Origin of the sequence: Georgenia sp. Z1491 (genome assembly GCF_049856175.1) — a bacterium.
Classification (GTDB): domain Bacteria; phylum Actinomycetota; class Actinomycetes; order Actinomycetales; family Actinomycetaceae; genus JB111.
In genome coordinates, this window is sequence record NZ_JBNDNA010000010.1 from 1 (window position 1) to 56,331 (window position 56,331).

Sequence of the window (56,331 nt, forward strand, 5' to 3'; positions counted from 1 at the left end):
TCAGCGGGTCTGCTCGATGCGGACGACCCCGAGGCTGTCCGCGCCGTCGCCGTCCCAGTCGCCGAACGCGGCGACGTCGCCGTCGCGCCCGTAGCGGGTCTCGATCACCTCGGCGTCGGAGGCCATCTCGTTCGTCACGAAGAAGTCGGCGCCACGCTGGAGGGCGAGGCTGTCCGCGCCGTCGCCGTCCCAGTCGCCCACGAGGACGAGGTCACCGTCGCGGCCGAGCGAGATCTCGCCGTCCACGCCTGCGCCGGTCGGATCGTTCGTCCAGATGACGTCGGAGCCGCGTCGGATGCCGAACGTGTCCGTGCCGTCGCCGTCGAAGTCGCCCACGAGGAGCGTGTCCCCGTCGGCACCGAAGGCGGCGAGCTCGATCTCGCCCGGGTTCTCGAGGTCGTTGATGATCTGCAGGACGTTGCCGTCACGGACCGCGAACGTGTCCGTGCCGTCGCCGTCGAAGTCGCCCTGGACGATCTCGTCGCCCGGCTCCCCGAGCCGGACGACCTGCTCGGCGGGTCCGGTGCCGAGGGTGTTCGTCAGGTGGATCTCGTTCCCGCGGCGCACGGCGATCGAGTCGGACCCGTCGCCGTCCCAGTCGCCGACGAAGATCTCGTCGCCCTCGACGCCGTAGAGGAAGCTGTGCGCGGCGTCGCCGGCGAGCTCGTCCGAGAGCAGGAAGCGCGGCGTGCCGGGCAGCTGCTCGGGTTCGGGCTCGGGGGCCGGCTCCGGCTCGGTGCGCGCGGCGTCGCGGGAGGCGGCGTCCGCCTCGCGCGCGGCATCGGTGTCCGGGGCCACCTGGTCGTTCTGCGCCTCGGTCTCGTCCTGCGGCTGTGCCTCGGGCTGGGGCGCGGTCTCGGGCTCCGGGGCCGGCTCCGCGGGCGCGGGCTCGGCCGGCGCGGGGGTCGAGCCGCCGGGGCCGCCGCCCGGGTAGGTGGCGAAGTTCTGGGTGGCGAACACGCGTCCGTCCCCCGAGACCGCCACGCCGACGCCGAAGTGCGTGTAGGACCCCGTGAGCAGGATGTTGTTGTGCACCGGCGAGTTGCGCCACTGGCTCATGAAGTAGTCGGCCTGGTGGTCCGGGTAGATGCCCCAGGACAGGATCTCCGAGGTGCCGGTCGATCCGGCGGGCACGGCCGACCGGCCGTAGTCGCCGCGGTGGACCATCGAGCCGATGCTCGCCTGGTGGTTGGACCAGGACTGCGCGACCGAGTCGATGGACCCGGTGCGCGTGAGCTGGGACAGGCCGTTGGCGGCGCGGTAGGCGTTGGTCTGGGCGGCGATCGCGTTGGCGACCTGGTTCTGCCAGCCGGCGTCGGTGCGGATGACGGGGCTGACGGTGCGGACGCCCGAGGGCGCCTCGGCCGCCTGGGCGGTCGTGACGGTCGCGCTCGCGGCGGCGACGGTCAGGAGTGCGGTGGCGACCCGGGGGGCGAGGGTGCGGCGCCGGGCGTGGCGGCCGCGCGGGGGTGCAAACACGTCGGTCGGTTCTCCTCGTTATCGGAACGTGACCGCGTGAGACTAAGTCGTTACCATCGGTCACGTCGAGAACCTGTGTGACATCTCACCTCTTCCGGGCGGGGGCTCACCGAAGGCGTCAAGTTGCCTCCGCGCCGCCGCCCGGACAGCTGCACAAGCTCAGTGCCAACCCATGGTGACCGGAGCCCGATCGGTCCTGCCTCTGGGTGACGTCGTTCTCGTCTCGTGCGGAGGCCGCTTCCCGCGCTGCTACCGGCCGAGCCCGAGCCCGTCGACGACGTCGGCCACCCGCGCCCGTTGAGCGCGGGTGAGGGCCCGGATCGGCAGCGGTAGGCACCAGCCCGGGACGAGGCCGAGGTGCTGGGCGATCGCCGCGGAGACCCGGGCGCTCCCGCCGAGCTCGGGGAGGAGCTCCCAGAGCGGTGCGAGGCGTGCCGACTCCGCGGCCGCCTCCTCCGGACGCCCGGCCTGCACGGCCCTGGTGATCGTGAGCATCGGAGCGGGAAGCGTGCCTCCGACCGCGGTGTACCAGGCGTCGCACCCGGCAACGAGCCCGGCGGCCCCCAGGGCGTCGCCGGAGACCCCGACGGTGACGTGATCGGGGACGGCCGTGCGGATCGCGTCGACGTGCCGACGGGCCTGAGCGGGATCCGCGGGCACGCCGGGGATCTTGATCGACGCGATACCGGGTAGTGCGGCGACGCGGGCGTAGAGCTCGGTGGTGAAGGTGAACCGTGTGGTCGTGGGGTTGTCGTACACGACCACCGGCAGGTCCGTGTGCTCGGTGACGGTGCGGAACAGCTCGAGCACGTCGTCGTCGGTCAGCGGCTGGTACGTCATCGGCGCCAGCAGCACTCCTGCCGCACCCGCCTGCTCGGCGCTGTCGACGTGCGCGAGCACCTGCGAGGTGCGCAGCGCCCCCACCCCCACGAGCACCGGGACGTCCCGGGCGTGCGCGACGGCGAGCCGGGCCACCCGCGCCCGCTCCTCGGGGTCGAGGTAGGCGTAGGAGCCGGTAGAGCCGAGGGCGGTGATCGAGTCCACGCCCGCGTCGACGAGGCGCTCGACGAGTCCGGCGAACGCGGCCTCGTCGAGGTGGTCGTCCGCGAGCGGCGTGAGGGGGAAGGCGCTCAGGCCCGTGAACATGCTCGACTGCCTCTTCTCGTCGTCGTGGTGGTCGTGGTCGTGATCGCGGCCGGATGCCACGCCGGGCCGAGCTCGACCCGGCCGTCGGCCACGCTAGACCGTGGGTGACCCGGCCGTGAGGCGGGCGAGGCGCTTGCGGGCCCTGCGCAGCGCCCGCTCGCCGTGCTCGATCTCGCCCGTGAGCAGCAGCCCGTACGCGAACGTGTCCTCGCCCTTCTTCCGTGCCCTGCGCGCGCAGTCGAGGAGGTGCTCCTGCAGCATGACGGAGTCCCGGTGCGTGCCCAGGCGTTTCTGGACGGCGTGCGCCTCGGCCACGAGGTCGGACAGCTCGGGATCGAGCTCGGTACCGTTCTCGTCCTGCACGGCCACGACGGCGTAGCGCAGCCGCTTGGCCTCCTTGCGCACGTCGTGCAGGAGCTCGAGGCGCCGGTCGTCGTCCGTCTCCGCGTCCGCCTGCTCGACCAGGTCGGTGATGACGTCGACCTGCGCCCGACCGAGCCCCGCCAGCGTGCTCGTCACCGCCCCCTGCGCCGCGTCGTCCGGGGAGGCGTCCCGCCGCGCGGGGACCTCGCGCGCGAACCGCTCGATCCGCTCGAGGTCGGCCCAGTGTGCGGGTCCGGCCATCGCCGAGAGAAGCGCGCGATGCGCCTTGTCATAGTTGGCCGCGCGGGTCCGGCGCAGCCGCCGCCGTGCCTTGCGGGGGACCAGGTCCGCCACGGCACCCTCCGCTCCTCCGGGCAGGTCGGCGAGCCGGGCGTCGAGCGACTCGCGCAGCACCTCCGCGTCGCGGGCGGACGCGAGCGCCCGGCCGAGGCCCTTGAGGATGGCCGAGACCTCCTTCGCGGCCCCCGGCTCGAGCAGCGGTGCGTAGACCTGGACGATCGAGCGCAGCGTCCGAGCGGCGACCCGCATGCGATGGACGGAGTCCGGCACGTCGCACCGCACGAACGGGTCCCAGCCGACGAGGATCGACACCTGGGCGGACAGCGCAGTCGACAGGGTCGCGGCCAGGTCGCCGGTCCGCCCCCCGGCCGCGGCCCCGTGCCGGACGGGCCGACCCCCGGCGGCCTGGATCTCGTCGTCGAGCGCCTCGAGCAGCTCGGCGTCGTCCGACGTCACCGACCACTCGCGGGACGACGTCGTCGTCGTGCCCTGCGTGGCGCTCCCGACCACGTCGTCGTCGAACGTCGCGAGGACCCGTCCGCCGGGGTCGAGGACGTCGACCGGTGAGCGTCGCACGGCGCGTGCCGCGACGACGTCCACCTCGCGCCCGCGCAGCAGCGCCTGCAGTGCGTCGGTGACCTCGTCGGTGACCTCCCCGTCCTGGTCCGGGTCGACCAGCACGAGGTGCCCCCCGCGGTGCGGGACCTCGACGGCGAGCGTCGTGGCGCCGTCGAAGGTCCGGCGCAGCGCCGCCCCGTGCGTCGCCAGGACCCCGTCCTCACCCGCCAGGGTCCCGTCGGGCGTGTCGAGGAGCTCCTCGTGGACGAGGACCGTCGGGCCCGCGCGCAGCCGGTCCACCCCTGGTACGCGAGGCCGCGCCGGGAGCGGGGTGTCCTCCGCGACGTCGTACCGCCTGATCCGTCCCGCGATCGTCAGGGCCATGGTCCAGGCTATGCGCCGCCCGGTCCGGTCGGTCCAGGTGCGGGGAGGAGGGCCACGCCTGGGCCCACGCGAGCGGCAGCATGCGGAAGTGCGGCAGGCACGGTGGATCCTGCGGGACGTGCTGGCAGGATCCCGCTAGCGTCGCCGTGAGGGCCCGCGGCGCGCGAGACGGCACCGCCGCCTGCGGTCGTTGCCGGCAGCGCTGACGGAGGACGGATGGCCAGGAGACGGACACCCCCGCCGGGCGACGCGCGCACGGGCGGCCACCTGCGCCTGGTCGGCGGGACCGACCTGGTGCCCCCGCCCGAGCTGTCCGTGCGCGGCCCGTACGGGCTGCCCACGGTGCTGCTCGGTCCCGGCCTGCCCGAGCTCCTCGACGACGTCGCGCTGCCGGACGAGGCCCGGACCTGGCCGAGCCCCGAGGAGGAGGCGGCGCTGCTCACCACCTCGAGGGCGGTCCGGTGGGCGCGGCAGCTGCTCGACCTGCTGGGGCAGGGCCGGCCGACCACGCGGACCGGGGCACTGCGACGTGGCGACACCGAGGAGGCCGCCGAGCTGCTCGGCATCAGGACGTGGAACGAACCCAGGAGCTCGATGTGGGACGTCCTCGAGCTGTCGGTCGTGTGGTCGGCGCTCGTGGGCTCGGGCGCCGTCACACTCGCCGCCACCCGCGCCCGCCCCGGCCTGCCGGTCCTCGTCCGTGGCCCCTCGATCGACGAGACGGTGCGCCGCTCCCGACTCTTCCACTCCAACGTCCTCGGTGCCTTCTTCGCCTGGCAGACCGACCCCGGGCGCGCGGCGGCCGCTCCGTCGACCGCCGTCACCCTCCTCGCGGCGGCCGGGCCGGACGGCCTGAGCGTGCCCGAGCCGCGCAGGACGACCGAGCCGAGCGACGACTGGTTCGTGTGGCTCGACCTGCTCGCGCTCGCCCGCCTCGACGTCGTCGAGCGCACGGGTGACGTCTTCCGACTGCCGCGCGCGCTCGTCCCCGCGGTGGCCGTGACCGCCGAGCGGCTCGCCGACCCGACCGGATCTCCGCTGCCGCTCGGCCGGCGGCCCTGAGCGCTGCGGCTGGGTCGGCCTGCCGGGTCTCGACGCGGGAGTGCGCCGGCGGGCGCGGGCGGCGCCACCGCTCAGAGCAGGCCGCGCCGGTAGCCCGCAGCAACGGCCGCCGCCCGGTCCGGCACCTCGAGCTTGGCGAGGATGTTCTGCACGTGCGTCTTGACGGTGGCCTCGCCGATGAACAGCGCGCGCCCGACGTCCCGGTTCGTCCGCCCCTCGGCGATCAGGGCGAGCACCTCGCTCTCGCGGGCCGAGAGCAGGGGCGGGCGCTCGGCCGCGCCGGTCCGGCCGATGACCGAGGGCGCGAGGACGGCCCGGCCGCGGACGACCTCGTGGATCGCGGCGACGATCTCCGCGCGGCTCGCGTCCTTGAGGAGGTAGCCGCGGGCGCCGGCGGCGAGGGCGGGTGCGACGTCGTCGTCGGTGTCGTACGTGGTGAGGACGAGCACCTCGGTCCCCTCGTGGTGGGCACGGACGTCCCGGACGAGGGCGACGCCGCCGCGGCCGGGCATGCGCAGGTCGGTGACGACGACGTCGACCGCGTGCCGCCGCAGCAGCGCGAGCGCCTCCTCCGCGCTCGCCGCCACGGCGACGACGCTCAGGTCGGGGGCGGCGTCGAGCTGGGCCCGCAGTCCGTCGCGGACGACCGGGTGGTCGTCGACGAGGAGCACCCGGACACGGTCCTGACCGGGGCACCCGCCCGGTGTCCGGTCGCCCGGGTCGCTCATGGGCGCGCCCCCGTCGATGCATCGGGCCACTCGGCCGCGTCCGGCCGATTCGGTGACTTCCGCGCGTCCGGTGCTGCGGGCACCGTGACGGTGATGACGGTGCCCTCGCCGGGCGTCGAGTCCACCGTCATCGTGCCCCCGGCGGTCTCGGCCCGGCCGCGCATGAACGCCAGTCCCTGGCCGGATCCCGAGCCGGAGCCGGGGCCGGTGACGTTGCCCGCGCCGGCCCCGCCGTCGGATCCCACGCCCGAGCCGGAGCCTCCGTCGTCGTCCGGTGCGGGCGTGGTGCCGGTGCCGTCGTCGGCGACGTCGAGCGCGACGGCGTCGTCGAGGTAGGACAGCGTGACCCGGACCTCGGTGGCCCGGGCGTGACGCACCACGTTGCTCAGCGCCTCGCGCGCGCTGCGGACGAGGACGTCCTCAACGTCGGCGGCCACCTCCCGCTCCTCGCCGGTGACGATCATCGTGACCGGCAGCCCGTGGGTCCGCTGCACCCGCGCTGCGGACTCGGCCAGGGCGGCCGGCAGTGCCTGATGGGCCAGCGGCCCGGGTCGCAGCGCCCGCACCGAGCGACGGGCCTCGGCCAGGCCGTCCCGCGCGAGCGTGACGCTGGTCCGGACGCGCCCGCGGGCCGGGTGGTCCTCACCGAGCTCCGCGTCGAGGGCCTCGAGCTGGGCGACGACGCCGGCGAGCCCCGCGGCGAGCGTGTCGTGGATCTCGCCCGCCAGGCGGGCCCGCTCACTGGCCACCCCGGAGGACCGGGCCTCCGTGAGGAGCCGGCCCTGCAGCGAGCGGTTCTCCTCGACGCTGCGGGCGAGGTCGTCGTTGGCCGCGGCCAGCGCGGTCACCGCGGCGCGTCGGCGGGCGGACTCGTGCTCGACGGTGCGGATCGACCAGCCGGCCAGACCGGCGACGAGGCCCGCGGCGAGCGTGACGACGGTGTTCTCCACGGTCGGGGTGACGTCGCCGGGTCCGGCGATGACGACCCCGGACGTGAGCGCGACCCCGACGTACGCCCAGCGGCCCGGCAGCGCGTCGAACGCGAGCGGGAAGCACACGACGTAGAGCGGGAAGAAGTTGAACGACTGGTGGAGCAGGACCGCGCACAGCGCGACCAGCCCCACGTAGTAGACGGCGGACGGGAGGAGGCGGGTGCCGAGGATTCCCGGGCGGAGGGAGAACCACCCGGTGTGCCAGGCCATCAGCGCCACGCTCCCGCCGACGAGCACGGGCAGGTCGGCCCGGCCGGTGCCGTCGGCCAGGAGCGTGAGTACCGCCGAGGCGACGAGGAGGACGTAGGGCAGCAGGATCCAGACCCGATCGGTCCAGCTGCTGCGCGGTGCGTCCGCCATGACGGTCACCGTACGGCGGACCGCGTCGGCTGCGAAGGGACGCCGTACGTGAGCCGGCGCAGCAGCGCCTCGGCAGGACCGCGTCGACCCCGCCGGGCGAGGGCGTCAGCGCCCAGCACGGTGAGCAGCCACGCGAGCAGGGCGAGCCCACTCGCCGCGGCGGTACCGAGGTCGCCCCCGAGCCCGAGCGTCCATGCCGGCAGCAGCGCGACGAAGATGACGGACTGGGCGAGGTAGCAGCTCAGCGAGCGCTCGCCCGTGGCCCGCAGCGCATCGATCACGCGCCTGCCCGCGCCGCCGTCGCGGTCCCTGCCCAGACGGCGGGCGAGCAGCGTGACCGCCGCCGCGTACCCGAGCCCGGCGAGGACGCCGGTGAGGATGTGCAGCCACGACCAGCCGACGAGGGCGATGTCCCCCGGGGTCCACACCCGGGCGGTCGCCAGCGCCGTGCCGACCCCGCCGAGCAGCCCGACCGTGATGCCGACGCCGGCCGTGCGGCGCAGCAGAGCCAGGTGCGCCCCGGGGCGTTCGAGGATCCGGCGCCGGCCCGCCCAGACACCGACGAGCATCGGCGCACCGACGGTGAGCAGGCCGACCGGACCCATCAGCCACTCGACCGGGCGCCACACGAGCGCCTCGATCGGGTCGCCGATGGCGAACGACCACATGTGGCCGCGCTGGGTCGTCACGGCCCCGTCGGCGTAGACGAGTCCCTGGATCGCGGAGGCGACCACGAGCCAGACCACGGCCGCGCGCAGCAGCGCCCGGTCCGAGATCTGCAGGACCCCGGCGAGGACGAGACCGAGAAGCCCGTACCAGCCGAGGATGTCCCCCGAGAACCCGAGGAGGGCGTGGCCGGCGCCGAACGCGACGAGCCAGAGCGAGCGGCGGCGCAGCAGGCGCCGCACGTCGTCCTCGCCGAGCCCGCGGTCGCGCTGCCGGTCGGCGATCCGCACGAGCCCGTAGCCGAACAGCGCGGCGAAGAGCGGGTAGGCGCGGGCGTCGACGGCCAGGGCGACGACGAGGGTGACGGCGCGGTCGAGCACGCCGTCCTCGACGATGTGCTGGCGTAGCCCGTAGGGGCGGTCGTGCAGGTAAATCGCCACGTTGGCGACCGCGATGAGGGCGAGCATGAGACCGCGGGCGAGATCGGGAGCGAGCGCGCGGGCCGGTCCCGGGTCCGTGGTGGTGGTTGATCGGTCCATGCTGTCGACGCTATGGACGCGGACGCACGGCCGGATCAGCCGATCGGCGGAGGGGGCGCGGGACCGCGGCACGGGCGCACGACGCCCGCGATGGCGCAACCTCGCCAGGATCGAGTCCGGCGGTCAGTCGGGCGGGCGGACGAGCTCGGCCGGCACGACGTCGATGTCGAACGGCGCGGTGAGGTGGGCGGCCGCGGCGCCGCTCGCACTCGCGACCTCCACGTACCGGCCGTCGACGAGGTCGAGGGCGAGGATGCCCGGCTCCTGCGGGTCCACGATCCAGTACGACTCGACGCCCGACTCCTCGTACTTCGAGCGCTTGAGCACCTGGTCCTTGCGGCGTGTCGACGGCGAGAGCACCTCGACGGCCAGCCGCAGCGGCGTCGTCACGTTCGCCGGGCCGGAGTCGCCGACCCCGATGACCAGCAGGTCCGGCTGCAGGGAGGTGCGGCGGTCCGGGCGCCAGTCGAACGGGGCGAGCAGCACCTCGCACCCGGGCGGACGGGCGGCGCTGAGCAGGAGGTGCAGGTTGCCGATGGCGCGCTGGTGGGCGAGGACCGGCGCCGGGGTCACGAGGAGGATCCCGTCGAGCAGCTCGTACTGCAGGCCGTCGTCGGGGATCCGGTCGAGGTCGTCGACCGTCCACCCGTCCGTGCGCGGCATCACCGTCATGACGCTCATGGTCCTCCACCTCCGCCGTCGTGTCACTGCCCGTCATGCCACGAGCGTGGCCCGGCGGCCGAGGGTGCGTCCGTGCGCGTCCACAGGTCGCGCGGCAGGGTGGGCCGGCACGGGCCTGTGGGCACAATGGCGTCCGGCCCGCCCCGGGTCCTGCGGGGCCCGGACCGGGAGGAGCTGCGGCGTCGTCGTGCCGAGGGAGGGAGAGCCGGTGTTCGTCAAGATCTGCGGGATGCGCACGGTCGAGGACGTGCGGGAGGCCCGCGGCGCCGGCGCCGACGCGGTCGGCATCGTCGTCAGCTCGACGAGCGTCCGCGCCGTGCCGCCCGAGGACATCCCCGGGCTCGTCCGCGCAGCGGGGGGCACGACCACCGTTCTCGTCGTCCACGACCTGCCGGTCGACGACGCCGTGGCTCTCGCGCGGGACGTCGGCGTCGACGTCCTCCAGCTCCACGGGTACGGCGAGGCCGACAACCTGCGCGGTGCCGCGACCTTCCCGCGCGTGTGGCGGGCCACCTCCGGGGCCGACGGATCGACCGAGGTCCGGGCGCACGACGAGGAGGTCCTCCTCCTGGACTCGGCGACCCCGGGATCCGGGGACACGTGGGACGTCGAGGAGCTGACCTCCCCGCACGGCCGGTGGATGCTCGCCGGCGGGCTCACGCCGGACAACGTGGCCGAGATGATCTCCCGTGTCCACCCGTGGGGCGTCGACGTCTCCAGCGGCGTCGAGGTCACTCGCGGCGTCAAGGACCCCGCGCTCATCCACCGGTTCGTCGCCGCCGCGCGCAGCGTGCACGACCGGTAGTCCCCCCCACGGCGTCGGGCCGGATCGACCGGGGTGACGATCCGGGCCCCGGCCGATCGTCATCACTGTGCGCGACCATCCTGGTTGCGTGAGACTGACGACGACGGACGGAGACGATCATGCGATTCGCACTGCTGCTGCACAACGGAGAGCCGGACCCGGGGCAGGTGTCGGACGAGGACATGGCGGACATGCAGCGCCTGTTCGGCGAGTACGCCGACGCGCTGACGCGGGCCGGCGTGCTCGTCGGCGCCGACATCCTCACCGCGCCCGGGGACGCGCGCACCGTCACGCGGCGGACGGGGGAGACACAGGTCCAGGACGGGCCGTTCGCCGAGACGAAGGAGGCGCTCGCCGGCGTGTTCGTCGTCGACGTGCCCGACGCGGACGCCGCACTGGCGTGGGCCGAGCGCTGCCCCGCCAGCTCCTACGGGACGATCGAGGTCCGCCCGGCCGCGACGTCGATCGTCGACGGGACATGGACCGCCTGAGCGCCGGCACCACCCAGGACGCGCGCGAGGTCGCGCACGACGCCGCGGCGCGCGCGGCCCGGGACGCCTACGGTCGGGTGGTCGCTCTGCTCGCCGCCGCCGACGGGGACCTCCAGGCCGCCCAGGACGCCGTCGGCGACGCCCTCGAGCGTGCCCTGCGCGCGTGGCCCGAGGGCGGGGTCCCGGACGACCCGGCAGCCTGGCTGCTCACCGTGGCCCGGAACCGGGCGCGCGACCGTTGGCGATCGGCCGAGACCCGCCTGACCGGCCCCCTCGACGACGACGTGGCGCGCCGCCTCGGCGTCGTCGAGGAGGTCGACCCCGACGCGGTCGGCGACCGGCGCCTGGAGCTCATGCTCGCGTGCGCGCACCCGGACATCGACCGGGCGGTTCGCACCCCCCTCATGCTCGACGTCGTCCTGGGGTTCACCGCCGCCCAGGTGGGCCGGGCGTTCGTGGTCCCGGGCCGGACCATGGCCACGCGGCTGACGCGGGCGAAGCGACGGCTCAAGGCCGCCGGCGTCCCGTTCGAGGTCCCCGACCGGCACGCCCTGCCCGAACGGATGGCCGCCGTGCTCGAGGCCGTGTACGGCGCCTACGTCATCGAGTGGTCCACCGGCGAGGAGCCGAGCAGGCTGCCGCCGGAGGCCCGGTACCTCGCCGAGATCGTCGCCGAGCTGGCCCCGACCGATCCCGAGGCGCGCGGGCTCGCCGCTCTCGTCCTGCTCTCCGCCGCGCGCGCGGGAGCGGGCAGCGGACCGGACGGTGAGTACGTCCCCCTCGATCAGCAGGACCCCGGGCGTTGGGACCGTTCGCTCATCGAGCGCGCGCACGAGCACCTGCGGGCCGCCCACGCACGCGGCGTCGTCGGACGGTTCCAGCTCGAGGCGGCGATCCAGGCGGTCCACTGCGCGCGCACACCGGGCGCGGCGACCGACTGGCCGACGCTCCGACGTCTGCACCGCGCGCTCGACGAGGTCGCACCGTCGCTCGGCGGGACGACGGCGTACGCCGCCGTGCTCGGCACGACGGACGGACCGGACGCGGGACTCGCCGTGCTCGAGCGGATCGCCGACCGGGCCGGCGGGTTCCAGCCCGCCTGGGTCGTGCGTGCCCACCTGCTCCGGCTGGCCGGCCGCACCGACGAGGCCGTGGTCGCGTACGAGCGGGCGATCGCGCTCACGCACGCGCCCGCGGAACGCCGCCACCTCCAGCGCCGCCTCGCCACGGCGACAACCTCGGACTGATCCCCTCCCTTCGCCGAGATCGCGTGCGACCTCGTGCGACAGACGGCGGGACTCCTCAGGTGCTCCCTGGGGGCAGGTCCGGGGACACCTGTCCCCATCCGCTCCGGCCGTCCGTACCCGACGGCAGCTAGCGTGTCGGCCCCGGCCGCCGAGCATCGGCGGCCCGACGGGGGAGGAGATCGAACGTGCGAGTGGAGCTGCAGCCGCGACATCGGTGGATCGGCATGATCGTCTTCGGGGTGATCTTCACGCTCCTGGGTCTGGTCGCGGCCGTCGCGGCGCTGGTGGTGATGAGCGAGACGAGTGATCGGCTCGCCGTCGGATTCATCGCCGTGCTGTTCCTCGTCGTGGGCGTGACCGCACTCGCCTTCGCGCCGCGCGCCAGGCGCGAGATGGGGGCCAAGGGTGCCGGCGACCTCAGGCCGGCGGCCCCGGACCCGGTCGTCCAGGAGCCCGACACGCCGTGGCCGCTCGCCGCGGTCGCTGCCGCGCTGGCCCACGAGCTGCGGGACACCCCGTACGTCGTCGCCCACAACGACGAGGTGATCCACGTGCGCTGGGAACTGCAGGACCGGTCCTGGTGGGTGCTCGCCCAGCGGAACGGGACGAACCGCGTCTTCGAGACCCGCCTGGTCATGGCCGGTCCTGGCAAGGTCACGCGTTCCGACCACTACTACGCCCTCGACTGGCAGGCGGGCGCGCCGGTCGTCGGCGCGCTCAGGGGCAGCAGCGGCGGCGGCCGGGTCTGGCGCTTCGAGAAGCGTGTCGAGCTCGGGACGAGCACCGACGGCGCGCCGACGCCCGTGGACTACACGTTGAACACCGCCGACCTCAACACCCCGCTGCAGGCGGTCCTCGACCGCGCAGGATGGACCAAGCCGAAGCTGGGTGCCGAGGCCAAGGGTGCACTCATCGTCGGCCTGATCGGCGCCTCCGCCGTCGTCATCGTGCCGATCGTGTTCCTCGTCCAGTGGTTGACGGGTCGGTAACCACCTCTGGCCGGTTCGGCGAGCGAGCGGTTCCGCGCCGTCGGGCCCACGCCTGCGGGCACGGCACGGCCGCCGGGCCCGCCCCGGTGGTGTGGATCCCCACCGGGGCTGGCCCGACGCCGTGCGCCGCGCTCGGACGCGAGGGCTGTCGGGTCAGACCTGCCCGAGCCTCCGCATCAGCAGCCCGACGACGATGAGCGCACCGGCGAGCCCGGTCAGCAGGAGCGTCGCTCCGGCGCCGGTCTCCGGCAGCTCGTGCACCGGCGCACCGGCGTCCGTAGGCCCAGGAGCCCCGGCGGGGGCGGGAGCCTGCGGCGCACCGAGCTCGACGACGACGGGCGTGGTGCCGTCGACACCCGGGTCAGTGCCCGGGTCCGTGCCCGGAACCGTCGGGTCCACCGGGTCGGTCGGGTCCACCGGGTCAGTGGGGTCCACCGGGTCAGTGGGGTCCACCGGGTCGGTCGGGTCCACCGGGTCGGTCGGGTCCACCGGCTCAGGCGTCGTGCCCTCGTCGACGATCTCGGTGTCGCCGATGATCGTCACGGTCGGGTCGCCGAGGTCGATCGGCACAGTGACCGGCAGCGTGATGACGTTCCCGGCCAGGATGTCCTCGAGCAGCGATCCGGTGGAGCCCTGCTCGGACGGCGTGGTCACGTCCACCTCGGAGACCGGGGCGGCCGGCGCAGCCGGGGCCTCGGTCCTATCGACGGTCGTGTCACCGATCAGCGTCAGCGTGATGTCGCCGACGTCGACGGGGATGGTCACCGGTGCGGTGACCGTGTTGTCCGCGGCCACGTCCTCGGCGACGCCGTCGCCGAGGAGGTCGCCCAGGAGGCCACCGTCGAGCAGTCCGTCCGAGCCGTCCGTCGGGGCGGTACCGGTCGCTGCGTCGGCCGTGTTCACCGTGGTGGTCGAGGTGGGTGCCTCGGTGGGTGCGGCGTCCTGGGTGGAGTCGATCGTCGTGTCGCCGAGGACGCTGGCGGTGATGTCGCCGACGTCGACGGGGATGGTCACCGGTGCGGTGACCGTGTTGTCCGCGACGACGTCCGTGACGGCCGCGTCGTCGGTCGAGCCCTGCCCGCCCGGGGCGTCCACGGTGGTGGTCGAGGTGGGTGCCTCGGTGGGTGCGGCGTCCTGGGTGGAGTCGATCGTCGTGTCGCCGAGGACGCTGGCGGTGATGTCGCCGACGTCGACGGGGATGGTCACCGGTGCGGTGACCGAGTTGTCCGCCGCCACGTCCTCGGCGACGCCGTCGCCGAGGAGCTCGTCGCCGACGATCTCCTCGACGATCCCGTCGTCACCGGTCGGCTCCTCGGGCGACGGAGCAGTGTCCTCGGCAACCGGGGCCGGGGACTCGGCGGGGGCGGACACCGAGGTCTGCGACGTCGGTGCCGCGACGGCCGTCTCGACGGCCATCGCCTCGTCGACATCGGTCGAGCCGCCGGCCGTGACTGTCGGGTCGCCGGCGGTGACCGGCGCCGTGATCGGCAGCGTGGCTGTGTTGTCCGCGACGACGTCGAGTGCGAGCGGCTCGTCCGGGTCGGCCGGCGGCGGCGAGGGATCGTCCGCGGGCGCCGGCGCAGTCGTGACGTCGACCGTCGAGGTCGGGGCCGGCTCGGGCGCCGGCACCTCCTGCGAGTCGACGTCCGTGTCGCCGAGGACGCTGGCGGTGATGTCGCCGACGTCGACGGGGATGGTCACCGGTGCGGTGACCGTGTTGTCGGCGACGACGTCCTCGACGAGGCCGTCGAGCGAGAGGTCGTCCGTCCGGCTGTCGTCGGCCTGGGCCGCTGCGGCCCCTGCGACGAGCAGCCCGCCCGAGAGCACCGTGGCTCTCAGCGCATGGCGAAGCAATGCATGCATGATGAGTCTCCTTGGGATCTGCCTGGGGTGCGCGGATGCGCGGGATGCGTCTGCCGGCACGCGTGTGCCGACCGGGCACCCCTCAGGCAGGGGAGACCGGGACCTCGTGGTCGACGTCGAGGAGGGCCCGATCGGCAGAGTCGCCGACGGCCCAGGTCAGGGCTGCGGTGTCGAGTACGAAGCGGCCCGCCGGCGCCGCGTCGGCGCCGCCGGCGCGGACCGGAGAGTCGGTGCCCTGCGTGAGGACCGCGAACGAGTGTCCGCCAGAGGCGGCGGCGTCGAGGAGGTGCGGGAGCTCCACCGTCTCCGTGGGCGACTCGTGGGTGTCCCGGTCGGCCGCGGCCCGCTCGGGGGTGATCTCGGTCGCGGTGACGGGAGCGTCCGAACGGGCGGGCTGGGGCGCGTCCGCGATGTCGGGGACGAGCGTGGCGGCCGCGGCGGCGGGCGCGTGGTGGTCGGCGCGGCTGGTCGTACCGACGCCAGGCTCGGCGGCCGGCTCCGCGGGGTCGGCCCCGGACGATCCGGGCTCCGCCGGCGCAGGTGGCACGACCGGTGGCGTGCCGGGCGGGTCGACGGCGGGTTCGTCGACCGTCGGAGCCGTCGGGCCCTCGAGGGAGGGAGCGAGCTCGCCGAGGTCGACGACCTCCTGGACGTCGACGGCAGGACGCACGGTCGACAGGACCTCGTCCACGGTCGGTGCGAGCGGCTCGAGGACAGGGTCGAGGGCCTGGGTGACCGGCGCGGCGACGTCGAGCACCGGCTCCACGACGTCGAGGACCGGTGCGGCGGCCCCGGTCACAGGCTGCACCACGTGGCCGACCGGCTCGAGGACGGGACGCAGCGAGTCGGTGAGCGGACCGGTGGTCTCGAGGACGGGGGTCACGACCTCGTCGACGACGGGGGGCAGGACCGCGTCCGTCACGGGGGTCACGGGCTCGACGACCTGTCCGACCACCTGGCCGAGGGGGGCGGTGAGCTCCTCGAGCGGAGCGGTCGCCTCCTCGAGCACGGCCGCCAGCGGGTCCGTCAGCAGGGCGAGCGGATCGGTGGTCCGGGTGGGGGACTCCGACGGCGGCTGCTCGGCCGGTGCCGGTGCGTCCGTGGCACCGGGCGCGTCGGCCGGGGGCGAGTCGGCCGGAGTCGGTGCCGGTGCCGGGGACTCGCTCGGTTCGGGTGCCTCGGTGGGGATGACCCCGTCGGTGGGCACGGAGTTCTCGGTCGGCACCGGTGCGTCGGTGGGGATGACCCCGTCGGCCGGTGCCGGATCCTCCGTGGTGGCGGGCGCTGCGGTCGGAACCTGTGCCTCGTCGGCCGACACGTCGGTCGCCGGAGGGATGACCGCCGGGTCCTCCGTCAGGACGGGCACCTCTGCGGTGCCCACGTCGTCGCCCGGCGCCCCCTCCTCGGTGCGCGCGGCGTCGTCGGCAGGTACGTCCTCGTCGTCCGGAGCGGCTCGGTCCGCATCCTCGACGTCCGGAGGCGTCGAGACGATCGGCTCGACCACGTGCTCGACGACCGGGTCGACGACGTGCTCGCCGAGACCGTCCAGCACGGATCCGAGGATCGAGTGCTGGTCGTCGACGGGCGTCGACGTGCCGTCCGCCGCAGCGGGCGAGGCCAGCGCGAAACCGAGCACGGCGAGCGCGCCGGTGCCGCCGATCGTCGTCAGGCCACGGGCTGCCCAGCGCGGCAGGCGTCCGCGCCTGCTCTGCACCTGGCCGTCGCCCGGTCCCATGGGCTCGCTCCCGTCGAGAACTATCGCCTGCGTCACAACCTATCGAGGTGTGTCGATCCTGCAACCCGAGCGCGCCCGGGACGGCCCGGTGAGGAGGCCGCGGCCCCTGGTTCGCCGACCGTCCCCGACGCCCACGTCGCGCGCCCCACCGCGGGGCCGGGTCCGTCGGCGCGGTCGGGCCTCGACCGTGGCGTCGCGTGACATCCTCGTGGCCGCACCGCCCACCGCACGAGGAGACCCATGGACCGGATCCCGCGGCTCGCGAGCGAGCTGTTCCGCGTCAACGTGGCGTCCGCCGTCGCGCTGGCCGTCACGATGGTGGCGTTCCTCCCGAGCATGTCGTCCCTGGTGAGGCGGCTCGACGAGTACGAGAGCGCGCGGGAATGGCTGCGGGTCTACTTCGGCGAGCTCACCGTGCCGATCGTCCTGGTGTTCTGGGTGATCTTCGCGATCGTCCACATCGTCCTCACCCACCGGGCGTTCTCCCGCATGACGCCGATCGACCTGCGGCGGGTCGCCGCCGTGCAGGTGCGCTCGCGCGGCCGGTGGTGGCGAGCCATGGTCGGTGACGTGAGCGCGGAGTCCTGGACGGTGCAGGGCGCCCTCGTCGCTGCGGTCGGCGTCCTCGCGATCGCGCAGACCGACCAGTTCCGCTCCTCGACCTGGATGCTGCTGCTCGGGCTCGCCTCGGTCGCCGGCTCCTGGGCGCTCATGATCTACGCGTACGCCACCCGGTACATGCGCCTCGACGTCGGTCGCAGGGTCCTCGAGTTCGACCTGCTCTCGGAGCCCCGTTACCGCGACTACCTCACCCTGTCGGTGCTCACCTCGACGATGCAGGGTGCCGGCGTGCGCTGCCGCACGAGCGAGTCCTGGTCGGTCATGCGGACCCACTCGATGCTCGCGTTCGCGTTCAACACGGTCATCGTCGCCATGACCGTCAGCCTGCTCGTCGGCGGCCTCGGCAGTATCGGGATCTGACGGCGACCGTCCCGCGGGAACCGTCGGCCCCGACCGCCGTGAACATGGCGGTCACGGCCCGCCCGGTGTGCTCATCCGACCGGGAGGGTGGCGGTGATCGCGAATCCGCCCTCCGGCGTCGGACCGATCTCGACGGTCCCGCCGAGCGCGCGGGTGCGGTCCCGGATCCCCGCGAGCCCCAGGCCGGCCCCCGGCCCGGACGGCGTCGCCTCCTCCGCGGCCGGCCCGTTGACGACCGCGACGCCGACCTCGTCCGAGCCGACGGCCACGGTGACGGCCACCTCGGCCCCCGGCGCGTGGCGCAGTGCGTTGCTCAGCCCCTCCTGGACGATCCGGTAGGCCGTCAGCCCGGTGGCCGGCGGCACGGAGGCGGGATCCTCGCCCTGGTGGTCGAACGTGATGGTCGCGCCCGAGCTGCGTGCCCCGTCGACGAGCTCGGGCACGTCGACGAGGGCGGGCTGCGGGGCCAGGTCGGCGTCCTCACGCCCGCGCAGCACGCTGAGCAGCCCGCGCATCTCCGTGAGCGCGGCGCGTGACGACGACGCGATCGACGCGAACTCCGCATCCACCTCGTGCGACGTCCCGTCGAGGCGGAACGGTGCGGTCGTCGCCTGGACGGAGATCACGGACATGGAGTGCGCGACGACGTCGTGCATCTCCTGCGCGATCCGGTTGCGCTCCTGGAGCTCGGTGCGCCGCTCGGACTCCGCGGCCCGGGCCTGCTGCTCGGCCTCCAGGGCGTGCCGGCTGCGCAGGAGGAGCCCCATGCCGCTGCCGGCCGCGAGGAGTCCGGCACCGATGCCCGCGCACACGATCGCGTTGGCGACCGCACCGCCGGTGTCCGGCCGGACCAGGATCGCGACGATCGAGACGAGCGCGCCACCCGCCCACAGGCCCGAGGCCCATCGCCACCCGTGCTGGAGCGCGAGGACGAGCAGCGTGAGGAGGAACGCGATCATCGTCGGGACCGGCCACGGCCACGGGGCCGCGGTCGAGGCCGCCGCCGCGGTGCCCGCGGCCGTCACGAGGGCGAGCGCGATCGCGACGGCCGGCCACCGCACGGCGAGGACGAGTGCCGTCGAGGTGGCGAACGCGAGGACCATGGCGATCGCGACCTGCACGCCGTGGACGTTTGCGAGGACGGGCCACCCGACGGCGACGAGGATGACGCCCGCGTAGATGCTGCCCAGCCAGGCCCAGCCGGTGCGCGGCGAACGGAGCGCGAGGAGGTCGGCCACGGGGTCGGTGGTGCCGGTGCTCGTCATCGCTGCTGCCCCCCGGTGGCCGTGGTCGCCGGCGGGGCCGCGAGCGCGACGGTGGTCGCGCCCGCGTCCATCAGCGCCATGAGACGCACCACCCACGGCGTGGTGAGGAGGAAGACCAGGCCGGCGAGCCCGGTGAGGATCGCGTCCGCGGCGAAGCTCTCCGCGAACGACTGCGAGACCCATCCGTCGGGCAGCTGGAGCAGCAGCCACTCGACGCCGGTCATTGCGTCGTCCTCGGGGAGGAACAGGCCCCAGAACCAGTAGGTGAGCCCGCCGAGGGCGGTGACCGGCCAGATGATGGCCACGAGCCCGGTGAACAGTCGCAGGGGGAAGGCGAGGAGTCCCTCGTAGAGCAGGTCGAGCCAGCGTCGCGGGTCGGCGAGCAGCCGGAACCAGCCGCCGAGCCCGCCGCGGTGCTCGCGGTAGCGCGGCGTGGTGACGTCGGCGCCCCAGACCCGCAGCCGCGCCCGGGAGATCTGCGCGAACCCGGTCGCGACGACGAGACAGAGCGGGAGGATCACCGCGCCGATCCAGACGACGAACGTGGCGACCCCGGTGACGAACAGCGCGAGCAGGACGGCGAACGCGACGATCGCGAGCACCGTGCCGGGCACGAGGTAGCCGAGGTCCCGGCCGAGCGTGCGCACGGCACGGCCGGCGCGGGAGGTGCGTGGTCCGGCGGCGGAGGCGGTGGTCATGTGGTCACGTCCGTATCTGGTGGGTGGGGACAGTGTGTCGGAGCGGTGGGGGACCGCGGCGGTCGTGTGCATGACAGGGACTGTCGTCCGGTGGTCGGTGCTCCCGCGTCACCCGTGGGTGTGAACCGGGCCCCTACGGCAGAGGGAGCCCCGGGACGGCAGGAGGTCGACCGACGTCGGGGAGGGCCGCCCGACTACGGTGTCCCGGTGAGCATCTCGCCGGGCACCTCGGTCGTGCGCGTGGCAGTCGTCGACGACCAGGCCATGGTGCGCCAGGGCTTCGGCGCGCTGCTGGACGCCCAGGAGGACATGACGGTCGTCGGCAGCGCGTCGGACGGCTCCGAGGTCGTCGACCTCGTGCGCCGCACCCGCCCCGACGTCGTCCTCATGGACATCCGCATGCCGAAGGTCAACGGGCTCGACGCCACGCGGGCCGTGTTCGCCATGCCGGGCGACGAGCACCCGCGGGTCGTCATGCTCACCACCTTCGACGTCGACGAGTACGTCTTCGCCGCGCTGCAGGCCGGTGCGAGCGGCTTCCTGCTCAAGGACGCCACGGCCGACGAGCTCGCCGGCGCCGTCCGCGTGGTGGCGGCCGGGGAGGCGCTCCTCTCGCCGTCGATCACCCGCAAGGTGATCACGGACTACGCGGCCCGTCCCTCGGGACGACCCGACCCCACGGTGCTCTCCCCGCTGACCGAGCGCGAGCTCGAGGTCATGCGCCTCGTCGCCACCGGGCGGTCGAACGGCGAGATCGCCGGCGATCTCTTCCTCGGCGAGCAGACGGTGAAGACCCACGTCTCCCGGATCCTCACCAAGCTCGGCCTGCGCGACCGCACGCAGATCGTCGTGACGGCCTACGAGTCGGGGCTCGTCGCCGTCGGTAGGTGACCGGTGGGCCGGCCAGCCGGCTGGTCGGCCGTCCGGCCGGTCGGTGCGCCGGGCGCGAGGTGCTCGCGGAGCGTTCCGCCCCGGTAGTCGCGACGCAGGCGCCCGCGGCGCTGGAGCTCGGGGACGACCCCGTCGACGAACTCCGTCAGCGAGGACGGGTACAGCGCCGACATGACGACGAAACCGTCGGCGGCCTCGGCGTCGACGATCGCGCACAGCTCGTCCGCGACCGTCGCCGGGGAGCCGGTGGGCTGGGGCTTGAGCTGGCTGATCGCCTGCCGCTGCGCGAGCTCGCGCACGGTGAGGTCCTCCGCCCGGCTCGCGCGCAGCAGCATGTCCTCGAACCCCTCGCTCCCGGTCGCGCCCCGGTGGGCGGTGAGGAGGTCCGCCGCGCGGGCGTGCGGGTCGAGGTCGTCCGCGTGCAGCAGACGTCCGAGCATCGTGAGGATCGCGCGCTCGTCGAGCAGCGCGGCCATCTCCTCCAGGCGGGCACGGGCGGCGTCGTCGGTCGCGGCCACCACGGGCTGGACCGCGGCCAGCACCCGCAGGTCGTCCGGGTCCCGGCCCCACGCGGCGGCGCGGGCGCGCAGGTCGGTGCGCAGCGCGCGCATCGCGACCGCGTCCTCGGCGACGACGAACACCACCTCGGCCCATCGGGCGGCGAAGGTCCGGCCCCGCTCCGAGGCGCCCGCCTGCATGAGCACCGGTCGTCCCTGCGGGCTGCGCGGCAGCGTGACCGGTCCTCGGCTCACGGCGTCCGCGTCCGTACCTGCGCCTGCGCCCGCATCCGGGACCCGGTGCACGTGCGCCGGGTCCGCGAACATCCGGCGTTCCCGGTCGAGCACGAGGGCGTCCGGCCCCCACGAGTCCCACAGGTCCAGGACCGTGCGCACCACGCGGTCGGCCCGGTCGTAGCGGGCCGCCTTGTCGGGCATCGCGGACAGGCCCATGTTGCGGGCCTCGGCGTCGGTGGTCGAGGTGACGATGTTCCACGCCGTCCGACCGCCGGAGAGGTGGTCGAGGCTGAGCATCGTGCGAGCGATGGCGTAGGGCGGCAGGAAGGTGGTCGACATCGTCGCGCCCACGCCCAGGTGCGTCGTGGCCGACGCCGCCACCGTGGCCAGGGTGACGGGGTCGAGGTAGATCGCCCCCTTGCCGCCAGTGCGGACGGTGGTCGCGTAGTCGCCGGCCGCGTCCTCCGGGACGGCGAGGGCGTCCGGGAAGAAGATCATGTCGAACCGGCCGCGCTCGAGCGTGCGGGCGAGGTCGGCGTAGAACGGCGCGCTCAGCCAGTCCCCACGCGAGAGCGGGTGACGCCACGACTCCGCGTACTGGCTGGTGGGGGCGTTGACCAGGGCGACGAGGTGCATGGATCTCTCCGTCGGTGGTGGTGGTTCGTCGGTGGGTGCGGTCGTCCGGCTATCCGAAGAGGGCACCGGGGCCCCGCAGCGTCCCGGCGAGGTGGCTGACGACGAGGACGGCGGTCAGCACCGCGAGCACACCGGCCAGCAGCGCCCAGTCCGCGCCGCGCACCGGGGTGGGCCGCCACGTGGTGCGGGGCGCGAGACCCAGCCCCCGGGACTCCAGGGCCTGAGCCATCCGTTCGCCCTTGCGCAGCGACACCACGAGCAGGGTGAACACCACCCCGGCCAGGTGGCGCGCCCCTCGTGGGGGCCGGCCCCGCACGCCGGGGGAGCGCGCCGCGTGGGCGTGCCGGATCGTCGACCACTCGCGCGGCATCTCCTGCAGCATCCGGTACCCGGCGAGGACGGCGTAGGTCATCCGCGCGCCGAGCCGGGCGTTGTGGTGCAGGCTCGTCATCAGTGCCACGCCGTCGGTGGACAGCAGGAACCCGACGACGCACACCCCGATGACCAGCGAGCGGACGCCGAGCGCGGCGCCCACCTCGAACCCCTCGGCCGTCACGCGCAGCACGCCCCACTGCCACAGCACCTCCCCGGGACGGGTGAGGACGTTGACCGACAGCACCCCCAGGCCGAACACGAGGAACGGGAGCTGCGCCAGCGCCAGCGTGCGCGGCGCGGCCCGGGTGCCCACGGCCACGGCGGCCAGGGCCAGCACGTAGAGCACGAGCGGCGTGAGCGGGTCGAGCACGAACACGACCGCGAGCGAGACCGCGGTGAGCGAGGCGAGCTTGACCGTGGGGTTGCGGCGGCTCAGCGGGGCGTCGTCGAGCGGTGCCCGGGTGAGCGCGGTCATCGGCGCACCCGCTCGTCGAGCCTGCGCAGCACGTGCGCGACCGACGTGCCGGGCACGTGCGCGAGCAGCCAGGACACGAGCGGGGGCAGGCTGAGCCCCGCGCGCCGCACGAGGGCCGCGTCGCCCAGCACCTCGTGCGTCGGACCGTCGGCGATCATCTCGCCCTCGGTGAGCAGGACCACCCGGGTGGCGAGCGTGGCGACCGTGCGCAGGTCGTGGCTGGAGAGCACGATCGCACGTCCCGCGGCCGACTCCGCGCGCAGCGTCTCCATCGTCGCGACCGCGTCGCGCCGGTCGAGCCCGAGGGTGGGCTCGTCCGCGAGGAGGACGGGAGCGTCGTGGGCGAGGACGGCCGCGAGGCTGAGCCGGCGCTTCTCCCCGCCGGAGAGCCGGAACGGGTTCTGCCCGGACAGGTGCTCGAGCCGGTGACGCCGCAGGCGGTCCGCCACCGAGGCCTCGCCCGCCGCGCCGGTGAGCCCGTGCCCGATCTCGGCGGTCACGGTGTGCGTGAGGAACTGGTGCTCGGCGTTCTGGAACACCATGCCCGGAGCTGCCCCCGTGACGGTGCCGGCGAGCGGCGGCAGGAGTCCGGCGAGCGTGAGCAGCAGCGTGGACTTGCCGACCCCGTTGGGGCCGAGGACTGCCACGACCTCCCCGGCTCGGACCGTGAGGTCGATCCCGGTGAGCACCGGGTGGTCCTCGGGGGCCGGGCCGGCCCCCCGTCCGTCGTCCCGCCCACCGCGACGCCCCGCGCGCCGACGTCCGCCGCGCCAGGCCGCACGGCCGGCGCTCAGCCCGCGCGCGGACAGGAGGGGCGGTCCGGCAGTGGTCGGCGCCGACTCGGGCGCCGACACAGGCTCGGGCCCCGGTCCTGGATCGGTCTCCGGCTCGGTCCCCGGGCCCGACCCCGGTGCCACCTCGGCGGCGAGCCCGCGCAGGTAGTCGGTGCAGCGGGCAGACGACAGCCCGCCCGGTCCACCGCAGGCCGCCGCGAGCTCCGCCTCGAGCGGCAGCCAGCAGCCGGCCGCCACGAGCTGTTCGGCGTGCGCGAGCAGGATCTCGACGGTGTCGCCCGCGGCGAGCAGCGTGCCGTCGGGGCCGAGCACAACGGCGCGGGAGGGCAGCCCGGCGATGCCGGCCGGGCCCGCCCACTCGTCGAGCCGGTGCTCGACGAGCACGACCGCCGGGTGGTGGCGCCGCACCGCCGTGCCCAGTGCGTCGCGCACGGCGGCGATGCCGGCCGGGTCGAGCATCGAGGTGGGCTCGTCGAGGACGAGCACCTCCGGCTCCGTGACGAGCGCGGCCGCGAGCGCCACCCGCTGCGACTCGCCGCCGGAGAGGTCGGCGGAGGACCGGTCGCGCAGCGCGCCCGCGCCGACGGCGTCGAGCGCGGTGTCGATGCGGTCGTCGATCGCGGCCGGGTCGGTGCCGTGGTTCTCGAGCGGGAGCGCGAGCTCCTGCTCGACCACCGGCAGGCACACCGCGGCGCCCGGGTCCTGTGCGAGGGCGCCGATGCGGCGGGAGCGCTCGACCACGGGCGTGCCGAGGTCGTGCGCCCCGGCCACCGTCACCTCCCCCGTGACCCGTGCCGTCACCGTGTGGGGCACGACCCCGGTGATCACCTGCAGCACCGTCGACTTGCCCGAGCCCGAGGGCCCCAGGACCACCACGTGCTCGCCGGGCGCGACGCCGAGCGTGACACCGCTCAGCGCCGGCTCCGGCCGGCGCGGGAAGTGCACCGACACGTCGGTCAGCGCGACGGCCGACGCCGCCGCCGTGCCCACGGCCGGACGGTCGTGCCCGGTGGCGGCCCTGTCGTCGGGGGAGGTCCGGGCCGGCCGTGCCGACAGGCCCGTCATGCCTGACCGGCCCGGCCGATGGCGAAGTTGTCCACGACCCCGGTGCGCGCGAGCGCGTCGACGACCACCTTGGCGAGGAGCCCGCCCAGGACGACGCCGGACAGCGCCTGGATCGCCAGGCGCAGCGCGAAGATGTCCTGCCCGTACCAGCCCGAGCGGAACGCGGAGTAGAAGAACACCAGCGTTGCGCCGAGGAGCCCGGCCAGGGCGAAGATGCCCCACCCGAACCTCCGGTAGCGGGTGAGGAAGAACGGGAGCTCGCAGCCGACGCCCTGGAGCAGGGCCGCCACGAGGAGCAGCGGGCCGACCGGTGAACCGAGGAACGCGAACTCGATGGTCGCGGCGAGGACCTCGGCGAGCACGCCGGCGCCGGGACGCCGCACGATGGCCACCGCGATCGGGGCGACGATCAGCCAACCACCGAAGAGGACGTGCTCGGAGAGGTCGCCCGCGGGGCCCATGAGGACGCGCAGCCCGCTCCAGCCCTGGACGAGAGCCCAGTAGGCGAACCCGAAGACCGCGCCGAGCACCACCACGATCACGAGGTCCTTCAGCGCCCACGGGCCGTACCCGTGGCTCTGGTCCGCGCCGCTCATGACGCCACCTGCTCGCTCGGCGAACCCACCGAGACCGTGAGATGGGTGACGACGTGCGGGACGCTCGCGCCGACCCGCGCCCACGCGTCCGTCGCCGTGGCCAGGACCTCGGCGAGGTCGCCGGTGAGCATGGTCGCGTAGTGCGCGGCCTCGCTCGCCACGCCCCGCTCCCGCGCCTCGGCGATGGCCGCCATGATCGGCTCCATGTGCTCGCCGGCGCCGGACGAGCCGTCGAGCAGCGGGTAGAGCGACCACTGCGCTCGCGCGGCGATCCCGGTCGGTGCGAGCTCGACCGGCTCGCCGCCGCCGACGACGGCGCCCGGCTCGCAGGTCACCTCGCCGGGGCAGCCGCGGGAGAGCAGGATGTGGGCGACGACGTGGCCGCCGTCGGTGCGGCGCGAGGCCGCCTCGACCAGCCCGGCCGCGTAGGCGGCCAGGCGCTGCTCGGCCGGGGCACGGCGGGCGCCGACGTACGTGCTGACGGCGTCGGACTCGACGACCAGGCCGTCGAGCAGGCCGCGGTCGGCGACGTCGGCGAGCGAGCCGAGGATGACGTCGACGAAGTCGCTCGTGTGCGGGTGGATGCTCACGCGCATGCCGATCCCGCGCTGCTCGGTGGCGTCGGTCGAGACGGTGTCGGTGGCGATGCTCGTGCCGGTCGAGCGGGTGCCCGGGTCCGTCCGGGTGGTGTCGTGCTGGGTCACGGTGCCTTCCTCGGCCCGCGGGTACATCGAGACCTCCCGGCACGGCGGCCGACAGGCTCCCTGCTTCCTACGCCGGTACGAACCGGATCAGGTCGGCGGGTCTGCGGTCGTTCCGCACTCTCAGCGCCTGCAGGCGCTCCCCGGGGGTTGCCGGCACGCTACCCGGACGGGCCTGAAGCTGTCGAGGCCTGCCCGCAGGGTGGCGACCCAGGTCAGGCGCGCGACCCGAGGGCCGCGATGTGCTCCGGGAGCCGTTCGTGGCTGCCGTACATGAAGTGGTTCTCCATGCGCTCGGAGAACCGGCTCGCCTCCGTGGTCCGCCCGACCGCCTCGGCGACCTCGCGGATGTGGATCGGCGCCGCGCCGCAGCACACGCCCAGGTAGTTCACGCCGAGGTCGAGGGCCTCGCGGGCGAACGCGCCGATCTCGTAGCGGTTGGCGTACAGCGGGTCCAGCGCGGTCGGGAACGTCCGGCCGTGCGGCGCGGGGACGGAGGCGGCGACGTCGGAGAGGTTGAAGAACGTGGGCTCGGCCTCCGTCGTCCGGTAGGGGATCGGCAGGGCGCCCACGTGGCAGGAGACGGCGGCGCGGATCTCGCGCAGCCACGGCAGCATCGTGTCCGGGCCCCGGAAACAGTTGAGCCCGACGACGTCGGCCCCGCCCTGCTCGAGGCGCTGTGCGGTCTCGACGATCCCGAGTCCGTCGGCCATCTCCTGGAAGGCCATCGGCGCGAGGGTGAGCACCACCGGCAGGCCCGAGCCCTTGGCGATCTCGAGGGCGGCCAGCGCCTCTCCCGCGTAGTAGAAGGTCTCCCCGACGATGAGGTCGGCGCCCTCCTCGACGGCCCAGCCGACCATCTCCTCGAACATCGCACGCACCTCGTCCTGGCGCGCGGTGTCGGACGGGTCCCAGATGTTGGAGTTCGAGATGTTGCCGGCCACGAGGTTGCCGGGTACGCGGTCGGCGACCTCGCGCGCGATGCGCAGCGCGGAGCGGTTGAGCGGCTCGAGCAGATCCTCCTTGCCGATCACCCGCATCTTCTCGCGGTGGCCGTTGTACGTGAACGCCTCCACGATGTCCGACCCGGCTCGCTGGAAGTCGACGTGGAGCGCCGTGAGGGCCTCGGGGTGCTCGAGCGCGACCTCGGGCACGAACTCGCCGGCGGTGAGGTAGCCGCGCCGCTCGAGCTCGAAGAGGAATCCCTCGGCGCAGATCACCGGGCCGGCGTCGAGCCGTGCGGTGAAGGTCTGGTGGTCGGTCACGTGCTGCTCCTCGGGGTCGACGAGATGTCCAGCGTAGTGAACCGTGCCGGCCTGGGGTCGTGCGGCGCGGAACCGGCTGAGCCCACCAGGTGGGACGGCGGGGACTCCAGACATGAGCAGGTATGCACATGCTACGGTCTGCGCATGTCATTGCTCGAGCGGCGGCTCCAGGTCCTCGTCGACGCGCAGAGGTACGAGCGGTTGGAGTCCGAGGCGCGTGCCACGGGGCGCTCCGTCGGCGCCCTCGTGCGCTCGGCGATCGACGCCCACTTCGACGACGCGGCAGCGACCTCAGCAGCTGGAGCGGCCGCACGGCGCGTGCTTGAGGCCACCGCCGAACCCGGTGCCGCCGAGCCCGACTGGGCCGACTCGAAGGCGAGCCTTCTTGCGGGCCGCGATCCCGGTCCGGTCCTCGACGCCACGTCCACAGGCGCGGAGTGAGGGAGCGGATCTTCGTCGACACCGCGGTGCTGGCGCTCGCCGTGGGTGGCCACCATCCGCTGCGTGAGCCCTGCCGGGCACTGCTCCACGCCGCCGCGGCCGGTGACGTCGAGCTCAACATCAGCACCGAGGCGATCCAGGAGCTCCTGTTCCATCGCATGCGGCGGGGGGATCGGGGCGTGGCAGTCTCGCTCGTGCGAGACGTGCGGACCATGTGCCGCGTCCACGCGTTCGACGACACGATCGTCTCCCGCATGCTGGATCTCGTCGCCGCCGGCGGCGTGGGCGGTCGCGACGCCGTGCACGCAGCGACCGCACTCGAGCAGGGGTTCGACGCGATCGTCTCGCCGGACCGGGACCTCGACGGCGTACCGGGACTGCGCCGCCTGGACCCCGGCGCTGCTCCCTGACGAGGGCCGATCAGACGGCCGACCCCCACACCCCCGAGGTCCCGCGCCGGTGGCTACCCACCAGGTGCGTGTCGACGATCCCGACGGCCTCCATCAGGGCGAACATCGTCGTCGGGCCGACGTGGCGGAAGCCGGCGGTCTTGAGCGCCCGCGCCAGGGCCACGGACTCCGGCGACGAGCTCGGGACCTCGTCCACCGACCGCGGGGCAGGTGTGGCATCCGGCCGGTGGGACCACACGAGGTCCACCAGCCCGCCGGCCTCGCGCAGGGCCACGGTCGCCCGCGCGTTGTCGATCGTCGAGTCGATCTTGCGTCGGTTGCGGACGATCGCCGCATCCGCCATCAGCCGTTCGACGTCCGTCGCGTCGAACGCCGCCACCGCGTCCGGGTCGAACTGCGCGAACGCGGACCGGAACGCCGCCCGCTTGCGCAGGATCGTCACCCACGCGAGCCCGGACTGGAACACCTCGAGGCTGATCCGCTCGAACAGCCCCCGCTCGTCGGTGACCGGCATGCCCCACTCCGAGTCGTAGTACTCGCGCAGCAGCGGGTCGGTCGCCGCCCATCCCGGCCGGGCGAGACCGTCCTCCCCGACGACGAGGCCGTCCCCGGGTTCGGTCGCGGCGTCGCTGCTCGTCTGCGTCATAGGTGCATCGTGACGTCTCTCGGGCCGGCGGCGCACGCTGCGGCCGACCCGCTGTGGATGGCGAGGTCGCCGCGACACCTGTGGAGACGTCACCCGCACGTGGGTGCACCCGCACCCGCATCCGCGCCGGCGCCACCACCGCACCCTGCGGCACCCCACCCCGGCGGCTACGGTCGAGGACATGGCCGACCAGCATCCCCCGGTGCCCTCCGACGAGGCCCACGTCCCGGGCGTCGTCGCGCGCCTGCGGCGCACGTTCGAGGCCGGGGCCACCCTCCCGCGCGAGTCCCGGCGTGCCCACCTCGCGGACCTGCGGCGCCTCCTGACCGAGGGTGGCGACGAGCTTGGCGACGCCCTGGCCGCCGACCTCGGCCGGCACCCGACCGAGAGCTGGCTCGTCGAGATCGCCTTCACCGTCGGCGAGCTCGACCATGTCGCCCGGAACCTCAGGCGGTGGACCAGCAACCGCCGCGTGCCGGTGCCGGCGACACTCCTGCCGGCGTCGGCGACCGTCGTGCGCGAGCCGCTCGGCGTCGTCGGTGTCATCGCGCCGTGGAACTACCCGGTCCAGCTGGTCCTCGCACCGCTGGTGGGGGCGCTCGCCGCCGGGAACACCGTGGTCCTCAAGCCGAGCGAGGTCGCGCCCGCCACCTCGCGCGCGCTGGCGGGCCTCGCGGCCCGGCACCTCGACCCGGACGTCGTCGGCATCGTGCAGGGCGGGGCGGGGACGACGACCGCGCTGCTGGAGGAGCGCCTCGACCACATCTTCTACACCGGCGGCAGCCGGGTCGCCCGCATCGTCGCGACCGCCGCGGCGCAGAACCTCACCCCGGTCACGCTCGAGCTGGGCGGCTGCAGCCCCGTGTGGGTCGACCCGCGCCAGGACCTGAAGGCGGTCGCCGGTCGGATCGCCTGGGCGAAGTGGCTCAACGCGGGCCAGACCTGCGTGGCCCCCAACCACGTCCTCACCACGCCCGACGCCGCCGGCCCGCTCGCCGACCACCTCGCCGACGCCGTGCGCGCCATGTACGGGGCGGACCCGTCCGCGAGCCCCGACTACGGATGCCTGGTCAGCGAGCAGCACCACGCCCGCGTCGCGGCGCTGCTCGACGACTCCGTCGCCGCCGGAGCCCACCTCCACCACGGGGGACGTCGCGACACCGCCGCCCGCTACCTCGAGCCGACGATCCTCACGGGCGTCCGCCCCCACCACCGGGTGATGAGCGAGGAGATCTTCGGCCCCGTCCTGCCGATCGTCGAGGTCGACTCCCTCGGCTCGGCGATCGACCAGATCCGCGCCGGCGAGCACCCGCTCGCCGCCTACGCCTTCACCGACGACGACGCCGACCGTCGGCGCCTCGTGCGCGAGGTCCGCGCGGGCGGCATGGCGTTCGGCGCGCCCATGCTCCAGCTCTCCACCCCCGGTCTGCCCTTCGGGGGCGTGGGGGAGTCGGGGACCGGTGCCTACCACGGCGAGGCGTCGGTGCGGCTCTTCAGCCACGAGAAGTCGGTGTTCAGCAAGCCCCTGCGGCCCGACACGCTCGCGCTCGTGCGCGCCCCCTACGGTCGGCGCACCCGCGGCATGGTCCGGGCGATGTTCGGCATCGGCCCCCGGCGCTGAGGCCGCGCAACCGGGTCCGTGCCGGTCAGCCGCCCCAGACCCGCAGCTCCCACGCGGCCTCGGTGAGGTTCCACGCGGTCCACGCGGGGTAGTACCAGGCCGAGACGGCGATCACGGAGACGAGCACGACGCCCAGGGCGATCCACCCCGTGCGCCCCATCGAGGTCGAGGCGTCCTCCGAGACCGCGAGCGCGAGGAGCCCCGGGCGCGCGGCGGGCGGCCGGTCACCGGGGGTCCCGCGTTCGCCGTCGGGCCGGCGTCCGTCGTCGGGCACGTCGCTCCCGGTCCCGGGCCCGGCGGGCACCGCGCCGGAAACGTCCGGCACGGCGGGCCGCTGCGCGAACGGCACGACCCGGGCGAAGTGGCCGCGGAGCCACCGCCACCGCGCGACCTCGCTCTCGCGCGGCTCGCCGCGGGGGACCGGTGCGTCGGTCGGTGGCCGGAGGATCCCCAGCACCCAGCCGAGCGCGTAGGTCAGCGCGAGGACGACGAACGCCACGAACGCGATCGAGTAGAACTGGAAGATCGTGCGGTGCGAGTACAGCACCACCCACGGCAGCCACATCGACAGGTAGCCGGACAGGACCACCCACGCGCGCCAGTCCCGCAGCCGGAACGCCGCGTACAGGACGACCCCCAGGCCGACGACGGCGAGCCACCAGATCAGCGGGTTCCCCATCGAGGTCACGCCGGCGATGCACTGCTCGTCGCCGCACATCCCCAGCGTGGTCCGCTCCTCGCCGCCGGCCCGGTAGAACAGGGTGGGGCGCAGCTGGAGCAGCCACACCAGCGGGTGCCCCTGGGACTCGTGCGGGTTCACCAGCCCGGTGTGGAACTCCATCATCATCGCGTGGTAGTCCCACCAGGACACGAAGGAGTCCGGGAGCCACGACGGGTAACCCGTCGGGATGCCCGCCGCCCGCTGGTCGGCCGCCCACGTCCGGTGGAACGCCGACGACGAGGCGAACCACGACGCCCAGCTGGCCACGTACGCGAGCGCCGCCGTCGGGACGAGCGCGAAGAACGCGGGCGCCCCGCCGCGCCAGACCCCGTCGGAGAGCCAGGCGCGCGCACCCACGGCGCGCCTCGCAGCCGTGTCCCAGACGAAGATCATCAGGCCGAGCACCGCGACGGCGTAGGCGCCGGACCACTTGACCCCGCACGCGGCGCCGAGCACGACGCCGGCGGCCACCAGCCACCACCGCATGCCCACCGACGGGGCGCCGGAGCGGGGGAGCAGCCCCGTGCCGGAGCGGGCGATCGCCTCCGCGGAGCGACGGGCGAGGATCGCGCGCGTCGACTCGCGGTCCTTGACCACGAGCATCGTGCCGACGAGCACGAGGAGGGCGAGGAAGATGTCGAGCAGGCCGATGCGGCTGGCCGTGATACCGACGCCGTCGAGGGCGAGGAGCAGGCCGGCGACGCCGCCGAGCAGCGGCGAGCGGAACAGCCGGGCGCCCAGCCGGGCGACGAGGACGACCATGACGATCCCCGCGAGAGCCGAGGCGATCCGCCAGCTCTCCGGGTTCTCCGGGCCGAGGAGCCGCATCCCGAGGGCGATGATCCACTTCCCCAGCGGGGGGTGCACGACGTAGTCGGGATCGGAGGTCAGCGCGGAGAAGTCGGCGTCCGCGAACAGCGGGTTCGCGTCGTCCCCGACCCAGTCGCCCTCGTACCCGAGGGTGAGCAAGGAGTAGGCCTCCTTGACGTAGTAGGTCTCGTCGAACGCCAGCCGCTCGGGGATGCCGAGCCGGGGCAGGCGGATCACCGCGGCGACGAGCCCCACGAGCAGCGGGACCACCCAGCCGAGGACCCGGGCGCGGGGGTCGAGGACCTCGCCGAGGGGGCGCAGGCCGAGGCGGGCGCGCAGCGTGTGCTCGACCTCGTCGGCGCTCCCGTGCAGCGGACGGGGCGAGTCGTCCCGACGTCGGAGCAGCCCCGTGCGCCGGGACGGCCGCCCGTGCCGGGACGCGCCGGGGCCCGGGGTCGAGGAGGAGGACGAGATCGTCGCTGGGTCCGGTCCGGTCGGCGCGGGTGCGGCGGGGGAGGCCTCGGGGCGCTCGTCCGCGGGGTCGCTCGACGTCACCCGGAGAGTCTAGGTCGGTGCTCCCCGGCAGGCGGGCCGGCCGCCGGTAGCCGCGTTCACGCCTCGTCGGTCAGGGGCAGGCTGGAGCTCGCCGCGAGCCCCTTGGCCGCGGCGGCGACGCGGACCGCGTCGATGACGAGCTCGAGCGACGGGCGCAGCGGCGAGCCCGCCCGGGAGACGATCGAGACGGTGCGCATGACCGGTTCGTCGAGCGCGATGATGTCGACCCCGTCGGGCAGGAGGGTGAGCCCGAGGTCGGAGACGAGGGTGACGCCGAGCCCGCCGGCGACCATGGCCAACGCCGTGGACTGCTCCTCGACCGTGTGGACGATCCGCGGCTCGAACCCGTGCCGCTGACAGGCGATGCGCACGGCCCGGCCGAAGTGCGAGCGGGAGCCCGCCAGGATCCACGGCGAGTCGGCGAGCTGCGCGAGGGAGAGGGTGCCGCCGGGGAGCACGCCCGCCGGCGCGGCCACGTGCAGCCGCTCGACCGCGATCACCGTGCGGACGAGATTGCCCTCCCACGGCATCGGGTAGTCGGAGTAGTCGATGACGAACGAGAAGTCGAGCACGCCGTCGAGCACCGCCTCGGCCGTCGCCTCGGGCGGCAGCTCGGTGGTGCGGACCTCGATGCCCGGGTGGTCCACGGCGAGCCGGGCGAGGGCGGACGGGACGAGCCCGGTGGCCACCGACGCCCACACCCCGCCCGTGAGCCGTGCGCTGATGCCCTCCTGGGCGCCCTCGAGCGCGGCGGTCGCGCGCTCCACCGACGCGAGGATCTCGTCGGCGTGCTCGGAGAGCAGCACGCCGAGCTCGGTGAGCTGCACGCGGCGGCCGTGCCGCTCGACGAGCGGCATGCCGACCTCCCGCTCGAGCTGGACGAGCTGCTGGGAGACGCCGGACGGGCTGTAGTGCAGGGCGGCGGCGACCGCGGTCACGGTGCCGCGCCGATGGAGCTCGCGCAGCATGCGAAGTCGACGTAGCGACAGCTCCATGCGGTCAGCGTAGGGGCGGGACAGCACGCGCGGCCGGGGGCGAGCCGCGCCGCGCCGGTCGCTCGCTGTGCAGGAAACGTGCAGAGCACCGTGCACGAACTGTTGCTGGACGCCGTCATGGAGCCGCTCGCACGCTGGCGGGACACGAAGCATCGACGGAGGTGGTCCCCGTGACGATCATGCACGACCCGCACACCCGCACGACTCTCGCGCCGCCGGAGCACCTCCCGGCCTCCGCGGAGCCGGTGGACGCCCACCGCCTGGAGTGGACCGACCCGGTCACCGGCGTGCGCGGCTTCCTCGTGGTGCACAACCTCGTGGGCGGCCTGGCCACGGGCGGCACGCGGATGCGGGCGGGCTGCACGATCGACGAGGTCGCGGACCTCGCCCGCGGCATGTCGCTCAAGACCGCCGCGTTCGGGCTCCCGGTCGGGGGTGCCAAGGGCGGCATCGACCTCGACCCGCACGACCCGCGTGCGACCGACGTGCTCGAGCGGTTCTGCACGGCGATGCTCCCGTGGCTCGACGAGCACTGGGTGACCGCCGAGGACCTCGGTGTCACCCAGGCGACGATCGACGAGGCCTTCGCCCGCCTCGGGCTCGAGCAGTCCTACCACGCCGCCATCGGGCGCTCCGCTGCGCCGGACCGCGCGCTGCGCCGCGTCCAGGCCGGGCTCGCCGCCCGCACGCCCGACGGCCTGCTGCTCGGGGAGATCATCGGCGGCTACGGCGTGGCCCAGGCCTGCCTCGCGGCGCTGACCGCGGCAGGCACGGAGCCGACCGCAGCCACGGTCGCGGTCCAGGGCGTCGGCACGATGGGCGGCGGCGCCGCCTGGTACCTGCACCTCGCGGGCGCACGCGTCGTGGCCATGGCCGACGCCGCGGGCACGCTCTACCGCGCCGACGGCCTCGACGTACCCGCCCTGCTCGACCTGCGCGACGACTACGGGGAGATCGACCGGTCGCGGATCCCCGACGACGTCCTGCAGCTCGACCGCGACGTCGTGCTCGACGTGGCCGCCGACGTCCTCGTCCCCGCGGCCGTGTCCTACGCGATCCGCGCCGACAACGCCGACCGGGTCGCGGCCCGCGTGGTGGTGGAGGCCGCCAACGCGGGCCTCACGCCGGACGCCGAGGCGACGCTCACCGCCCGCGGGATCCCGGTGGTGCCCGACTTCGTGGCGAACGCCGGCGCCGCCGCGTGGGCGTGGTGGCTGCTGCAGGGCCAGGTCGGCACCGACCCCGCGGACTCCTTCGACCGCCTCGGCACGGAGATGCGGGCCAAGGTCGGCCAGCTGCTCGAGGAGTGGTTCGGTTCGGGCGTGCCGCCGAGGCGGACGGCCCTGGGGATCGCGGCCGCGAACCGGACGGCGCTCGCCGAGGTCCGGATGGTCATCCCCTAGCGGGACCGCGACGGTGCCGGCTGCTCGTCCCCGCGCTTGGTGACGAGGCGCGCGACGGCGTCGTCGAGGTGGGCGACGAGCAGCGCCTTGACGCTGTCGCCCGGCTGGTCGCGGATCGCCTCGCACAGCTCCTCGTGCTCCCGGACCTGGCCGCCCAGGTCCGGGTAGGTGGTCCCCAGCTCGCCCAGGCACATGCGGGTCTCGACGACGAGGGTCCGCATCGCCCGGATGAGCCGCGGACTGCCGGAGCAGGCGACGAGCACCTCGTGGAACTCCTGGTCCGCGTCCGCCACCGCGTCGGCGTCGTCGCGCGCCGCGGCCGTCCGCATCGCCCGCACGCTGCGCCCCAGCGCGCGGTGCGCCTTCTCGCGCCGCCCATCCAGCACGATCTCGACGGCCCCGCGCTCGATGACCGACCGGGTGCGGTAGACGTCGATCATCTCGTCCAGCGACAGCTCGTGGACGAACACGCCGCGGTTGACGACGGCGTCGAGGATCCCCTCGGACACCAGGCGCTGCATGGCTTCCCGGAGCGGGCCCCGGGAGACCTCGAACCGCTCGGCGAGCTCCACCTCGCCGAGCTGCGTGCCCGGCGTGAGCCGGCCCGACATGACGGCGGCGCGCAGCTCCTCGGCCACGTGCTCGACCGTGGAGCGGCGCCGCGCGGGCCGGAGCTCATCGATGGTCACGATCCTGCCTCCTGGGTGAACAGCTGTCCGAGATCCGTGGCCGTGGTGCGGGCCCCCGCGAGGCGCAGACCCTGCCAGACGGTCACCTGGTTGGCCGTGAGCACGGGCCGGCCGAGCAGCGACTCGAGCTCGGGCACGAGCGCGATCGTCCGCAGCGCGGTGTCCGGCACGAGGACCGCCCCGGCGTCGGAGCGCTCGTGGGCCAGGACGAGCTCGCGCACCCGGTCCGGCGCGAGCGTGCCCACCTCGGCCGCGGTGGTGATCCCCGCGCTGCGGGCGGCGACGATCTCGATCCCGGCGTCGCCGAGGAGGCCGGCGAACATCGCCGCGACGTCGTCCGGGTAGGTGGCCGCCACCGCGACCCGCGAGACGCCGAGGACCTCGAGCGCGGCGACGAACGCGAGGCTCGTGCTCGACGCCGGCACGCCCGCCGCCCGGGACAGCCGCTCGACCTGTCGCCGTGCGCCCTCGGGACCCCGGACGAAGCCGCCGGAGGTGCACGCCCACATCACCGACCCCGGCCGGTGGGGCGCGAGGCGTTGTGCTCCCTCGGCGAGGCGCTCCGGCGCCCCGAGGTCGAGCAGCTCGTCGGCCGCGTGCAGGTCGGTGCCGTAGACGTGGGCGAGCGGGAGCTGCGCGCCGAGCATCCCGGCGGCCAGGGCGTAGTCGTCCTCCGCCGCGTGCCCGGGGTAGATGATGCCGACGGTCGGTGCGTGCGCGCTCATGTGGCCTCCTCGACGGCGGCGCCGGCGGCGGTCGTGGTGCCCGCGGCGGTCGTGGTGGCGTCGGCAGTCGTGGTGGCGGCGTCGTCGAACACGCCGCGCAGCCGGCGCCCCGGGCCCACCATCGGCAGGCCCATACGTCCCAGGCAGGCCCAGACGGTGAGCTGGTTGGCCGTGAGGACCGGCTTCCCGAGCCGGTCTTCGAGCGGCGTGATGATGTCGTAGGTCGGCAGGTTCGTGCACGAGACGAACACGGCCTGCGAGCGCGAGTCGTCCGCCGCGAGGACGAGCTCGGCCACCGTGCGGTAGTTGACCTTCCAGATGCCGCCGCCGAGCCCGAGGTGGAGCGAGCGCACCACCTCCACGCCCAGCTCCGCGAGGAACGCGACCAGCCGGTCGGTGAGCGGCTCGTCGTAGGGCGTCATCACCGAGACACGTTCCAGGCCGAGCTCCCTGACCGCCTCGGCCAGGGCTCCGGACGTGGTCACCGCCGCGGGCGCTCCGGCGGTGAGGATCGCGGCGCGCAGCTTCTCCTCGTGGGCGAGGCCGTGGATGAAGCTGCCCGAGCTGCACAGGTAGGCCACGACCTCAGGCTCCACCCCGAGCACGTCCCGCGTGGCCGTGCGCAGGTGCTCGTGCCGGGAGACCAGCTCGGCCATCTCCAGGCTCACCGGCACCGGCTCGTAGGGGGTGCGTGCCAGGTGGAAGCTGACGTCCAGCGGCGCCCAGCGCCACAGCTCCCGCTCGAGGGCGAGGTCGAAGGGCGCGATGACGCCGATGCCGCGCTGGGTCGGCGGGCCGTCGAACTCGGCGCCCGTCAGAGCCATGGCCCCACCTCCGCGCCGCGCCAGATTGCCATATTGTTGACAATCTAGGAACGCCGCTCATACGTTGTCAACGTGCCCGAGAAGCCCGTCGTCGTCGTCCTCCACGACGGCCTCGTCCCGCCCGAGGACGCCCTGCGCCCCGTCGCCGAGCACGCCGAGATCCGTCTCGCCGAGGAGGGCGGCCTGGCCGACGCCCTGCGGGGCGCGGACGTGCTCTTCGCGTACGACTTCCTCTCCGGCGCCGTCCCCGGCGCATGGCACGCCGCCGACCGGCTCGGCTGGCTGCACGTGGCGGCGGCCGGCGTCAACAAGGTGATGACGCCCGAGGTGCGGGGGAGCGACGTGGTCGTCACCAACTCCCGCGGCCTGTACGAGGAGCCGATCGCGGAGTACGTCCTCACCCAGATCCTCTCCTTCGCCAAGGACGTCCCCGGCTCCCTGCGGCTGCAGCGGGACCACCGGTGGGTGCACCGCGAGTCCGAGCGCATCGCCGGGACGCGGGCGCTCGTCGTCGGCACGGGACCGATCGGACGGGCCACCGCCCGGCTGCTGCGGGCGGTCGGGATCGAGGTGACCGTCTCCGGGCGTCGCGCGCGCACGGGGGACCCCGACCTCGGCGACGTCACCGGACCGGACGAGCTGCACGCCGCCCTCGCGCGGGCGGACTGGGTCGTGGCGGTGGCGCCGCTGACCGACCAGACCCACGGCATGTTCGACGCCGCCGCGTTCGACGCGATGCCGGCCCACGCGCGGCTCGTCAACGTCGGCCGCGGCGAGCTCGTCCGCACGGACGACCTCGTGGCCGCGCTGCGCGCCGGGAGCATCGCGGGCGCCGCGCTCGACGTCGTCGACCCCGAGCCGCTGCCGCCGGGCCACGAGCTGTGGGACCTGGAGGGCGTGGTCGTCACCCCCCACAACGCCGGCGACTTCCACGGCTGGCGGGAGGCCCTCACCGACCTGTTCGTCGACAACTACCGGCGGTGGACGTCGGGCGCGGAGCTGCGCAACGTCGTCGACAAGGAGCTGGGATACGTGCCGAGTCCAGGGAGCGAGTCATGAACCCCGTCGAGATGTCCGCGGCCGAGCTCGTGGCGGCCTACGCCTCCGGCGATCTCTCCCCGGTCGAGGTCACCACCGCGGTGCTCGACCGCATCGAGGAGGTCGACGGCGAGCTCGGCGCGTTCTGCCTGCTCGACCGCGAGGCCGCGCTTACGCAGGCGAGGGCGTCCGAGGAGCGGTGGCTCGGCGGCCACGCCGCCGGCCTGCTCGACGGCGTCCCGATCTCCATCAAGGACATCTTCCTCACCAAGGGCTGGCCCACGCTGCGCGGCTCCCGCTCGGTGGACCCGGACCAGGCCTGGGACGTCGACTCGCCGGTCGCGGCGCGGCTGCGGGCCGACGGGATGGTGTTCGTCGGCAAGACCACCACGCCCGAGATCGCCTGGAAGGCGGTGACCGACAGTCCGCTGACCGGCGTCACCCGCAACCCCGTCGACCCCTCGCTCACCGCCGGCGGCTCCTCGGGCGGGGCGTCCGCCGCCGTCGCGGGCGGGATGGCGCCGGTCGCCGTCGGGACCGACGGCGGCGGGAGCATCCGCATCCCCGCCTCCTTCTGCGGGATCGTCGGCCTCAAGCCCACCCACGGGCGCGTCCCGATGTACCCGGCCAGCCCGTTCGGGCCCCTCGCGCACGCCGGCCCCATGACCCGCACCGTCGAGGATGCCGCGCTGCTCATGGACATCCTCGCCCTGCCCGACCACCGCGACCCCACCCAGATGCCGCCCCCGGCCCGGACGTTCCGCGGCGAGCTGGGCCGCAACGTCGAAGGCCTGCACGTCGCCTACTCCCGCGACCTCGGCTACGCCCGGGTCGACCCCGAGGTCGCCCGCGTGGTCGACGCCGCCGTCGCCCGCATCGACGCCGCAGGCCTGCACGTCGACGCCGCCGACCCCGGCTTCACGGACCCGATCGAGGCCTTCGAGCTGCTGTGGGCGAGCGGGGCCGCGACCCTGCTGCGCACCATGCCGGGCGCCCGCGACACGATCGACCCCGGCCTCGGCCGGGTCTGGGACCGCGGCGAGACCTTCTCCGCCGTCGAGTACCTCCAGGCCCGCGCGGTCGCGGCCCAGGTCGGCATCACGATGGGGACCTTCCACGAGCGCCACAACCTGCTGCTCACCCCCGCCGTGGCGGTCCCGCCCTTCGAGGCCGGCCACGAGGTGCCGCCGGGCTCGGGGCTGGAGCGCTGGCCGCAGTGGGCCACGCTCAGCTTCCCGTTCAACCTGTCCCAGCAGCCGGCGATCAGCGTCCCCGTGGGCACCACCGCCGCTGGGCTGCCCGTGGGGCTGCAGATCGTGGGGCCGCGGCACTCCGACGACCTCGTGCTCGCCGTCGCCCGGTTCGTCGAGCAGCTGCAGGACTGAGCGGGCCCGGTCGTCTCAGTCCGCGCGGGCGAACGCGAGCCGTTCGCCCGCGAACCCGGTGCGCCACACGTCGTTGCACGCCTCGGCCATCTCGGCCAGGCCCTCGACCACCGTGCCGAACACGCTGCCGGGCACCCAGCCGACGTCGCCGTTGACGAGCAGGTTGTTCCGGCCGTAGAAGATCGCCAGGTCCGTCGCCCCGCCGGCCGCGTGGGCGGCCGAGCCCGGCTCGTAGCCGAAGGCGGGGTTGCCGATCTCCCACGGCTCGAAGTCGAACAGGCACAGGTCGCCCGGGATCGGCGTCACCGTCGGGTTCTCGCGCCGCGGCGCATCCGTGATGCGGGGGAGCAGCGTGTAGACCTCGTTGCGCGCGAACTTCGCGTGCATCGCGGCGCCGGACAGGGGCAGCGCCCGCCATACCGCCTCGCTCGTCAGGGGGGCCTCGTCGTCGAGCAGGCGCGCTCGGCACGTGACCCCGCGGGACACGAGCGTGACGGTGAGGTGGCGGGCCACGGTGTCCCTCCCCGGTCCTGCGTCCCCGGCCGCGGTCAGACCGCGGCGAGGACCTCTTCCCAGATGGCCAGGCCGTCGTCGATCTCCTCGGCGGTGACGACGAGCGGCGGGATCATGCGCACCACGTTCATGTGCGCGCCGCAGGTCAGCATGAGCAGGCCGCGGCGCGCGGCCTCCTTCTGCGCGGCCTGGGCGCGGGCGTTGTCCGGCTCGCCGTCCGGGCCGGTGAACTCGCTGCCGACCATGAGGCCCAGCCCGCGGACGTCGCCGACCGCCTCGGTGGCGAGCCGGCGGGCACCGTCGAGGAGCTGCGTGCCGCGCTCGGCCGCGTTGGCGACGAGCCCCTCCTCCTCGATGACGCCGAGCGTGGCGACCGCCGCCGCGCAGGCCACCGCGTTGCCGCCGTAGGTCCCGCCCTGCGAGCCGGGCCAGGCCTTGCCCATGAGCTCGGTGGACGCGGCGATCCCGGAGAGCGGGAACCCCGAGGCGATGCCCTTGGCGATGGTGACGACGTCGGGCCGCACGTCGAAGTGCTCGTGGCCGAACATCCGTCCCGTGCGCCCGAAACCGGTCTGGATCTCGTCCATCACGAGCAGGATGCCGTGGCGGTCGGCGCGCTCGCGCAGGCCCTGGAAGAACCGGGTGTTGCCGGGGACGTACCCGCCCTCGCCGAGCACCGGCTCGACGACGAACGCGGCGACCTCCGCCGGCGAGCAGATCGTGGCGAAGAGGTAGTCCAGCTCGCGCAGCGCGAAGTCGGTCGCCTCCTCCTCGGACCACCCGTACCGGTAGGCCGTGGGGAACGGCGCCACGTGGACGCCGCTCATCAGCGGGCTGAAGCCCGCGGAGAACCGGGTGCCCGACGTCGTCATCGACGCCGCCGCGACCGTGCGGCCGTGGAACCCGCCGTGGAAGACGAGCACGTTCGGCCGGCCGGTCGCCTGGCGCACGAGCCGCAGGGCCGCCTCGACGGCCTCGCTGCCGGAGTTGGCGTAGAACACCGAGTCCAGCCCGGCGGGCAGCACGTCCGTGAGGCGCTCGGTGAGCTCGAGCAGGGGGCCGTGCATGACGGTCGTGTACTGGCCGTGGATCAGCTTCCCGACCTGCTCCTGGGCCGCGGCCACGACCTTGGGGTGGCAGTGCCCCGTGCTCACCACGCCGATGCCGGCGGTGAAGTCGAGGTACCGGCGCCCGTCGACGTCGAACACGTGGCTGCCGCGCGCGTGGTCGACCGTGACCGGCGTCGCCTGCAGGAGTCTGGGGGACAGCGTCGTCATGGAGACCTCCTCGAGTGGTTGTCTGATTGTCGACAATACTTCTACGATGGTCGGGACGGCAAGGGAGGCGGACATGCAGGAGAAGGAAGCGATCGCGACGGTCCCGTCGGGGCTGTTCATCGGCGGACGGTGGACGCCCGCGGCGAGGACGATGCCGGTGGAGGACCCGTCCACCGGCGAGGTGCTGTGCGAGGTGGCCGACGCGGACCCCGCGGAGGCCATGACCGCGCTCGACGCGGCGGCGGCGGCCCAGCCCGCGTGGGCGGCCACGCCGCCGCGCGAGCGCAGCGAGATCCTCACCCGCGCGCACGGCCTGCTCGTCGAGGAGACCGAGCGGCTGGCGCTGATCATGACCCTGGAGATGGGCAAGCCGCTCGCGGAGTCCCGCGGCGAGATCGCCTACGCGGCGGAGTTCTTCCGCTGGTTCGCCGAGGAGGCCGTCCGCATCGACGGCGGCTACATGACCGCCCCCGCGGGCGGCTCGCGGTTCCTCGTCAGCCGCCAGCCGGTGGGACCGAGCATCCTCATCACGCCGTGGAACTTCCCGATGGCGATGGGCACCCGCAAGATCGGACCGGCCATCGCCGCCGGGTGCACCTCGGTCATCAAGCCGGCCGCGCAGACCCCGCTGTCCACGCTCGCGCTCGCGGACATCCTCGTGCGGGCGGGCCTGCCCGACGGCGTCGTCAACGTCGTCACCACCAGCAGGTCCGGCGACGCGATGACGCCGCTCATCCTCGACCCACGCTCCCGCAAGCTCTCCTTCACCGGCTCCACCCCGGTGGGCAAGCACCTGCTCGAGCAGGCCGCGCAGACCGTCATGCGCACGTCCATGGAGCTCGGCGGCAACGCGCCGTTCCTCGTCTTCGACGACGCCGACCTCGACGCCGCCGTGGACGGGGCCATGCAGGCCAAGATGCGCAACATCGGCCAGGCCTGCACCGCGGCGAACCGCATCCTCGTCCACCGACCGCTCGCCGAGGAGTTCGCCGACCGGCTCGCGCGGCGGATGGGCGAGCTCGCGATGGGACGCGGCGTCGAGGACGGCGTCGTCGTCGGCCCGCTCGTCAACCAGGGCGCGGTGGACAAGGTCGACGAGCTCGTCACCGACGCCGTCGGGCGCGGCGCCCGGGCCCGGATCGGTGGGGATCCGGCGGACCGGCCCGGCTACTTCTACCCGGCGACCGTGCTCACCGACGTCCCGGCCGACGCCGAGATCTCCCGCACCGAGATCTTCGGCCCCGTCGCGGCGATCACGGCCTTCGACACCGAGGACGAGGCGGTGACGATGGCCAACGACACCCCGTTCGGCCTCATCTCCTACGTCTACACCCGCGACCTCACCCGGGCGCTGCGCGTGAGCGAGGCGCTCGAGGCCGGGATGGTGGGCCTCAACCAGGGCGTCATCTCGAACCCCGCGGCGCCGTTCGGCGGGATCAAGGAGTCGGGGCTCGGCCGCGAGGGCGGGCTCACCGGCATCGACGAGTTCCTCGAGACCAAGTACGTCGGGATCTCGATGAAGGGCTGAGAGCGGGCGCGCGCCCGGGGCCCTGCCGCGAGCACGGTCCGACGACGGGGGAGACTGGGCGCATGAGCGAGCAGTCCGGCGTCGTCCTCCTGGCCGCCACCCCCATCGGGAACGCCGGGGACGCCTCCCCGCGGCTGCGCGAGGCGCTCGCCTCCGCCGAGGTCGTCGCCGCCGAGGACACCCGCCGGCTGCGCGACCTCGCCCGCCGCCTCGAGGTCACCGTGACCGGTCGTGTCGTCAGCCTCTACGAGCACAACGAGGACGCCCGCTCCGCCGAGCTGCTCGCCGCCGTCGAGGAGGGGTCCACCGTGCTCGTGGTGACCGACGCCGGCATGCCGGCCGTCTCCGACCCCGGGTACCGCCTCGTGCGCCACGCGATCGACGCCGGCGCACGCGTCTCCGCGCTGCCCGGCCCGTCGGCCGTCCTCACGGCGCTCGCCCTGTCCGGCCTGCCCACCGACCGCTTCGCGTTCGAGGGCTTCCTCCCGCGCAAGGCCGGGGACCGGGCGCGGGCGCTGGCCGGCCTCGCCGCCGAGGCACGCACGCTGGTGTTCTTCGAGGCGCCCCACCGCCTGCTCGAGACGCTGGGCGCGATGGCGGGGGCGTTCGGGGCCGACCGCCCGGCGGCCGTCGCCCGCGAGCTGACCAAGACCTACGAGGAGGTCCGCCGCGGCACGCTCGGCGAGCTCGCCGCCTGGGAGGACGAGGTGCGCGGCGAGATCTGCGTCGTCGTCGGGGGTGCGCCGCCGACGGTGGCGACGGTGGCCGACCACGTGGACGAGGTGCTCGCCCTCGCCGCGGACGGGCTGCGCCTCAAGGACGCCGCCGGCGAGGTCGCGACGGCCACGGGCCTGAGGAAGAACGACCTCTACGCTGCGGCGCTGGAGGCCCGGGCGGCGCGGTAGCTGCGCCCGCTGCGCGCCGTGGTTGTCGATGGTGCTGGTCAGGGCGCCACGGTCCGATCGGCGACTCCACTGTCGTCCCAGGTAGCCGGATCGCAGGATCTACCTGAGCAGCACCAGGTTGCTCGGAAGCCTCGCCACGCGGAGGATCCGCCGCTAATGTCCGTGCATGACGCCCAGCGCCGAGCTGGCAGCACCCCTGTCCCGGACCATCAACCGGGTCAAGCGCCAGATCCTCACGCAGTTTCCTCCCGCACGGTGGGCCGCAGACGGGAGGCACGAGGAGCGTCGCCGTCACTGGGCGCCGTACCTGCCCGTGCTCGATGCGCAGCAGGCCGCCCTGGTGTCCACCCTGAACCGTGACGCCATCCGGATCGGTCTGCTCGAAGATCTCGCGATCCCCCGGACGGCCGAGCTGAAGAACGCACTCGACGCCCTGGTCGGCCGGCTGGCGGCGCAGTCGGCGGACGGCGCCAGCACGCTCCGCCCCTCGCTGGACGAGCTGCTGGACGACATGTCCCTCTGGCACTGGGGGCTCGAGCCCCGGCTGCTGGACGTCGTCGAGAACTACCTCGGGGTCCCGGCCCGGTACTACGGCGCGGACGTCCGCCGCGAGGTGGGCAACGGCCAGGTCGAGGGCGTGCGGCAGTGGCACCTCGATGTCGAGGACCGCAGGACCGTCAAGATCCTCGTCTGGCTCAACGACGTCGACGAACAGGGTGGCCCGTTCGCCTACCTACCCGTGGCGGAGTCCCTCCGGGCCGTCGGCCGGCTTCATTACGTGTCCGGGTTCGTGGCCGACGACCGGTTGGACAGCTTCGTGCCCGCGGACGCGGCCCGGACGGCCACGGGGCCGACCTGGACCACGATCGTGGCGGACAACTGCCGGCTGCTGCACCGCGCGACGCCCCCGGTCGCCCGGGACCGGTACTCCGTCACCTTCACCTGGTCCTCCCGGACGCCGATCAAGACCCAGCCCGCACCCGACTACTCCACCGCCCACCTCGAGCGGATCCGGACGGGTCTGTCAGCACGCCAGCTGGAGTGCCTGCCGCCCAGCATGGCCGGCTGACCTCCCGGGGGAGGCGTTCGGTCTCTCGGGAAGGCGTTCGGCCCGGGCCGCCCGGTCGCTGCACCCGCAGCGTCCGGTGGCGGTACCCGGGCCGCTGTCTCAGCGGACCGCCAGCGCCACCCGCTCGGACTCCACCAGCTCGACCCCGGCGGCCGTGAGCACCTCGTGGGCCATCTCGCCCAGCTCGGGCGAGACCGGAGCCGTCAGGTCGGTGAGCACGCGGACCGGCAGCCCGAGCCGGCGTGCGTCCAGCGCGGTGGCCTTGACGCAGTGCGACTCCGCGAGCCCCACGACGTCGACGCTGCCGATGCACAGCTGGTCGAGGATCTCGGCGAGGGTGCGCCCCTCGGCATCGATCCCGTCGAAGCCCGAGTACGCGGCCTCGTAGGCGCCCTTCTTCACGGCGGCGTCGGTCTCGAGGTCCGTCAGGGCGGGGTGCAGCTCGGCCTCGTCGGTGCCGGCCACGCCGTGCGGCGGCCAGCTGTCGATGAAGTCCGGGGTGTCGGAGAAGTGGTCCCCGGGGTCCACGTGCCAGTCCTGGGTGGTGACGACCGCGGCGTAGTCGTCGCTGTGGGACCCGGCGTAGGCGGCGATCCGACGCGCGATCTCGTTGCCGCCGGGGACCGGAAGTGCACCTCCCTCGCAGAAGGTGGGTTGAACATCGACCACCAGCAGTGCGCGCCGGTTCCGGCGCCTGCGGTCGCCCATCATCACGTTGCTCCGTTCGACTGACCGGTTTCGGGTGAACCCGGTGCCGCGCCATCCTGCCACCGGAAGGTGGCCGTGGCGCAAGGGGAGGTGAGACCTCCGGCACGCGTGGGCGCAACTACCCTGGGCGGTATGACCCACATCCTCTCCGCCGTGGCGTGGCCGTACGCGAACGGCCCCCGGCACATCGGGCACGTCGCCGGCTTCGGCGTGCCCTCCGACGTCTTCAGCAGGTACGCCCGGATGGCGGGTCACGACGTCCTCATGGTGTCCGGCTCCGACGAGCACGGCACGCCGATCCTCATCGCCGCCGACGAGGCCGGCGTGTCCGCCCAGGAGCTCGCCGACACGAACCACCGGCTCATCGCCGAGGACCTCGTCGCGCTCGGGCTGACCTACGACCTCTACACGCGTACGACGGCGGGCAACCACCACAAGGTGGTCCAGGAGATGTTCGAGGGCGTCCACGCCAACGGCTACTTCATCGAGCAGACCACGCACGGCGCGGTGTCGCCGTCGACCGGACGCACCCTGCCGGACCGGTACATCGAGGGCACGTGCCCGATCTGCGGCGCGGGCGGCGCGCGCGGCGACCAGTGCGACACGTGCGGCAACCAGCTCGACCCGGCCGACCTCATCGACCCCGTCTCCCGCATCAACGGCGAGACGCCGGAGTTCGTCGAGACCCAGCACTTCTTCCTCGACCTGCCGGCCCTCGCCGAGGAGCTCGGCCGCTGGCTGGACGAGCGCGAGGCCGCCGGCACGTGGCGGCCCAACGTCATCCGGTTCAGCCAGAACATCCTGGGGGACATCCGGCCGCGCGCGATGACCCGGGACATCGACTGGGGCATCTCCGTCCCGCTCGACGGCTGGCGCGAGAACCCCACGAAGAAGCTCTACGTCTGGTTCGACGCCGTCATCGGCTACCTCTCGGCGTCGGTGGAGTGGGCCCGCCGGTCCGGCGACCCGGACGCGTGGCGCGCCTGGTGGAACGACCCCGAGGCCCTGTCCTTCTACTTCATGGGCAAGGACAACATCACGTTCCACTCCCAGATCTGGCCCGCCGAGCTCCTCGCCTACTCGGGGCGCGGCGCCAGGGGCGGGACCGCCGGGCACCTGGGCGAGCTCAACCTGCCCACCGAGGTCGTCAGCTCGGAGTTCCTCACCATGGAGGGCCGCAAGCTCTCCAGCTCCAAGCGCGTCGTCATCTACGTGCGGGACATGCTTCAGCGGTACCAGGTCGACGCCTTCCGCTACTTCGTCGCGTCCGCCGGTCCCGAGGCCCACGACGTCGACTTCACCTGGGCGGAGTTCGTGCGCCGGACCAACGGCGAGCTCGTGGCCGGCTGGGGCAACCTCGTCAACCGCACGGCGTCGATGATCGCCAAGAACGTCGGCGAGGTGCCGGCGCCCGTCGAGGCCGAGATCACCGACCTCGAGCGCGAGCTGAGCGCCGCGGTGGCGGGCGGCTTCACGACCGTCGGTCAGCTCGTCGGCGCCCACCGCCAGCGCGCGGCGATCGCCGAGGCGATGCGTCTGGTGGGCGTCGCCAACACCTACGTCACGCAGACCGAGCCGTTCCGCCTCAAGAGCGAGGAGCAGCGGCCGCGCCTGCTCACGGTCCTGCACACGCTCGCGCAGGCCGTCTCGGACCTCAACGTCATGCTCTCGCCGTTCCTCCCGCACTCGAGCAACGCCGTCGACGCCGCGATCGGCGGGACGGGCGACATCCAGCCGATGCCCCGGCTCGAGGAGGTCGACGACCTGGAGAACGACCGCCGGTACCCGATCATCACCGGCGACTACTCCGACCCCACGCCGTGGGCCGCACGCCCCGTGCGCGTCGGTGCCCCGGTCGGGAAGCCGTCCCCGATCTTCACCAAGCTCGACGACTCGATCGTCACCGAGGAGCTCGGCCGGCTCGGCGTCGACGGAGCGCCCCCCGCGGCGTCCGCGGGCAGCGACTCGTGAGCGGCGGGAACGGGAAGAAGAAGGAGCGAGGTTTCCCGCCTACCGACGACGCGCTCCCGGGCGCCGTCGTCGACAACCACACCCACCTGCCGCTCCTGCGGGCGGACGGTTCACCGGTCGACCCGCGCGACGCCGGGCTGCCCGGCGGCGTCGACCCCCTCACCACCGAGGAGCAGCTCGCGCGCGCCCGGGAGGTCGGCGTCGTCGGCCTGCTCAGCGTGGCCTGCGACGTCCCCAGCCTGGCCGGCACGGTCGAGCTCGCCCGCTCCGAGCCGTCGATCGGTGCGGCCGTGGGCATCCATCCCAACGAGTCGGCGCTGCACGCCCGCGTGCACGACGTCGCCCCGGACGGCCTCGACCCGGCCGTGCGCGACCACCACGAGCTGACCTACGCGCAGGCCTTCGAGCGCGTCGTGGAGCTCGCGGGCGACGACCGGGTCGTCGCGGTGGGGGAGACCGGCCTCGACTTCTTCCGCACCGCCGCCGGGCGGGGCCACGACGCCCAGGTCGCCGCGTTCCGCGACCACCTCGCGCTCGCCCGCGAGCTCGGCAAGCCGGTCCAGATCCACGACCGCGAGGCCCACGACGAGGTCGCCGAGATCCTCCTGCGCGACGGCGCCCCCGAGCGGACGGTCTTCCACTGCTTCTCCGGCGGCGAGCGGCTCGCCCGCCTGTGCGCCGAGCACGGCTGGTACGTGTCCGTGGCCGGCCCGGTGACCTTCCGGAGCAACGACCAGCTGCGCGAGGCGGTCGCTCTCGTGCCGGACGACCTGCTGCTCGTGGAGACCGACGCGCCCTACCTCACGCCGGTGCCGTTCCGGGGCCGGCCCAACGCGAGCTACGTGCTCACGCGCACCGTGCGGGCGCTCGCCGAGCAGCGCGGGGTCGGCCTGGAGCGGCTGTGCGAGCGGCTCACCGCCACGACCCGCGAGGTCTACGGGGAGTTCTGGTCCGCCTCCGCGTGACCGGGAGGCCCGCGCCGGGTGACTGGTGAGGCTTGCTCCGCGTGACCGGTGGGGCTCGTGCCGCGTGATCGGCGACGGTCCTGGGTCACGGGACGGTCACGTCCCCAGGTCACGGTGCCGCGCGGAGGCCCGGCCGGCCGGGAGGAGACCCGGCGTCGGGAGGGTGCTTGTTAGCACAGGTTGTGGGCCAGGTCGCAGCGCCGTGCGCGCAGGCGTGTCGTGACCTTGACCTCACGCCCGGTCGCAGCCTTGTCGCTAGGTCACAGAACGGTTACGTTCATTGCCGCCCCCCGGACACCTGATGAATGGAACGACGTCCCCGTGACCGACACAGCCACGACCTCCCGCCGCGCCGACCGGTTCCGCCGGCACCAGCGCGCCGTCCTGGCGTCCGTGCTGGCCGGCGGCGCACTCGTCGTCACCGGTGGCGTGATCGCCGCCGACGCCGGCCTCGGTGCCGACTCCGGCACCGCCGCGAGCGCCGCCCTGGTGGAGCCCGTCGACCGCGGCGACGCCGCCGGCCGTTCCACCGCCGAGCGCATCGCCCTCGACACCGCCGAGGTCACCACGAGCTTCACGGTCACCGTCGACGGCGAGACCCTCGACTTCACCACCGCGGCGCAGACCCTCGACGAGGCCCTGCACGAGGCCGGTATCCAGATCGGCGCCGACGACCGCGTGTCCGCCCCGCTCGCCGGGCCCGTCACCGACGTCGAGATCGTCCGCGTGACCTCGGACTCGGTCACCGAGGAGGTCATCGACGAGCACGGCACGTCCGAGGTCGAGACCGACGAGCTCGAGGTCGGCCAGACCCAGGTCCGGACCGAGGGCGTCGACGGCCGCGTCGTCAACACCTACCGCGTGACCTCCGCCGAGGGCGAGGAGGACGAGCGCGAGCTCGTCGCCAGCGTCACGGTGGACGAGCGCGTCGACGAGGTCGTCCTCGTCGGCACGCGCGAGCCGGAGCCGGTCCAGGCCGCCCCCGAGCCGGAGCCCACCGAGGAGGCGCCCGCGGCCGCGCAGGAGTCCGCGCCCGCCGAGGAGGCCGCCCCGGCCGCGGAGACGCCCGCCTACAGCGGCGGTGACCCCCGGGCGATCGCCCAGAGCATGGCCGCCTCGCGCGGCTGGGGCGCCGACCAGTTCTCCTGCCTCAACTCCCTGTGGGAGCGCGAGTCCGGCTGGAACCCGACCGCGCAGAACCCGTCGTCCGGCGCCTACGGCATCCCGCAGTCGCTGCCCGGCTCCAAGATGGCCGCTGCCGGCGCCGACTGGCGCACGAACCCCGCGACGCAGATCGCCTGGGGCCTGGACTACATCGCCGGGCGCTACGGCACCCCGTGCGGCGCGTGGGGCCACTCGGAGAGCGTCGGCTGGTACTGATCCACGCCGCAGGGTCAACGGTTCCTCGCTGACCGCACACGTCTGCGCCGAAACCACCCTTCCGCGCCGAACCCACAGACCGCACGCCGAGCCGGACCACGCCGTGGTCCGGCTCGGCGTCTTCCCTGTGCGCCCGGTGGGATCGTGTGGGGCGGGCGCCGGTACCTCCCGCGTCACGCACGTAGGCTGTCCCCTTGTGAACGAACCGTCCGACGTCTCGCTGCTGGGCGCCTCGGACGTCCGCGCGCTGGCGGACCGGCTCGGCGTGCGGCCCACCAAGATGCTCGGCCAGAACTTCGTCCACGACGCCGGGACGGTCCGCCGCATCGTCCGTGCCGCCGGCGTCCGCCCCGGTGAGCGGGTCCTCGAGATCGGCCCCGGGCTCGGCTCCCTCACGCTCGCGCTGCTCGAGGCCGGGGCCGACGTCGTCGCCGTCGAGATCGACCCCGTCCTCGCCGCCGCCCTGCCGGCCACGGTCGCGGAGCGCGCACCGGCCGCCGCCGACCGGCTCCAGGTCGTGACCGCGGACGCCATGCGGCTCGCCGAGCCGGACCTCCTGCCCGGGACCCCGCCCGCCCGGCTCGTCGCCAACCTCCCGTACAACGTGGCCGTGCCCGTGCTGCTCACCGCGCTCGAGCACCTGCCCTCGGTCACCGACGTCCTCGTCATGGTGCAGGCCGAGGTGGCCGACCGCCTCGCGGCCCCGCCCGGATCGCGGACGTACGGCGTCCCCTCCGCCAAGGCCGCGTGGTGGACGCGGGCGGAGCGGGCCGGGACCATCGGGCGGCAGGTGTTCTGGCCGGTGCCCAACGTCGACTCGGCCCTCGTGCGCCTCGTGCGGCGCACCGAACCGGTCGTGGACGCGGACCGGCGCGAGGTCTTCGCCGTCGTCGACGCCGCGTTCGCCCAGCGGCGCAAGACCCTGCGGTCGGCGCTGGCGGGATGGGCGGGATCGCCCGCCGCCGCCGAGCGGGCCCTGCGCGGTGCCGGCGTCGACCCGTCCGCCCGAGGGGAGACGCTGACGATCACGCAGCTGGCCGCGATCGCCGCCGCCCGCGCCGCCCGCAGTCCCACCCACGACCCGGAGGAGTCCCGATGACGACCGGTCCCACCGCCGCCCCCGTCACCGTCCGGGCGCCCGGCAAGGTCAACCTCTCGCTGCGTGTCGGGCCGCCGCGCGAGGACGGCTTCCACCCGCTGGTCACCGTCTTCCAGGCGCTCGAGCTCGGCGAGCACGTCACCGCCGCCCCGGCACCGCGCGGCAGCACGACGGTCCGGCTCGCCCAGCACGTCGACGGCGTCCCGCTCGGCGCCTCCAACCTCGCCGCCCGCGCGGCCGAGGCGCTGCGCGCGGCGTCCGGCGTCGACGCCGGGGTCGAGCTGACCATCCACAAGAGCGTGCCCGCGGCCAGCGGCATGGCCGGCGGCAGCGCCGACGCGGCGGCCGCCCTGCTCGCGTGCGACGCCCTGTGGGGCACCGACCTCGGCGCCTTCGACCTGCACGCCCTCGCGGCCAACCTCGGGTCCGACGTCTCCTTCCCGCTGTTCGGCGGGAGCGCGCTGGGCACCGGCCGCGGGGAGCGGCTCGTCGTGATGCCGGACGTCGGCGAGTGGCACTGGGTGCTGGCCACCCAGGCCACGGGACTCTCGACGCCCGCCGTGTTCGGGGTCTACGACTCGATGCACGGCCATCCGCGCGGCGGCCCGCCGTCGGTGCCGAGCATGCTGCACGAGCCCTCCGCCCCTGGGACGCCGCATCCCGGCGACGGGAGGCCGACCACCGTGGGGCCGGGCACCGCAGGGCCGGGCAGCGGCGGGCTCGCCCCGGGCGCCCACGAGGCCGCGATCGGCGACGCCCTCGCCGACGGCGATCCCGATGCCCTCGGCCGCCTCCTGCTCAACGACCTGACCGAGCCTGCGCTCGAGCTGCGCCCCGAGCTCGGCGACGTCCTTGCCGCGTTCGAGCGTGCCGGCGCCCTGGGTGCCGTGCTCTCCGGCTCCGGGCCGACCGTGGCCGCCCTCGCGCTGGACGCCCGGCACGCGGCGTCCGTCGCCGCCGTCGTGAGGGGCGCCGAGGTCGCCGACCGGGTCCTCACGACGACGGCACCGGCCCGGGGTGCCCACGTGGTCGAGGCTGCGCCGGAGACCCCGGCGAACCACGGCGCCGGTGGAGCCGCCTGATGGCCCACCTCCTCGGCGCGGAGAACCTCCGACTCATGGCCGGCCCGCGGGTGCTGCTCGACGGCGTCGGGCTCGGTGTGGACGACGGGATGCGCATCGGCGTGCTCGGCCGCAACGGTGCCGGCAAGTCGAGCTTGCTGGCCGCGCTGGCAGGACGGCGCCCGCTCGACGGCGGCCGCGTCACCTCGCCGTCGGGCACGCGGATCGCCGTGCTCGACCAGCAGGACACCCTCCCCCCGGGCGCCCCGATCCTCGACGCGGTCCACGGCGGCCTCGCCGAGCACGAGTGGGCCGGCGACCGCACCGTCCGTGAGCTCCACGAGGGGCTGATCGCCGAGCTCGACCTGGACGCCGACGTCGACACGCTCTCCGGCGGTCAGCGTCGGCGCGTCGCCCTGGCGGCCGTCCTCGCGGCCCCGGCGGAGGTCCTCGTCCTCGACGAGCCGACGAACCACCTCGACGTCGAGGGCGTCGCCTTCCTCGCCGCCCACCTCACGGAGCGCTTCGCGTCCGGCAAGGGTGCGCTCCTCGTCGTCACCCACGACCGCTGGTTCCTCGACGCGGTGTGCACGCGGGTCTGGGACGTGGTCCCCGGGCACGACGGCGCGGGCGGGCGGTCCCCGGTGCCGGGCCACGTCGAGACCTACGACGGCGGGTACGCCGCCTACGTCCTCGCGCGCGCCGAGCGCGAGCGCAGCGCCGCCGTCGCCGCCCAGAAGCGCAACAACCTCCTGCGCAAGGAGCTGGCGTGGCTGCGCCGCGGTGCCCCCGCGCGCACGTCCAAGCCCAAGTTCCGGCTCGACGCCGCCGCCGCGCTCATCGCCGACGAGCCGCCGCCGCGCGACACGCTCGCGCTGACCGACGCCGCCGGCGCACGACTCGGCAAGGACGTCCTCGACCTCGAGGCCGTCACCGTGCAGTACGACGCACCGCCCCCGATCCTCGACGACGTCACCTGGCGGCTCGCGCCGGGCGAGCGCGTGGGGATCGTGGGGGCGAACGGCGCGGGGAAGTCGACCGCCCTGCGGCTGCTGGCCGGCCTGCAGGAACCGACGAGCGGCCGCGTCAAGCGGGGAAAGACGGTCGAGCTCGCGGTGCTCACGCAGGACACCGGCGAGCTCGACGACATCCCGCAGCTGCGGGTCGTCGAGGCCGTCGCCGACGTCGCCGAGCACGTGAGCGTGGGCGGGACGGACCTGTCGGCGAGCCAGCTCGTCGAGCGCCTCGGGTTCGCCCGCGAGCGCGCCTGGACGCGAGTGTCCGAGCTCTCCGGCGGCGAGCGGCGGCGCCTGCAGCTGCTCCGTCTCCTGGTCGCCGGCCCGAACGTGCTGCTCCTGGACGAGCCGACCAACGACCTCGACACCGACACCCTCGCCGCCGTGGAGGACCTGCTCGACTCGTGGCCCGGGACGCTGGTCGTGGTCAGCCACGACCGCTACCTGCTCGAGCGCGTCACCGACCACCAGGTCGCCGTCATCGGCGGCGACATCCGGGACCTGCCCGGCGGCGTCGAGGAGTACCTCGAGCTGCGCCGTGCCCAGCGCGAGTCCGCAGGTGGCGGGCGGACCCCGCTGGCCGCGGCCGGCCCGACTCCGGAGCCCGGCACGGACGGCGCGGTCACCACGGACCCGGCCGGGGGAGGGGCCGGCGCGTCCGGTACCGCGAGGACCCCGGATGCCGCGCGCGAGCGGGAGGCTCGCAAGAATCTTTCTCGCATCGAGCGGCGGATGACGAAGCTGAGCGGCCAGATCGAGCGGCTCGACGCGCAGATGGCCGAGGCGGCCGAGCAGCAGGACGTCGGGCGGATCACGTCGCTCGCCGCGCAGTCGGACCAGCTGCGCGCCGAGTCCGACGAGCTCGAGGAGGAGTGGCTGCACACCGCCGAGGAGCTCGAGGGCTGATCGCTCCGGCACCCCCGGGTGTTCATCGGACGGGTGCGCGCGCGTCGCGCCGGGGTCATCGCAGGTTCATACGCCCCTGCTTGGGTGACCGGCGTCGATCCCACGCACCCACGAGGAGCCCATCAGATGCGCCTGCCACGCCCCGGACGGGCGGCCGCCGTCGCCGTCACGGCGACCCTGCTCGCCACCCTTGCCCCCGCCGCGGCGGTCGCCGACGACGACGAGCGCACCAACGTCATCCTGCTCATCGCCGACGGCATGGGCTACAACCACATCGATGCCGCCAGCCTCTACGAGCACGGCACCGCGGCCTACCAGGACCAGGGCGACAACCCCTACCTCGCGGCGCACGGCTCGGACAGCGTGACGTCGGAGGAGTACCAGGAGTTCGAGACGCGGCTCTCGATGGACACGGGTTATGTCTTCAGCCCGGCCTACTCGACCATCGAGGCGTGGGGGCACCCGCAGAACGCCACCCGCGACCAGCGCGACGGCTCCTGGCTCAACGTCACCGACTCCGGGGCCGCGGCGACCGCCCTGTCGACCGGCGTGCGCACGCGGGGCGGCTACCTGGGCTGGGACCGCGACGAGGAGCCGCTGACCGACATGGTCGACGTCGCGAGCGAGGCTGGCCTGGCGACCGGGGTCGTCACGAGCGGCCAGTTCTGGGGGACACGCCGGCCGGGTTCGCCGTCCACGCCGACGACGGCGACGAGGACCTCATCATCGACCAGCTGCTGCGCCACGAGGACCTCGACGTCGTCATGGGCGGCGGCCACCCCGCGTTCAGCAACAACGGCGAGCCGCAGGCGCCGGGCTACCACAACATCCCGCGCGCGGACTGGGAGGCGATCGCGGCCGGTGACACGAGCACCGGGCTGGCGCCGTGGACCCTCGTCGAGGAGCGTGCCGACTTCCAGGCGCTCGCCACCGGCGAGACGCCGGACCGCGTGCTCGGCCTGGCCCAGACGAGCGGGGCCCTCACGCACGACCGGCCCGGCGACCGCGAGACCCCGTTCGCCGCGCCGATCGCGGACAACGTGGCCCGCCTCCCGGAGATGGCCGCGGCGACCCTCAACGTGCTCTCGAACGCCAGCGACGAGGGTTTCTTCACCGTGATCGAGCAGGCCAACGTGGACGGCGCCGGCCACCACGGTGAGCTCGGCCGCACGATCGAGAACATGATCGACTTCAACGCCACCGTCGACGCGGTGATCGAGTGGGTCGACTCGGAGTCCAGCTGGGACGAGACCACGGTCATCGTCACCTCCGACCACGAGACGGGGAACCTGTGGGGCTCGGGCACCGTCGTCGACGGCGGGGTCGAGTTCACCGGTGACTTCACGCCCCTGACCGGTAGCGCGGGCGAGCTGCCCGCGGCGGAGTTCACCGACTTCACCGATCTCAAGGAGAACGAGATCGAGGACACCCCGCACTACCACACGCACCAGATCGTGCCGTTCTTCGCCCGCGGCGCCGCCGCGTCCGACTTCGACGCGGTCGCCGACGAGAGTGACCCGGTGCGCGGGGACTACATCGAGAACACCGACGTCGCCGACGTGCTCCACGCGCACATCCGCGACCGCGCGACCGAACCGGAGCCCGAGCCCGAGCCGGAGCCGGAGCCCGAGCCGGGGCCGCCGGCGCACCAGGAGCACGGCTTCTTCCTGAGCAACGACTGGCAGGGCACCACCCACCACGCCTTCCAGTACGGACGGCACGCCGACGAGGTGCTGATCGGGGACTGGGACGGCGACGGGACGGACTCCATCGCGGTCCGCCGCGACAACCTCTACCTCGTCTCCAACGCCCCGCGCGGCGGCAACGCCGACCACGTCCTGTCCTACGGCCGTGCGGGCGACGTGGTGCTGGTCGGCGACTGGGACGGCGACGGTACCGACACCCTCGCCGTCCGCCGAGGGAACCGGTACTTCGTGGCGAACTCTCTGGACGGCGGCAACGCCGACCACGAGCTGAGCTACGGCCGTGCGGGCGACGAGGTGCTGGTCGGCGACTGGGACGGCGACGGCACCGACACCCTGGCCGTCCGCCGCGGTAACGCGTACTTCGTGGCGAACAGCCTCAGCGGGGGCAACGCGGACCGGGCGTTCGAGTACGGGCGCAGCGGTGACGCCGTGCTGGCCGGCGACTGGGACGGCGACGGGATCGACACGTTCGCGGTGCGCCGCGGCAACGCCTACTACGTGAAGAACTCCCTGGCCGGTGGCAACGAGGACGTCCTCGTGCACTTCGGACGAGCAGGTGACGAGGTGCTGGTCGGCGACTGGGACGGCGACGGCACCGACACCCTCGGGGTGCGGCGCACGCCCTGACGCCCCGATGTCCCGGCGGCCGAGGAGGTGCTGGTCCACCTCCTCGGCCGCCGGGGGTTCACCCCGTCCGCGGACATGCCCGGGACCACGCCCGGGTGGCAAGGGTGACAAACCTGGCTCGGAGGCGTGATCCGCGCGGGCCGGCGTCCAGATGACGCTCGCGCGGTCCGCACATATCTTCGTTAGAGCATCCCGTGCGCCCCGACGCGGTCGGGAGCGGACCCGAGCGGTGCGTGTGTGCCCCGATCGGTCGGGGACACGGCGCGAGGCGACGCCGCGCATGGACGCGCCGATGAGGACCGGGCGCTTCCGCCGGTGCTCGACGCCACCTCGACGCTGCCTGGACAGGTCGTCCGCGCCCACTCGGCGTCCCCCCTCGGCGGCCGGGTCCGGAGCGGACGGATGTCCGCGTCCGGAGACCCTCGGGCGTCGTCCCGGGTTAACGGACGCCGTCGGTGGTCACCGACGGTCAA

Annotated in this window: 51 protein-coding genes, 1 pseudogene and 1 riboswitch; of the genes and pseudogenes, 24 read left to right on the forward strand and 28 right to left on the reverse strand. The window is 74.4% G+C overall.

What is annotated here, in order from left to right; genetic code table 11:
* The 3 genes from ACPYO4_RS10995 to ACPYO4_RS11005 form a co-directional block, all read right to left on the reverse strand.
* On the reverse strand, positions 1–1,479 hold the full coding sequence (locus tag ACPYO4_RS10995) for a CAP domain-containing protein (RefSeq protein ID WP_425709281.1): 1,479 nt from the start codon (positions 1,477–1,479) through the stop codon (positions 1–3).
* Between the two features lie 249 nt (positions 1,480–1,728).
* On the reverse strand, positions 1,729–2,625 hold the full coding sequence (locus ACPYO4_RS11000; protein ID WP_425709419.1) for a dihydrodipicolinate synthase family protein: 897 nt from the start codon (positions 2,623–2,625) through the stop codon (positions 1,729–1,731).
* 93 nt (positions 2,626–2,718) lie between these two features.
* A complete protein-coding gene (locus ACPYO4_RS11005; RefSeq protein WP_425709284.1) occupies positions 2,719–4,230 on the reverse strand; it encodes a CHAD domain-containing protein in 1,512 nt (503 codons plus the stop codon).
* A gap of 216 nt (positions 4,231–4,446) precedes the next feature.
* Here ACPYO4_RS11005 and ACPYO4_RS11010 point away from each other — a divergent pair, with 216 nt between their 5' ends.
* On the forward strand, positions 4,447–5,292 hold the full coding sequence (locus tag ACPYO4_RS11010; protein WP_425709285.1) for a hypothetical protein: 846 nt from the start codon (positions 4,447–4,449) through the stop codon (positions 5,290–5,292).
* 71 nt (positions 5,293–5,363) lie between these two features.
* Here ACPYO4_RS11010 and ACPYO4_RS11015 read toward each other — a convergent pair whose 3' ends face one another.
* From ACPYO4_RS11015 to ACPYO4_RS11030, 4 genes are all read right to left on the reverse strand, one after another.
* Positions 5,364–5,963 (reverse strand): response regulator, encoded by a 600-nt coding sequence (locus ACPYO4_RS11015; RefSeq protein ID WP_425709286.1) that lies wholly within the window; start codon positions 5,961–5,963, stop codon positions 5,364–5,366.
* 53 nt (positions 5,964–6,016) lie between these two features.
* Complete coding sequence (locus ACPYO4_RS11020; protein ID WP_425709287.1) at positions 6,017–7,372, reverse strand: sensor histidine kinase; 1,356 nt, start codon at positions 7,370–7,372, stop codon at positions 6,017–6,019.
* Positions 7,373–7,377: 5 nt separating this feature from the next.
* A complete protein-coding gene (locus ACPYO4_RS11025) occupies positions 7,378–8,577 on the reverse strand; it encodes a DUF418 domain-containing protein (protein ID WP_425709288.1) in 1,200 nt (399 codons plus the stop codon).
* Positions 8,578–8,700: 123 nt separating this feature from the next.
* A complete protein-coding gene (locus tag ACPYO4_RS11030) occupies positions 8,701–9,258 on the reverse strand; it encodes a Uma2 family endonuclease (protein ID WP_425709289.1) in 558 nt (185 codons plus the stop codon).
* 208 nt (positions 9,259–9,466) lie between these two features.
* Here ACPYO4_RS11030 and ACPYO4_RS11035 point away from each other — a divergent pair, with 208 nt between their 5' ends.
* From ACPYO4_RS11035 to ACPYO4_RS11050, 4 genes are all read left to right on the forward strand, one after another.
* The gene (locus tag ACPYO4_RS11035; RefSeq protein ID WP_425709290.1) at positions 9,467–10,063 is read left to right on the forward strand and encodes a phosphoribosylanthranilate isomerase; all 597 of its coding nucleotides are present in this window, start codon (positions 9,467–9,469) and stop codon (positions 10,061–10,063) included.
* 119 nt (positions 10,064–10,182) lie between these two features.
* Positions 10,183–10,554 carry a YciI family protein gene (locus ACPYO4_RS11040; protein ID WP_425709291.1) on the forward strand — a complete coding sequence of 124 codons (372 nt, stop codon included), beginning with the start codon at positions 10,183–10,185 and terminating at the stop codon, positions 10,552–10,554.
* On the forward strand, positions 10,542–11,801 hold the full coding sequence (locus ACPYO4_RS11045; RefSeq protein WP_425709292.1) for an RNA polymerase sigma factor: 1,260 nt from the start codon (positions 10,542–10,544) through the stop codon (positions 11,799–11,801). The genes ACPYO4_RS11040 and ACPYO4_RS11045 overlap by 13 nt, the downstream gene beginning before the upstream one ends.
* Before the next feature lie 224 nt (positions 11,802–12,025).
* The gene (locus ACPYO4_RS11050; RefSeq protein ID WP_425709293.1) at positions 12,026–12,790 is read left to right on the forward strand and encodes a hypothetical protein; all 765 of its coding nucleotides are present in this window, start codon (positions 12,026–12,028) and stop codon (positions 12,788–12,790) included.
* Positions 12,791–12,943: 153 nt separating this feature from the next.
* On the opposite strand, the gene ACPYO4_RS11055 is transcribed toward ACPYO4_RS11050, so the two are convergent.
* Positions 12,944–14,653, reverse strand: a complete 1,710-nt coding sequence (locus ACPYO4_RS11055) for a hypothetical protein (protein WP_425709294.1) — start codon at positions 14,651–14,653, stop codon at positions 12,944–12,946.
* 82 nt (positions 14,654–14,735) lie between these two features.
* A complete protein-coding gene (locus tag ACPYO4_RS11060) occupies positions 14,736–16,388 on the reverse strand; it encodes a hypothetical protein (RefSeq protein WP_425709295.1) in 1,653 nt (550 codons plus the stop codon).
* Positions 16,389–16,628: 240 nt separating this feature from the next.
* Here ACPYO4_RS11060 and ACPYO4_RS11065 point away from each other — a divergent pair, with 240 nt between their 5' ends.
* Positions 16,629–17,369 carry a DUF1345 domain-containing protein gene (locus tag ACPYO4_RS11065; RefSeq protein WP_425709296.1) on the forward strand — a complete coding sequence of 247 codons (741 nt, stop codon included), beginning with the start codon at positions 16,629–16,631 and terminating at the stop codon, positions 17,367–17,369.
* 71 nt (positions 17,370–17,440) lie between these two features.
* Here ACPYO4_RS11065 and ACPYO4_RS11070 read toward each other — a convergent pair whose 3' ends face one another.
* A complete protein-coding gene (locus ACPYO4_RS11070; RefSeq protein ID WP_425709297.1) occupies positions 17,441–18,634 on the reverse strand; it encodes a sensor histidine kinase in 1,194 nt (397 codons plus the stop codon).
* Positions 18,631–19,332, reverse strand: a complete 702-nt coding sequence (locus ACPYO4_RS11075; protein WP_425709298.1) for a sensor domain-containing protein — start codon at positions 19,330–19,332, stop codon at positions 18,631–18,633. Before ACPYO4_RS11075 ends, ACPYO4_RS11070 begins: the two co-directional genes overlap by 4 nt.
* A gap of 207 nt (positions 19,333–19,539) precedes the next feature.
* On the opposite strand from ACPYO4_RS11075, the gene ACPYO4_RS11080 reads away from it, so the two are divergent.
* Positions 19,540–20,223 (forward strand): response regulator, encoded by a 684-nt coding sequence (locus tag ACPYO4_RS11080; protein ID WP_425709299.1) that lies wholly within the window; start codon positions 19,540–19,542, stop codon positions 20,221–20,223.
* Here ACPYO4_RS11080 and ACPYO4_RS11085 read toward each other — a convergent pair.
* The 6 genes from ACPYO4_RS11085 to ACPYO4_RS11110 all read right to left on the reverse strand — a co-directional run bounded on the left by ACPYO4_RS11085 (position 20,190) and on the right by ACPYO4_RS11110 (position 26,864).
* Positions 20,190–21,593: an NtaA/DmoA family FMN-dependent monooxygenase gene (locus tag ACPYO4_RS11085; RefSeq protein WP_425709300.1), complete on the reverse strand. Its 1,404-nt coding sequence runs from the start codon at positions 21,591–21,593 to the stop codon at positions 20,190–20,192. The genes ACPYO4_RS11080 and ACPYO4_RS11085 overlap by 34 nt on opposite strands.
* 49 nt (positions 21,594–21,642) lie before the next feature.
* Positions 21,643–22,443 (reverse strand): energy-coupling factor transporter transmembrane component T family protein, encoded by an 801-nt coding sequence (locus tag ACPYO4_RS11090; RefSeq protein WP_425709301.1) that lies wholly within the window; start codon positions 22,441–22,443, stop codon positions 21,643–21,645.
* A complete protein-coding gene (locus ACPYO4_RS11095; RefSeq protein WP_425709302.1) occupies positions 22,440–24,227 on the reverse strand; it encodes an ABC transporter ATP-binding protein in 1,788 nt (595 codons plus the stop codon). Before ACPYO4_RS11095 ends, ACPYO4_RS11090 begins: the two co-directional genes overlap by 4 nt.
* Positions 24,228–24,298: 71 nt before the next feature.
* Positions 24,299–24,898 (reverse strand): ECF transporter S component, encoded by a 600-nt coding sequence (locus ACPYO4_RS11100; protein ID WP_425709303.1) that lies wholly within the window; start codon positions 24,896–24,898, stop codon positions 24,299–24,301.
* Positions 24,895–25,602 (reverse strand): YkoF family thiamine/hydroxymethylpyrimidine-binding protein, encoded by a 708-nt coding sequence (locus tag ACPYO4_RS11105; RefSeq protein ID WP_425709304.1) that lies wholly within the window; start codon positions 25,600–25,602, stop codon positions 24,895–24,897. Before ACPYO4_RS11105 ends, ACPYO4_RS11100 begins: the two co-directional genes overlap by 4 nt.
* 45 nt (positions 25,603–25,647) lie before the next feature.
* A riboswitch (TPP riboswitch) is annotated at positions 25,648–25,755 on the reverse strand.
* 59 nt (positions 25,756–25,814) lie between these two features.
* Entirely contained in the window at positions 25,815–26,864 is a 1,050-nt protein-coding gene (locus tag ACPYO4_RS11110; RefSeq protein WP_425709305.1) for a homocysteine S-methyltransferase family protein, read from the reverse strand.
* Between the two features lie 144 nt (positions 26,865–27,008).
* Here ACPYO4_RS11110 and ACPYO4_RS11115 point away from each other — a divergent pair, with 144 nt between their 5' ends.
* Entirely contained in the window at positions 27,009–27,305 is a 297-nt protein-coding gene (locus ACPYO4_RS11115; RefSeq protein WP_425709306.1) for a ribbon-helix-helix protein, CopG family, read from the forward strand.
* Positions 27,302–27,715: a type II toxin-antitoxin system VapC family toxin gene (locus tag ACPYO4_RS11120; protein WP_425709307.1), complete on the forward strand. Its 414-nt coding sequence runs from the start codon at positions 27,302–27,304 to the stop codon at positions 27,713–27,715. The genes ACPYO4_RS11115 and ACPYO4_RS11120 overlap by 4 nt, the downstream gene beginning before the upstream one ends.
* 10 nt (positions 27,716–27,725) lie before the next feature.
* Here ACPYO4_RS11120 and ACPYO4_RS11125 read toward each other — a convergent pair whose 3' ends face one another.
* On the reverse strand, positions 27,726–28,361 hold the full coding sequence (locus tag ACPYO4_RS11125) for a DNA-3-methyladenine glycosylase I (RefSeq protein WP_425709308.1): 636 nt from the start codon (positions 28,359–28,361) through the stop codon (positions 27,726–27,728).
* A gap of 181 nt (positions 28,362–28,542) precedes the next feature.
* On the opposite strand from ACPYO4_RS11125, the gene ACPYO4_RS11130 reads away from it, so the two are divergent.
* Positions 28,543–29,982: an aldehyde dehydrogenase family protein gene (locus ACPYO4_RS11130; RefSeq protein WP_425709309.1), complete on the forward strand. Its 1,440-nt coding sequence runs from the start codon at positions 28,543–28,545 to the stop codon at positions 29,980–29,982.
* Between the two features lie 25 nt (positions 29,983–30,007).
* On the opposite strand, the gene ACPYO4_RS11135 is transcribed toward ACPYO4_RS11130, so the two are convergent.
* Both ACPYO4_RS11135 and ACPYO4_RS11140 read right to left on the reverse strand, forming a co-directional pair.
* Positions 30,008–32,068, reverse strand: a complete 2,061-nt coding sequence (locus ACPYO4_RS11135) for a dolichyl-phosphate-mannose--protein mannosyltransferase (protein ID WP_425709310.1) — start codon at positions 32,066–32,068, stop codon at positions 30,008–30,010.
* Positions 32,069–32,124: 56 nt separating this feature from the next.
* The gene (locus ACPYO4_RS11140; RefSeq protein WP_425709311.1) at positions 32,125–33,063 is read right to left on the reverse strand and encodes a LysR family transcriptional regulator; all 939 of its coding nucleotides are present in this window, start codon (positions 33,061–33,063) and stop codon (positions 32,125–32,127) included.
* A gap of 179 nt (positions 33,064–33,242) precedes the next feature.
* On the opposite strand from ACPYO4_RS11140, the gene ACPYO4_RS11145 reads away from it, so the two are divergent.
* The gene (locus tag ACPYO4_RS11145; protein ID WP_425709420.1) at positions 33,243–34,466 is read left to right on the forward strand and encodes a Glu/Leu/Phe/Val dehydrogenase dimerization domain-containing protein; all 1,224 of its coding nucleotides are present in this window, start codon (positions 33,243–33,245) and stop codon (positions 34,464–34,466) included.
* Here the strand turns inward: ACPYO4_RS11145 and ACPYO4_RS11150 are convergent.
* From ACPYO4_RS11150 to ACPYO4_RS11160, 3 genes are read right to left on the reverse strand one after another with little or no spacing between them, the layout of a single operon-like run.
* Complete coding sequence (locus tag ACPYO4_RS11150; protein ID WP_425709312.1) at positions 34,463–35,155, reverse strand: GntR family transcriptional regulator; 693 nt, start codon at positions 35,153–35,155, stop codon at positions 34,463–34,465. The two genes, ACPYO4_RS11145 and ACPYO4_RS11150, sit on opposite strands and share 4 nt — an antisense overlap.
* Positions 35,152–35,880 carry a maleate cis-trans isomerase family protein gene (locus tag ACPYO4_RS11155; RefSeq protein WP_425709313.1) on the reverse strand — a complete coding sequence of 243 codons (729 nt, stop codon included), beginning with the start codon at positions 35,878–35,880 and terminating at the stop codon, positions 35,152–35,154. Before ACPYO4_RS11155 ends, ACPYO4_RS11150 begins: the two co-directional genes overlap by 4 nt.
* The gene (locus ACPYO4_RS11160; protein WP_425709314.1) at positions 35,877–36,704 is read right to left on the reverse strand and encodes a maleate cis-trans isomerase family protein; all 828 of its coding nucleotides are present in this window, start codon (positions 36,702–36,704) and stop codon (positions 35,877–35,879) included. Before ACPYO4_RS11160 ends, ACPYO4_RS11155 begins: the two co-directional genes overlap by 4 nt.
* A 72-nt stretch (positions 36,705–36,776) precedes the next feature.
* On the opposite strand from ACPYO4_RS11160, the gene ACPYO4_RS11165 reads away from it, so the two are divergent.
* Entirely contained in the window at positions 36,777–37,763 is a 987-nt protein-coding gene (locus ACPYO4_RS11165; protein ID WP_425709315.1) for a D-2-hydroxyacid dehydrogenase, read from the forward strand.
* Positions 37,760–39,127: an amidase gene (locus ACPYO4_RS11170; protein WP_425709316.1), complete on the forward strand. Its 1,368-nt coding sequence runs from the start codon at positions 37,760–37,762 to the stop codon at positions 39,125–39,127. Before ACPYO4_RS11165 ends, ACPYO4_RS11170 begins: the two co-directional genes overlap by 4 nt.
* Positions 39,128–39,142: 15 nt before the next feature.
* Here ACPYO4_RS11170 and ACPYO4_RS11175 read toward each other — a convergent pair whose 3' ends face one another.
* Together ACPYO4_RS11175 and ACPYO4_RS11180 are read right to left on the reverse strand one after the other, a co-directional pair.
* Positions 39,143–39,640, reverse strand: coding sequence for a DUF3830 family protein (locus ACPYO4_RS11175; protein ID WP_425709317.1), 498 nt, complete (start codon positions 39,638–39,640; stop codon positions 39,143–39,145).
* A 35-nt stretch (positions 39,641–39,675) separates the two neighbouring features.
* A complete protein-coding gene (locus ACPYO4_RS11180; protein WP_425709318.1) occupies positions 39,676–40,917 on the reverse strand; it encodes an aspartate aminotransferase family protein in 1,242 nt (413 codons plus the stop codon).
* 73 nt (positions 40,918–40,990) lie between these two features.
* Between ACPYO4_RS11180 and ACPYO4_RS11185 the strand changes: the two genes are divergently transcribed.
* From ACPYO4_RS11185 to ACPYO4_RS11195, 3 genes are all read left to right on the forward strand, one after another.
* Complete coding sequence (locus tag ACPYO4_RS11185) at positions 40,991–42,445, forward strand: NAD-dependent succinate-semialdehyde dehydrogenase (RefSeq protein WP_425709319.1); 1,455 nt, start codon at positions 40,991–40,993, stop codon at positions 42,443–42,445.
* A 62-nt stretch (positions 42,446–42,507) separates the two neighbouring features.
* A complete protein-coding gene (gene rsmI, locus ACPYO4_RS11190) occupies positions 42,508–43,350 on the forward strand; it encodes a 16S rRNA (cytidine(1402)-2'-O)-methyltransferase (protein ID WP_425709320.1) in 843 nt (280 codons plus the stop codon).
* Between the two features lie 166 nt (positions 43,351–43,516).
* Complete coding sequence (locus ACPYO4_RS11195) at positions 43,517–44,419, forward strand: hypothetical protein (protein WP_425709321.1); 903 nt, start codon at positions 43,517–43,519, stop codon at positions 44,417–44,419.
* Positions 44,420–44,518: 99 nt separating this feature from the next.
* Here the strand turns inward: ACPYO4_RS11195 and ACPYO4_RS11200 are convergent, their stop codons facing one another.
* Positions 44,519–45,130, reverse strand: a complete 612-nt coding sequence (locus ACPYO4_RS11200; protein ID WP_425709421.1) for an isochorismatase family protein — start codon at positions 45,128–45,130, stop codon at positions 44,519–44,521.
* Positions 45,131–45,259: 129 nt separating this feature from the next.
* Between ACPYO4_RS11200 and metG the strand changes: the two genes are divergently transcribed.
* From metG to ACPYO4_RS11230, 6 genes are all read left to right on the forward strand, one after another.
* Entirely contained in the window at positions 45,260–47,098 is a 1,839-nt protein-coding gene (metG, locus tag ACPYO4_RS11205; protein ID WP_425709322.1) for a methionine--tRNA ligase, read from the forward strand.
* Positions 47,095–48,063, forward strand: coding sequence for a TatD family hydrolase (locus ACPYO4_RS11210; RefSeq protein ID WP_425709323.1), 969 nt, complete (start codon positions 47,095–47,097; stop codon positions 48,061–48,063). Before metG ends, ACPYO4_RS11210 begins: the two co-directional genes overlap by 4 nt.
* Before the next feature lie 321 nt (positions 48,064–48,384).
* Entirely contained in the window at positions 48,385–49,443 is a 1,059-nt protein-coding gene (locus ACPYO4_RS11215) for a G5 domain-containing protein (protein ID WP_425709324.1), read from the forward strand.
* A gap of 196 nt (positions 49,444–49,639) precedes the next feature.
* Entirely contained in the window at positions 49,640–50,542 is a 903-nt protein-coding gene (rsmA, locus tag ACPYO4_RS11220; protein WP_425709325.1) for a 16S rRNA (adenine(1518)-N(6)/adenine(1519)-N(6))-dimethyltransferase RsmA, read from the forward strand.
* Entirely contained in the window at positions 50,539–51,624 is a 1,086-nt protein-coding gene (locus ACPYO4_RS11225) for a 4-(cytidine 5'-diphospho)-2-C-methyl-D-erythritol kinase (RefSeq protein WP_425709326.1), read from the forward strand. Before rsmA ends, ACPYO4_RS11225 begins: the two co-directional genes overlap by 4 nt.
* A complete protein-coding gene (locus ACPYO4_RS11230; RefSeq protein WP_425709327.1) occupies positions 51,624–53,525 on the forward strand; it encodes an ABC-F family ATP-binding cassette domain-containing protein in 1,902 nt (633 codons plus the stop codon). Before ACPYO4_RS11225 ends, ACPYO4_RS11230 begins: the two co-directional genes overlap by 1 nt.
* A gap of 66 nt (positions 53,526–53,591) precedes the next feature.
* On the opposite strand, the gene ACPYO4_RS11235 is transcribed toward ACPYO4_RS11230, so the two are convergent.
* Entirely contained in the window at positions 53,592–53,876 is a 285-nt protein-coding gene (locus ACPYO4_RS11235; protein ID WP_425709328.1) for a hypothetical protein, read from the reverse strand.
* Positions 53,877–53,930: 54 nt separating this feature from the next.
* On the opposite strand from ACPYO4_RS11235, the pseudogene ACPYO4_RS11240 reads away from it, so the two are divergent.
* Positions 53,931–54,125 (forward strand): annotated as a pseudogene (locus tag ACPYO4_RS11240) (hypothetical protein); the annotation flags it as partial.
* Here ACPYO4_RS11240 and ACPYO4_RS11245 read toward each other — a convergent pair.
* Positions 54,092–54,304 (reverse strand): hypothetical protein, encoded by a 213-nt coding sequence (locus ACPYO4_RS11245; protein WP_425709428.1) that lies wholly within the window; start codon positions 54,302–54,304, stop codon positions 54,092–54,094. The pseudogene ACPYO4_RS11240 and the gene ACPYO4_RS11245 overlap by 34 nt on opposite strands.
* Here ACPYO4_RS11245 and ACPYO4_RS11250 point away from each other — a divergent pair.
* Positions 54,263–55,858 carry an alkaline phosphatase gene (locus ACPYO4_RS11250; RefSeq protein WP_425709422.1) on the forward strand — a complete coding sequence of 532 codons (1,596 nt, stop codon included), beginning with the start codon at positions 54,263–54,265 and terminating at the stop codon, positions 55,856–55,858. The genes ACPYO4_RS11245 and ACPYO4_RS11250 overlap by 42 nt on opposite strands.
* Positions 55,859–56,331: the final 473 nt, after the last annotated feature.

Excerpts from the sequence above, each read along its gene's own strand:
- ACPYO4_RS11000 (WP_425709419.1), bottom strand. The coding sequence starts at position 2,625 with ATGTTCACGGGCCTGAGCGCCTTCCCCCTCACGCCGCTCGCGGACGAC.
- ACPYO4_RS11005 (WP_425709284.1), bottom strand. The coding sequence starts at position 4,230 with ATGGCCCTGACGATCGCGGGACGGATCAGGCGGTACGACGTCGCGGAG.
- ACPYO4_RS11010 (WP_425709285.1), top strand. The coding sequence starts at position 4,447 with ATGGCCAGGAGACGGACACCCCCGCCGGGCGACGCGCGCACGGGCGGC.
- ACPYO4_RS11020 (WP_425709287.1), bottom strand. The coding sequence starts at position 7,372 with ATGGCGGACGCACCGCGCAGCAGCTGGACCGATCGGGTCTGGATCCTG.
- ACPYO4_RS11025 (WP_425709288.1), bottom strand. The coding sequence starts at position 8,577 with ATGGACCGATCAACCACCACCACGGACCCGGGACCGGCCCGCGCGCTC.
- ACPYO4_RS11030 (WP_425709289.1), bottom strand. The coding sequence starts at position 9,258 with ATGAGCGTCATGACGGTGATGCCGCGCACGGACGGGTGGACGGTCGAC.
- ACPYO4_RS11040 (WP_425709291.1), top strand. The coding sequence starts at position 10,183 with ATGCGATTCGCACTGCTGCTGCACAACGGAGAGCCGGACCCGGGGCAG.
- ACPYO4_RS11045 (WP_425709292.1), top strand. The coding sequence starts at position 10,542 with ATGGACCGCCTGAGCGCCGGCACCACCCAGGACGCGCGCGAGGTCGCG.
- ACPYO4_RS11050 (WP_425709293.1), top strand. The coding sequence starts at position 12,026 with ATGATCGTCTTCGGGGTGATCTTCACGCTCCTGGGTCTGGTCGCGGCC.
- ACPYO4_RS11055 (WP_425709294.1), bottom strand. The coding sequence starts at position 14,653 with ATGCATGCATTGCTTCGCCATGCGCTGAGAGCCACGGTGCTCTCGGGC.
- ACPYO4_RS11060 (WP_425709295.1), bottom strand. The coding sequence starts at position 16,388 with ATGGGACCGGGCGACGGCCAGGTGCAGAGCAGGCGCGGACGCCTGCCG.
- ACPYO4_RS11065 (WP_425709296.1), top strand. The coding sequence starts at position 16,629 with ATGGACCGGATCCCGCGGCTCGCGAGCGAGCTGTTCCGCGTCAACGTG.
- ACPYO4_RS11070 (WP_425709297.1), bottom strand. The coding sequence starts at position 18,634 with ATGACGAGCACCGGCACCACCGACCCCGTGGCCGACCTCCTCGCGCTC.
- ACPYO4_RS11075 (WP_425709298.1), bottom strand. The coding sequence starts at position 19,332 with ATGACCACCGCCTCCGCCGCCGGACCACGCACCTCCCGCGCCGGCCGT.
- ACPYO4_RS11085 (WP_425709300.1), bottom strand. The coding sequence starts at position 21,593 with ATGCACCTCGTCGCCCTGGTCAACGCCCCCACCAGCCAGTACGCGGAG.
- ACPYO4_RS11090 (WP_425709301.1), bottom strand. The coding sequence starts at position 22,443 with ATGACCGCGCTCACCCGGGCACCGCTCGACGACGCCCCGCTGAGCCGC.
- ACPYO4_RS11100 (WP_425709303.1), bottom strand. The coding sequence starts at position 24,898 with ATGAGCGGCGCGGACCAGAGCCACGGGTACGGCCCGTGGGCGCTGAAG.
- ACPYO4_RS11115 (WP_425709306.1), top strand. The coding sequence starts at position 27,009 with ATGTCATTGCTCGAGCGGCGGCTCCAGGTCCTCGTCGACGCGCAGAGG.
- ACPYO4_RS11125 (WP_425709308.1), bottom strand. The coding sequence starts at position 28,361 with ATGACGCAGACGAGCAGCGACGCCGCGACCGAACCCGGGGACGGCCTC.
- ACPYO4_RS11130 (WP_425709309.1), top strand. The coding sequence starts at position 28,543 with ATGGCCGACCAGCATCCCCCGGTGCCCTCCGACGAGGCCCACGTCCCG.
- ACPYO4_RS11140 (WP_425709311.1), bottom strand. The coding sequence starts at position 33,063 with ATGGAGCTGTCGCTACGTCGACTTCGCATGCTGCGCGAGCTCCATCGG.
- ACPYO4_RS11145 (WP_425709420.1), top strand. The coding sequence starts at position 33,243 with ATGCACGACCCGCACACCCGCACGACTCTCGCGCCGCCGGAGCACCTC.
- ACPYO4_RS11155 (WP_425709313.1), bottom strand. The coding sequence starts at position 35,880 with ATGAGCGCGCACGCACCGACCGTCGGCATCATCTACCCCGGGCACGCG.
- ACPYO4_RS11160 (WP_425709314.1), bottom strand. The coding sequence starts at position 36,704 with ATGGCTCTGACGGGCGCCGAGTTCGACGGCCCGCCGACCCAGCGCGGC.
- ACPYO4_RS11170 (WP_425709316.1), top strand. The coding sequence starts at position 37,760 with ATGAACCCCGTCGAGATGTCCGCGGCCGAGCTCGTGGCGGCCTACGCC.
- ACPYO4_RS11180 (WP_425709318.1), bottom strand. The coding sequence starts at position 40,917 with ATGACGACGCTGTCCCCCAGACTCCTGCAGGCGACGCCGGTCACGGTC.
- ACPYO4_RS11185 (WP_425709319.1), top strand. The coding sequence starts at position 40,991 with ATGCAGGAGAAGGAAGCGATCGCGACGGTCCCGTCGGGGCTGTTCATC.
- rsmI (WP_425709320.1), top strand. The coding sequence starts at position 42,508 with ATGAGCGAGCAGTCCGGCGTCGTCCTCCTGGCCGCCACCCCCATCGGG.
- ACPYO4_RS11195 (WP_425709321.1), top strand. The coding sequence starts at position 43,517 with ATGACGCCCAGCGCCGAGCTGGCAGCACCCCTGTCCCGGACCATCAAC.
- ACPYO4_RS11200 (WP_425709421.1), bottom strand. The coding sequence starts at position 45,130 with ATGATGGGCGACCGCAGGCGCCGGAACCGGCGCGCACTGCTGGTGGTC.
- metG (WP_425709322.1), top strand. The coding sequence starts at position 45,260 with ATGACCCACATCCTCTCCGCCGTGGCGTGGCCGTACGCGAACGGCCCC.
- ACPYO4_RS11225 (WP_425709326.1), top strand. The coding sequence starts at position 50,539 with ATGACGACCGGTCCCACCGCCGCCCCCGTCACCGTCCGGGCGCCCGGC.
- ACPYO4_RS11230 (WP_425709327.1), top strand. The coding sequence starts at position 51,624 with ATGGCCCACCTCCTCGGCGCGGAGAACCTCCGACTCATGGCCGGCCCG.